The sequence below is a fragment of the Pseudomonas sp. FYR_2 genome, from assembly GCF_043106425.1.
Lineage (GTDB): Bacteria > Pseudomonadota > Gammaproteobacteria > Pseudomonadales > Pseudomonadaceae > Aquipseudomonas > Aquipseudomonas monteilii.
This window is the reverse complement of sequence record NZ_JBICMM010000035.1, coordinates 57,672-113,439: the sequence shown is the minus strand read 5'-3', so window position 1 is coordinate 113,439 and position 55,768 is coordinate 57,672. Positions and strand designations below refer to the sequence as shown.

General features: G+C 63.5%; 55 protein-coding genes and 1 pseudogene (2 of these 56 only partly in view). 15 read left to right on the top strand and 41 right to left on the bottom strand.

Translation table 11 applies throughout. The features are described from left to right. Positions 1–1,086, top strand: a pseudogene (locus tag ACF8R4_RS14785) (gamma-aminobutyraldehyde dehydrogenase); it begins 340 nt to the left of the window's first position. Between the two features lie 311 nt (positions 1,087–1,397). On the opposite strand, the gene ACF8R4_RS14780 reads toward ACF8R4_RS14785, so the two are convergent. The 3 genes from ACF8R4_RS14780 to ACF8R4_RS14770 all read right to left on the bottom strand — a co-directional run bounded on the left by ACF8R4_RS14780 (position 1,398) and on the right by ACF8R4_RS14770 (position 4,988). Then, positions 1,398–2,504: an NADH:flavin oxidoreductase/NADH oxidase gene (locus ACF8R4_RS14780; RefSeq protein WP_060497383.1), complete on the bottom strand. Its 1,107-nt coding sequence runs from the start codon at positions 2,502–2,504 to the stop codon at positions 1,398–1,400. Between the two features lie 223 nt (positions 2,505–2,727). Further along, positions 2,728–4,437: a single-stranded-DNA-specific exonuclease RecJ gene (recJ, locus tag ACF8R4_RS14775; protein ID WP_060497384.1), complete on the bottom strand. Its 1,710-nt coding sequence runs from the start codon at positions 4,435–4,437 to the stop codon at positions 2,728–2,730. 8 nt (positions 4,438–4,445) lie between these two features. Next, the gene (locus ACF8R4_RS14770; RefSeq protein ID WP_003252169.1) at positions 4,446–4,988 is read right to left on the bottom strand and encodes a YaeQ family protein; all 543 of its coding nucleotides are present in this window, start codon (positions 4,986–4,988) and stop codon (positions 4,446–4,448) included. A 131-nt stretch (positions 4,989–5,119) separates the two neighbouring features. Between ACF8R4_RS14770 and ACF8R4_RS14765 the strand changes: the two genes are divergently transcribed. Both ACF8R4_RS14765 and ACF8R4_RS14760 read left to right on the top strand, forming a co-directional pair. Beyond that, positions 5,120–6,319 carry a CaiB/BaiF CoA-transferase family protein gene (locus tag ACF8R4_RS14765; RefSeq protein WP_060497385.1) on the top strand — a complete coding sequence of 400 codons (1,200 nt, stop codon included), beginning with the start codon at positions 5,120–5,122 and terminating at the stop codon, positions 6,317–6,319. 21 nt (positions 6,320–6,340) lie between these two features. After that, entirely contained in the window at positions 6,341–7,216 is an 876-nt protein-coding gene (locus ACF8R4_RS14760; protein ID WP_392492799.1) for a TIGR02285 family protein, read from the top strand. 138 nt (positions 7,217–7,354) lie between these two features. Here ACF8R4_RS14760 and ACF8R4_RS14755 read toward each other — a convergent pair whose 3' ends face one another. The 6 genes from ACF8R4_RS14755 to xerD all read right to left on the bottom strand — a co-directional run bounded on the left by ACF8R4_RS14755 (position 7,355) and on the right by xerD (position 12,912). Continuing rightward, positions 7,355–7,636 carry a DUF3509 domain-containing protein gene (locus ACF8R4_RS14755; protein ID WP_104834076.1) on the bottom strand — a complete coding sequence of 94 codons (282 nt, stop codon included), beginning with the start codon at positions 7,634–7,636 and terminating at the stop codon, positions 7,355–7,357. Between the two features lie 79 nt (positions 7,637–7,715). Further along, positions 7,716–8,135: a histidine kinase gene (locus ACF8R4_RS14750; protein ID WP_164524986.1), complete on the bottom strand. Its 420-nt coding sequence runs from the start codon at positions 8,133–8,135 to the stop codon at positions 7,716–7,718. Positions 8,136–8,265: 130 nt separating this feature from the next. Then, positions 8,266–9,675 (bottom strand): threonine synthase, encoded by a 1,410-nt coding sequence (thrC, locus tag ACF8R4_RS14745; protein WP_060497389.1) that lies wholly within the window; start codon positions 9,673–9,675, stop codon positions 8,266–8,268. A gap of 55 nt (positions 9,676–9,730) precedes the next feature. Next, the gene (locus ACF8R4_RS14740; RefSeq protein WP_016712995.1) at positions 9,731–11,035 is read right to left on the bottom strand and encodes a homoserine dehydrogenase; all 1,305 of its coding nucleotides are present in this window, start codon (positions 11,033–11,035) and stop codon (positions 9,731–9,733) included. Between the two features lie 83 nt (positions 11,036–11,118). Further along, positions 11,119–11,862 (bottom strand): thioredoxin fold domain-containing protein, encoded by a 744-nt coding sequence (locus ACF8R4_RS14735; RefSeq protein WP_392492796.1) that lies wholly within the window; start codon positions 11,860–11,862, stop codon positions 11,119–11,121. A 153-nt stretch (positions 11,863–12,015) separates the two neighbouring features. Beyond that, the gene (gene xerD, locus ACF8R4_RS14730) at positions 12,016–12,912 is read right to left on the bottom strand and encodes a site-specific tyrosine recombinase XerD (protein ID WP_060497391.1); all 897 of its coding nucleotides are present in this window, start codon (positions 12,910–12,912) and stop codon (positions 12,016–12,018) included. A gap of 68 nt (positions 12,913–12,980) precedes the next feature. Between xerD and ACF8R4_RS14725 the strand changes: the two genes are divergently transcribed. Continuing rightward, positions 12,981–14,786 carry a cation:proton antiporter gene (locus ACF8R4_RS14725; RefSeq protein WP_392492793.1) on the top strand — a complete coding sequence of 602 codons (1,806 nt, stop codon included), beginning with the start codon at positions 12,981–12,983 and terminating at the stop codon, positions 14,784–14,786. A gap of 3 nt (positions 14,787–14,789) precedes the next feature. Here the strand turns inward: ACF8R4_RS14725 and ACF8R4_RS14720 are convergent, their stop codons facing one another. The 6 genes from ACF8R4_RS14720 to ffh all read right to left on the bottom strand — a co-directional run bounded on the left by ACF8R4_RS14720 (position 14,790) and on the right by ffh (position 18,859). After that, positions 14,790–15,197, bottom strand: a complete 408-nt coding sequence (locus ACF8R4_RS14720; protein ID WP_010952562.1) for an acyl-CoA thioesterase — start codon at positions 15,195–15,197, stop codon at positions 14,790–14,792. A gap of 95 nt (positions 15,198–15,292) precedes the next feature. Further along, positions 15,293–15,643: a 50S ribosomal protein L19 gene (rplS, locus tag ACF8R4_RS14715; RefSeq protein WP_003252148.1), complete on the bottom strand. Its 351-nt coding sequence runs from the start codon at positions 15,641–15,643 to the stop codon at positions 15,293–15,295. 42 nt (positions 15,644–15,685) lie between these two features. Further along, a complete protein-coding gene (trmD, locus tag ACF8R4_RS14710) occupies positions 15,686–16,438 on the bottom strand; it encodes a tRNA (guanosine(37)-N1)-methyltransferase TrmD (RefSeq protein WP_008094486.1) in 753 nt (250 codons plus the stop codon). 3 nt (positions 16,439–16,441) lie between these two features. After that, a complete protein-coding gene (gene rimM / locus ACF8R4_RS14705; protein WP_060497393.1) occupies positions 16,442–16,978 on the bottom strand; it encodes a ribosome maturation factor RimM in 537 nt (178 codons plus the stop codon). Positions 16,979–16,983: 5 nt separating this feature from the next. After that, entirely contained in the window at positions 16,984–17,235 is a 252-nt protein-coding gene (gene rpsP, locus ACF8R4_RS14700) for a 30S ribosomal protein S16 (protein ID WP_008094480.1), read from the bottom strand. A gap of 247 nt (positions 17,236–17,482) precedes the next feature. Beyond that, positions 17,483–18,859, bottom strand: a complete 1,377-nt coding sequence (ffh, locus tag ACF8R4_RS14695) for a signal recognition particle protein (RefSeq protein WP_012270758.1) — start codon at positions 18,857–18,859, stop codon at positions 17,483–17,485. 313 nt (positions 18,860–19,172) lie between these two features. On the opposite strand from ffh, the gene ACF8R4_RS14690 reads away from it, so the two are divergent. From ACF8R4_RS14690 to ACF8R4_RS14680, 3 genes are all read left to right on the top strand, one after another. Beyond that, positions 19,173–19,982, top strand: coding sequence for an inner membrane protein YpjD (locus ACF8R4_RS14690; protein ID WP_060497395.1), 810 nt, complete (start codon positions 19,173–19,175; stop codon positions 19,980–19,982). Between the two features lie 9 nt (positions 19,983–19,991). Continuing rightward, positions 19,992–21,197: a transporter associated domain-containing protein gene (locus ACF8R4_RS14685; RefSeq protein WP_392492790.1), complete on the top strand. Its 1,206-nt coding sequence runs from the start codon at positions 19,992–19,994 to the stop codon at positions 21,195–21,197. Between the two features lie 275 nt (positions 21,198–21,472). Then, complete coding sequence (locus tag ACF8R4_RS14680; RefSeq protein ID WP_392492788.1) at positions 21,473–22,774, top strand: MFS transporter; 1,302 nt, start codon at positions 21,473–21,475, stop codon at positions 22,772–22,774. A 39-nt stretch (positions 22,775–22,813) separates the two neighbouring features. On the opposite strand, the gene purT is transcribed toward ACF8R4_RS14680, so the two are convergent. The 5 genes from purT to ACF8R4_RS14655 form a co-directional block, all read right to left on the bottom strand. Continuing rightward, complete coding sequence (purT, locus tag ACF8R4_RS14675; protein ID WP_104834070.1) at positions 22,814–23,995, bottom strand: formate-dependent phosphoribosylglycinamide formyltransferase; 1,182 nt, start codon at positions 23,993–23,995, stop codon at positions 22,814–22,816. Between the two features lie 76 nt (positions 23,996–24,071). After that, complete coding sequence (locus ACF8R4_RS14670; protein ID WP_060497399.1) at positions 24,072–24,539, bottom strand: VUT family protein; 468 nt, start codon at positions 24,537–24,539, stop codon at positions 24,072–24,074. 97 nt (positions 24,540–24,636) lie between these two features. After that, positions 24,637–24,834 carry a DUF1289 domain-containing protein gene (locus tag ACF8R4_RS14665; protein ID WP_060497400.1) on the bottom strand — a complete coding sequence of 66 codons (198 nt, stop codon included), beginning with the start codon at positions 24,832–24,834 and terminating at the stop codon, positions 24,637–24,639. Then, on the bottom strand, positions 24,824–25,348 hold the full coding sequence (locus ACF8R4_RS14660) for a gamma carbonic anhydrase family protein (RefSeq protein WP_060497401.1): 525 nt from the start codon (positions 25,346–25,348) through the stop codon (positions 24,824–24,826). The genes ACF8R4_RS14665 and ACF8R4_RS14660 overlap by 11 nt, the downstream gene beginning before the upstream one ends. A gap of 44 nt (positions 25,349–25,392) precedes the next feature. Further along, entirely contained in the window at positions 25,393–25,992 is a 600-nt protein-coding gene (locus ACF8R4_RS14655; RefSeq protein WP_060497402.1) for a CoA pyrophosphatase, read from the bottom strand. Positions 25,993–26,115: 123 nt separating this feature from the next. On the opposite strand from ACF8R4_RS14655, the gene ACF8R4_RS14650 reads away from it, so the two are divergent. Together ACF8R4_RS14650 and ACF8R4_RS14645 are read left to right on the top strand one after the other, a co-directional pair. Beyond that, entirely contained in the window at positions 26,116–26,673 is a 558-nt protein-coding gene (locus ACF8R4_RS14650) for an NUDIX hydrolase (RefSeq protein ID WP_104834069.1), read from the top strand. Positions 26,674–26,698: 25 nt separating this feature from the next. Then, positions 26,699–27,253, top strand: a complete 555-nt coding sequence (locus tag ACF8R4_RS14645) for a murein L,D-transpeptidase family protein (RefSeq protein WP_104834068.1) — start codon at positions 26,699–26,701, stop codon at positions 27,251–27,253. A 30-nt stretch (positions 27,254–27,283) separates the two neighbouring features. On the opposite strand, the gene ACF8R4_RS14640 is transcribed toward ACF8R4_RS14645, so the two are convergent. The 12 genes from ACF8R4_RS14640 to ACF8R4_RS14585 are packed head-to-tail and all read right to left on the bottom strand — an operon-like array spanning position 27,284 to position 37,708. Next, positions 27,284–27,943, bottom strand: coding sequence for a hypothetical protein (locus ACF8R4_RS14640; protein WP_392492783.1), 660 nt, complete (start codon positions 27,941–27,943; stop codon positions 27,284–27,286). After that, entirely contained in the window at positions 27,940–28,326 is a 387-nt protein-coding gene (gene gspM, locus ACF8R4_RS14635; RefSeq protein ID WP_060497406.1) for a type II secretion system protein GspM, read from the bottom strand. The genes ACF8R4_RS14640 and gspM overlap by 4 nt, the downstream gene beginning before the upstream one ends. Next, positions 28,323–29,399 (bottom strand): GspL/Epsl periplasmic domain-containing protein, encoded by a 1,077-nt coding sequence (locus tag ACF8R4_RS14630; RefSeq protein ID WP_223623114.1) that lies wholly within the window; start codon positions 29,397–29,399, stop codon positions 28,323–28,325. The genes gspM and ACF8R4_RS14630 overlap by 4 nt, the downstream gene beginning before the upstream one ends. Next, positions 29,396–29,986, bottom strand: coding sequence for a type II secretion system protein (locus ACF8R4_RS14625; protein WP_392492781.1), 591 nt, complete (start codon positions 29,984–29,986; stop codon positions 29,396–29,398). Before ACF8R4_RS14625 ends, ACF8R4_RS14630 begins: the two co-directional genes overlap by 4 nt. After that, positions 29,983–30,351, bottom strand: a complete 369-nt coding sequence (locus tag ACF8R4_RS14620) for a type II secretion system protein GspI (protein ID WP_392492780.1) — start codon at positions 30,349–30,351, stop codon at positions 29,983–29,985. Before ACF8R4_RS14620 ends, ACF8R4_RS14625 begins: the two co-directional genes overlap by 4 nt. Then, complete coding sequence (gene gspH, locus ACF8R4_RS14615; protein WP_025753753.1) at positions 30,348–30,779, bottom strand: type II secretion system minor pseudopilin GspH; 432 nt, start codon at positions 30,777–30,779, stop codon at positions 30,348–30,350. The genes ACF8R4_RS14620 and gspH overlap by 4 nt, the downstream gene beginning before the upstream one ends. Before the next feature lie 2 nt (positions 30,780–30,781). Beyond that, positions 30,782–31,216, bottom strand: a complete 435-nt coding sequence (gspG, locus tag ACF8R4_RS14610) for a type II secretion system major pseudopilin GspG (protein WP_016713017.1) — start codon at positions 31,214–31,216, stop codon at positions 30,782–30,784. A gap of 17 nt (positions 31,217–31,233) precedes the next feature. After that, positions 31,234–32,436, bottom strand: a complete 1,203-nt coding sequence (gspF, locus tag ACF8R4_RS14605; protein ID WP_392492778.1) for a type II secretion system inner membrane protein GspF — start codon at positions 32,434–32,436, stop codon at positions 31,234–31,236. Between the two features lie 3 nt (positions 32,437–32,439). Further along, positions 32,440–33,888 carry a GspE/PulE family protein gene (locus tag ACF8R4_RS14600; protein ID WP_060497411.1) on the bottom strand — a complete coding sequence of 483 codons (1,449 nt, stop codon included), beginning with the start codon at positions 33,886–33,888 and terminating at the stop codon, positions 32,440–32,442. After that, positions 33,888–35,642, bottom strand: coding sequence for a type II secretion system secretin GspD (gene gspD, locus ACF8R4_RS14595; protein ID WP_392492777.1), 1,755 nt, complete (start codon positions 35,640–35,642; stop codon positions 33,888–33,890). The genes ACF8R4_RS14600 and gspD overlap by 1 nt, the downstream gene beginning before the upstream one ends. A 3-nt stretch (positions 35,643–35,645) precedes the next feature. Continuing rightward, positions 35,646–36,071 carry a pilus assembly protein PilZ gene (locus ACF8R4_RS14590; RefSeq protein WP_392492775.1) on the bottom strand — a complete coding sequence of 142 codons (426 nt, stop codon included), beginning with the start codon at positions 36,069–36,071 and terminating at the stop codon, positions 35,646–35,648. Continuing rightward, on the bottom strand, positions 36,068–37,708 hold the full coding sequence (locus ACF8R4_RS14585; RefSeq protein WP_060497413.1) for a hypothetical protein: 1,641 nt from the start codon (positions 37,706–37,708) through the stop codon (positions 36,068–36,070). The genes ACF8R4_RS14590 and ACF8R4_RS14585 overlap by 4 nt, the downstream gene beginning before the upstream one ends. A gap of 224 nt (positions 37,709–37,932) precedes the next feature. On the opposite strand from ACF8R4_RS14585, the gene ACF8R4_RS14580 reads away from it, so the two are divergent. Next, the gene (locus ACF8R4_RS14580; protein WP_060497414.1) at positions 37,933–40,008 is read left to right on the top strand and encodes a PhoX family phosphatase; all 2,076 of its coding nucleotides are present in this window, start codon (positions 37,933–37,935) and stop codon (positions 40,006–40,008) included. A 219-nt stretch (positions 40,009–40,227) separates the two neighbouring features. On the opposite strand, the gene ACF8R4_RS14575 is transcribed toward ACF8R4_RS14580, so the two are convergent. Together ACF8R4_RS14575 and gspK are read right to left on the bottom strand one after the other, a co-directional pair. Next, positions 40,228–41,010 carry an RHS repeat-associated core domain-containing protein gene (locus tag ACF8R4_RS14575; RefSeq protein WP_374754773.1) on the bottom strand — a complete coding sequence of 261 codons (783 nt, stop codon included), beginning with the start codon at positions 41,008–41,010 and terminating at the stop codon, positions 40,228–40,230. Positions 41,011–41,197: 187 nt separating this feature from the next. Further along, complete coding sequence (gene gspK, locus ACF8R4_RS14570) at positions 41,198–42,163, bottom strand: type II secretion system minor pseudopilin GspK (protein WP_392492773.1); 966 nt, start codon at positions 42,161–42,163, stop codon at positions 41,198–41,200. A 145-nt stretch (positions 42,164–42,308) separates the two neighbouring features. On the opposite strand from gspK, the gene tatA reads away from it, so the two are divergent. From tatA to tatC, 3 genes are read left to right on the top strand one after another with little or no spacing between them, the layout of a single operon-like run. Further along, positions 42,309–42,542, top strand: coding sequence for a twin-arginine translocase TatA/TatE family subunit (gene tatA, locus ACF8R4_RS14565; protein ID WP_025753757.1), 234 nt, complete (start codon positions 42,309–42,311; stop codon positions 42,540–42,542). Beyond that, positions 42,542–42,832 carry a Sec-independent protein translocase protein TatB gene (gene tatB, locus ACF8R4_RS14560; protein WP_156867978.1) on the top strand — a complete coding sequence of 97 codons (291 nt, stop codon included), beginning with the start codon at positions 42,542–42,544 and terminating at the stop codon, positions 42,830–42,832. The genes tatA and tatB overlap by 1 nt, the downstream gene beginning before the upstream one ends. Further along, complete coding sequence (gene tatC, locus ACF8R4_RS14555) at positions 42,829–43,590, top strand: twin-arginine translocase subunit TatC (RefSeq protein WP_019098097.1); 762 nt, start codon at positions 42,829–42,831, stop codon at positions 43,588–43,590. Before tatB ends, tatC begins: the two co-directional genes overlap by 4 nt. 41 nt (positions 43,591–43,631) lie before the next feature. Here tatC and ACF8R4_RS14550 read toward each other — a convergent pair whose 3' ends face one another. Then, positions 43,632–43,943: an NGG1p interacting factor NIF3 gene (locus ACF8R4_RS14550; protein WP_306578777.1), complete on the bottom strand. Its 312-nt coding sequence runs from the start codon at positions 43,941–43,943 to the stop codon at positions 43,632–43,634. 3 nt (positions 43,944–43,946) lie between these two features. Further along, entirely contained in the window at positions 43,947–47,846 is a 3,900-nt protein-coding gene (purL, locus tag ACF8R4_RS14545; protein ID WP_392492771.1) for a phosphoribosylformylglycinamidine synthase, read from the bottom strand. A gap of 528 nt (positions 47,847–48,374) precedes the next feature. Between purL and mltF the strand changes: the two genes are divergently transcribed. Then, positions 48,375–49,832, top strand: coding sequence for a membrane-bound lytic murein transglycosylase MltF (gene mltF / locus ACF8R4_RS14540; RefSeq protein WP_019098095.1), 1,458 nt, complete (start codon positions 48,375–48,377; stop codon positions 49,830–49,832). A gap of 11 nt (positions 49,833–49,843) precedes the next feature. Here mltF and tadA read toward each other — a convergent pair whose 3' ends face one another. Beyond that, entirely contained in the window at positions 49,844–50,323 is a 480-nt protein-coding gene (gene tadA / locus ACF8R4_RS14535; protein ID WP_016713031.1) for a tRNA adenosine(34) deaminase TadA, read from the bottom strand. Next, entirely contained in the window at positions 50,323–51,705 is a 1,383-nt protein-coding gene (locus tag ACF8R4_RS14530) for a multicopper oxidase family protein (protein WP_392492768.1), read from the bottom strand. Before ACF8R4_RS14530 ends, tadA begins: the two co-directional genes overlap by 1 nt. A 208-nt stretch (positions 51,706–51,913) precedes the next feature. Between ACF8R4_RS14530 and ACF8R4_RS14525 the strand changes: the two genes are divergently transcribed. Continuing rightward, positions 51,914–52,369, top strand: coding sequence for a GNAT family N-acetyltransferase (locus ACF8R4_RS14525; RefSeq protein ID WP_104835414.1), 456 nt, complete (start codon positions 51,914–51,916; stop codon positions 52,367–52,369). 65 nt (positions 52,370–52,434) lie between these two features. Here ACF8R4_RS14525 and guaA read toward each other — a convergent pair whose 3' ends face one another. The 3 genes from guaA to ACF8R4_RS14510 all read right to left on the bottom strand — a co-directional run. After that, complete coding sequence (guaA, locus tag ACF8R4_RS14520; RefSeq protein ID WP_392492766.1) at positions 52,435–54,012, bottom strand: glutamine-hydrolyzing GMP synthase; 1,578 nt, start codon at positions 54,010–54,012, stop codon at positions 52,435–52,437. A gap of 78 nt (positions 54,013–54,090) precedes the next feature. After that, a complete protein-coding gene (guaB, locus tag ACF8R4_RS14515) occupies positions 54,091–55,560 on the bottom strand; it encodes an IMP dehydrogenase (RefSeq protein WP_012270723.1) in 1,470 nt (489 codons plus the stop codon). A gap of 86 nt (positions 55,561–55,646) precedes the next feature. After that, a protein-coding gene (locus tag ACF8R4_RS14510) for a hypothetical protein (protein WP_028698964.1) crosses the window boundary here: on the bottom strand, positions 55,647–55,768 show its 3' portion. The gene runs 436 nt beyond the window's last position; the window shows 122 of its 558 coding nt (coding positions 437–558); the start codon falls outside the window, past its right edge; its stop codon occupies positions 55,647–55,649.

The window sequence follows — 55,768 nt, the reverse complement described above, 5'->3', positions numbered from 1 at the left end:
CCGCGCGCTGCCTGGGCGGTTCGGCGGCCGGCGAGTACCTGCCGGGCCACACCTCGATGATCCGCCGCGACCCGCTGGGCGTGGTGGCTTCGATCGCCCCGTGGAACTACCCGTTGATGATGCTGGCCTGGAAGATCGCCCCCGCTCTGGCCGCTGGCAACACCGTGGTGATCAAGCCTTCCGAATTGACCCCACTGACCGCCCTGCGCCTGGGTGAGCTGTCTCAGGACCTGCTGCCACCGGGCGTACTGAACATCCTGTTCGGCCGCGGCCAGACGGTGGGCAACCCGCTGGTCAATCACCCCAAGGTGCGCATGGTGTCGCTGACCGGTTCGATCCCTACCGGCGCGCACATCATCAGCGCCACCGCCGACAGCGTGAAACGCATGCACATGGAACTGGGTGGCAAGGCCCCGGTGCTGGTGTTCGACGATGCCGACATCGACGCTGCCGTTGATGGCATCCGCACCTTCGGCTTCTACAACGCCGGCCAGGACTGCACCGCCGCCTGCCGCCTGTATGTGCAGGACGGGATCTACGAGCGCTTTGTCGAGCGCCTGGGTGAAGCCGTCGCAAGCCTCAAACCCGGCCTGCAAGATGCCGAGGACACCGAGCTGGGGCCACTGATCAGTGCCCAGCACCGCGACAAGGTAGCCGGCCTGGTACAGCGCGCCATCGCCCAGCCGCACATTCGCCTGGTGACGGGGGGGCAAGGTGATCGATGGCGAGGGCTTCTTCTTCGAGCCGACGGTGCTGGCCGATGCCCAGCAGGATGACGAGATCGTGCGCAATGAAGTGTTCGGCCCGGTGGTGTCGGTCACCCGCTTCACCGACGAAGCGCAGGCACTGGAGTGGGCCAACGACTCCAACTACGGCCTGGCCTCATCGGTATGGACCCGCGACACCGGCCGCGCCCACCGCCTGGCAGCGCGCTTGCAGTATGGCTGCACCTGGGTGAACACCCACTTCATGCTGGTGAGCGAAATGCCCCATGGCGGGCAGAAGCATTCGGGGTACGGGAAGGACATGTCGATGTATGGGCTGGAGGACTACACCTGTGTGCGGCATGTGATGATCAAGCATTGAGGAAGGCTCTGGAGTAGGGCGTTAGATTTGTATGGCCTGAGAAATCGAGCGCCGCCCGCGCGGCGCATCGCGAGCTGCGCTCGCTCCTACGTTTGTTTCGGGCCTGTTATGCCTGTGACAGACGCGCGCGACCACCTTGTTTGTATGACGCGATATAGAGCCATGCGCCAAAGCGTTCGCGCACAAACTTCACAGGAGTAATTGGCCTGAAACTAACGTAGGAGCGAGCGCAGCTCGCGATGCGCCGCGCGGGCGGCGCTCGATTTCAGCCCTACACAAAATTTTTGCCAACCACCCGCAAGCCGACAATGCTAGTCGCGCAGATCCGACTCGTGAATCGGGTTGGCCCGGCTGGTCGCACGTTGGTACTGCGCGGGCCAGGTAGCTTTGTTACCGCCCAGGTCATCATCGGCATGTAGCGGCCAGTATGGGTCGCGCAGCAGTTCGCGGGCGAGGAAGATGATGTCGGCCTGGCCGGTCCGCAAAATGTGCTCGGCCTGAGCCGGTTCGGTGATCATGCCCACGGTGCCGGTGGCGATTTCCGATTCCTTGCGCACGCGTTCGGCGAAGCGGGTCTGATAGCCGGGGCCGGTAGGGATCTCGGCGTTTACCGAAGTGCCGCCGGAAGATACGTCGATCAGGTCGACACCCAAACCGCGCAGTCGGCGGGCCAGTTCGACGGTTTCATCGGGGTTCCAGCCGTCTTCGACCCAATCGGTTGCCGATACCCGCACCAACAGCGGCAATTCGGCCGGCCAGATCTTGCGCACGGCCTCGACCACTTGCAGGGTCAGGCGGATGCGGTTCTCGAAGCAGCTGCCGTACTCGTCGCGGCGCTGGTTACTCAACGGGGACAGGAACTGATGCAACAGGTAGCCATGGGCCGCATGGATTTCGACCACCTTGAAACCGGCCTTCAAGGCGCGCTCGGTCGAGGCGACGAAGGCAGCGATCACACCCTGGATCTCGTCGTGGTTCAATTCACGTGGCGGCGTGTGTTGTGGGTCGAACGCAATCTTTGATGGCCCTACTGGCTGCCAGCCACCGTCTTCGAGCTTCACACTGCCCTGCTTGCCCAGCCATGGGCGATAGGTACTGGCCTTGCGCCCGGCGTGGGCCAGCTGGATACCAGGCACGGCACCTTGTGCGGTGATGAAGCGGGTAATACGTTGCAGCGGGGCGATCTGAGCGTCGTCCCACAGGCCAAGGTCTTCGGCGGTGATGCGGCCATCCGCGGTGACCGCCACGGCTTCAGTGATAACCAGGCCTGCACCACCCACGGCGCGGCTGCCCAAATGAACAAGGTGCCAATCGTTGGCCAGGCCATCGACGGCGGAATACTGGCACATCGGTGACACAGCGATGCGGTTGGGCAGGGTCAGCTGACGCAGGGTGTAAGGCTCGAGCAGCAGGCTCATGAGGGCACCTCCCAAGGACTCCAATGGTGATCCGGCCCGGACACTCAATTGCACGTCCCTGGCCCAGGTCCGGTCATAACTTCAGACTAGACCAGAATGGGTGGGGGGTAGGTGCTGGATGGTGGTTGGCTCGAAAGTGATGTCGCCTGTGAGATCGAGCGCCGCGCGGGCGGCGCTCTATCTCCGTCACACCACAAAAATCAAGGCGAACCCCGCGAGACCCTCAGCGTGGCTCCATGTGGGCAATCATCAACTGCACACTTTCATTCCCACGAAACTCGTTCACATCCAGCTTGTAGGCCAGCTCGACCCAGCGCACGGTCGGGTTCGGCCACACTTCGCGGTCGATGCCGAAGGCAATACCGTCCAGCCGCACCGAACCGCACTCGCTCTTGAGCACCACCTTCAGATGCCGTTCGCCCACCACACGCTGCTCCACCAGCTGGAACACGCCATGGAACAGCGGCTCTGGGAAGTGCTGGCCCCAAGGGCCGGCGTGGCGCAAGGCTTTGGCCAGGTCGAGGTGGAACTCTTCCACGGCCAGGCTGCCATCGGACAGCAACCGGCCGGTGAGGTCTTCTTCACGCAACTGGCGCCGCACTTCTTCGTCGAATGCTTCGGCAAATGCGGGGAAATTGCCCTCGGGCAACGACAGCCCCGCTGCCATGGCGTGGCCGCCGAACTTGCTGATCAGCTCGGGGTGGCGGGCCGCTACGGCATCCAGCGCGTCACGGATGTGGAACCCCGGCACCGAACGCGCCGAACCTTTGAGCATGCCCTCGCCGGCATCGGCAAAAGCGATAGTCGGCCGGTGATAACGTTCTTTCAGGCGCGAAGCCAGAATACCGATCACGCCTTGGTGCCAATCTGCATCGAACAGGCACAGGCCATAAGGCATGGACTCGACCGGCAGGTCCTTGAGCTGGGCCAGGGCTTCGCGCTGCATGCCCTGCTCGATGGACTTGCGGTCCTGGTTCAGGTCGTCCAGCTGCTGAGCCATGTCCTGGGCCAGGGCCGCGTCTTCGCACAGCAGGCACTCGATGCCCAGGCTCATGTCGTCCAGGCGCCCGGCAGCGTTCAACCGAGGGCCAAGGATGAAACCCAGGTCGGTCGAGGTGATGCGCCGGTGGTCACGGCGGGCCACTTCCAGAATGGCTTTCAGCCCTGGCCGGGCACGGCCGGCGCGAATACGCTCGAGGCCCTGGTGCACCAGAATGCGGTTGTTGGCATCCAGCGGTACCACATCGGCGACGCTGCCCAGCGCGACCAGGTCGAGCAGTTCGCCGATGTTCGGCTGCGGTTGCGTCTCGTAGCGTCCCAAGCTGCGCAAGCGCGCGCGCAGGGCCATCAGCACATAGAAGATCACCCCGACCCCGGCCAGCGCCTTGCTCGGGAACGTACAGCCCGGCTGGTTGGGGTTGATGATGGCGTCGGCGTCAGGCAGTTGCTGACCCGGCAGATGATGGTCGGTGACCAGTACCTTGAGCCCGGCAGCCTTAGCAGCGGCCACACCCTCAACACTGGAAATGCCGTTGTCCACAGTAATCAGCAATTGCGGCTGACGCTGCAGCGCCACCTCGACGATTTCCGGGGTCAGGCCGTAGCCGTACTCGAACCGGTTGGGCACCAGGTAATCGACATGGGCCGCGCCCAGCAGGCGCAGGCCCAGCACCCCGACAGTGCTGGCGGTGGCACCATCGGCATCGAAGTCACCCACAATCAGGATACGTTGGCGCTGGTCGAGGGCCTCGACCAGCAGGTTAACACCGGCCTCGATGCCCTTGAGCTGCTGATACGGCAGCAGACGCGCCAGGCTTTTGTCCAGCTCGGCCTCGCTTTGCACGCCACGGGCGGCGTACAGGCGGGTCAGCAAGGGAGGCAGGTTACCCAGGAATGGCAGGGTCGGCGGCAGGGGGCGAGGTTCGATACGCATGGGTTGCTTCAGCCACGCTCACCGAGCAGCCACTGCAGTTGCACTTCATGCTGGCCACGGTCGTCAGTCACGAACACCGTGCCTTCGCTGATCATCACGTCCCACTTGATGCTGCGCGGCATGTCGGTGGCCAGGGTTTCCAGCACTTCCTGTGGCACGGCAGCAATGCTCAGGTTCTTCAGGTTCTTGACCGCGCTCACCACTTTGCCTTCCCACACGCGCAGGCTGCCGTAGGCCAGCAGGCTGGTGCGCTCGGTACGGCGCGAGCACCAGGTCAGGCGGTCGGCATCGGGTTGGCCGACTTCGATCCAGTGCAGCACGCGGTCGTCCAGGCTCTTTTCCCACAGCGCCGGCTCATCGACATCCGACAGGCCACGGCCAAACGACAAGTTCTCGTTGTACCAAAGCGCGTACGCCAACAAACGAACTGCCATACGCTCTTCGGTTTCCGACGGGTGACGAGCGATGGTTTGCTTGACGCTTTCGTAGACGTTGCGATCGAGGTCGGTGAGATTCAATTCGAACTTGTAGGTGGTGGACGGCTGGGCCATGGTCGAGGGGCTTCGTGCAAAAGAAAAGTGGCACAGTCTAACCCATCCGCACCGTCCATGCGCCGCAGCAGTACCCGGCGAAACCGACGTGTGATAAAACCACGGCTCTGCCCAGCTGCCACGGATGCCCCATGTCGACGCCCAGCAAACCCCTCGCCGGCCTTAAAGTTGTGGAACTCGGCACGCTGATTGCCGGGCCGTTCGCCTCACGCATCTGTGCCGAATTCGGTGCAGAAGTGATCAAGGTCGAGTCTCCGGATGGCGGCGACCCGCTGCGCAAGTGGCGCAAGCTGTATGAGGGCACTTCGCTGTGGTGGTTCGTGCAGGCGCGCAACAAGCAGTCGCTCACGCTTAACCTCAAGCACCCCGAAGGCCGCGAGGTGCTGAAAAAACTGCTGGCCCAAGCCGACATTCTGATCGAAAACTTCCGCCCGGGCGTGCTCGAAAAGCTCGGCCTGGGCTGGGATGTGCTGCATGCCCTTAACCCGCGTCTGGTCATGGTACGCCTGTCGGGCTTTGGCCAGACCGGGCCGATGAAAGACCAGCCCGGCTTCGGCGCGGTGGGCGAGTCGATGGGTGGTCTGCGCTACATTACCGGCTTCGACGACCGCCCGCCGGTGCGCACGGGCATTTCCATCGGTGACTCAATTGCTGCCCTGTGGGGGGTGATTGGCGCGTTAATGGCGCTGCGCCACCATGAGGTCAATGGCGGCCAGGGCCAGGTTGTGGACGTGGCGCTGTATGAGGCGATCTTCGCCATGATGGAAAGCATGGTGCCGGAATTCGATGTGTTCGGGTTTATCCGCGAGCGCACCGGCAACATCATGCCGGGCATCACACCCTCCTCCATCCACACCAGCGCCGACGGCAAGCATGTGCAAATTGGCGCCAACGGCGATGCCATCTTCAAACGTTTCATGCTGGCGATTGGCCGCACCGACCTGGCGGATGACCCTACCCTGGCCACCAATGATGGCCGCGACCTGCGCCGTGACGAACTCTACGGAGTGATTGACCGCTGGGCCAACAGCCTGCCGCTGGACCAACTGATGCAGGTGCTGACCACGGCAGAGGTGCCTGCCAGCCGCATCTACTCGGCCGAGGACATGTTCAATGACCCGCAATACCTGGCACGAGAGATGTTCCTGCAGGCCAAGTTGCCGGATGGCAAGCCGTTCCGCACGCCGGGCATCGTGCCCAAGCTGTCGGATACACCTGGCTCCACCGAGTGGGTCGGCCCGGCGCTGGGCGAACACACCGAGGCACTGCTCACCCGCCTGGGCTATGACGCAGCGGCCATTGCCGGCCTGCGCCAGGCCGGCGCGGTCTGAAGCCTGCCGCTGCCCTTGCCGATGCGCGCTGCCTGCTGGCTACGCCACCTGATCCTGCTGTGCGGGCTACTGCCCGCATTGCTCATGCAATCTGCCAGCGCCAAGGAGCGCATCTTCTGGCTGGTGCGCGACCTGCCACCCTTCACCATTTTCGAAGGCCCGCAAAAAGGCCAAGGGGTGATCGACCAGCTATTGCCGCTGCTGACCAGGCAGATGGCCGAGTACGACCACACCATCGTGCGGGTGAACCGTGCACGCGGCATCCAGATGCTGCAAGACCGCAACACATTCACCTGCGACCCGACCCTGCTATGGACCCCGGAACGAGCCAGATATGCGCTTTTTTCCATGCCAACGCTGGGTGTGCTCAGCGGTGGCCTGGTGCTGCGCAAAGAAAACCAGGCACTGGTAGCGCCCTACCTCGAAAGCCAGGAAGTGGACCTGCATGGCCTGCTGAGCAAGGCGCCGGTGAAACTGGGCATTGTTGCCGAACGTAGCTATGGCAAGCAGATCGACGCCATTCTGCAGCAGCTACCTGATACTGCGCTTAGCCGGCACTATGGCAACGACGCCACAGCTAACTTGCTGCAAATGCAAAAACTGGGGCGCCTACGCTTGGTGCTCGGCTACTGGCACGAAGTTCGTTACTTGCTTCAGCAGCAAGGCGGCTCGCTGGCCGACTATCAGTTTCATCCTGTCCAGGGGGGGGAGCGCTATCAGTTTCTCCATGTCGCCTGTTCTGACAATCCGTCGGGCCGCAAAGCGGTAGCGCATATCAACCGGCTATTGCCTGCTTTGCGCCGGGACGTGCTGCCTGGCTTGTATGCGCACTGGCTGGACCCGTCGTTGCAGGAAGACTACCTGGAAGACAGCAAACGCTTCTTCGAAGCCCCTTGATCACCTGAAAAAAGAAACCCCGGACGCTGGGGAAGACGCCCGGGGCCAAGCGAAAGTCCTTGGGGACTTCCCGTGACAGCCTTGCCAGCGCCGGAGCAAAGCACTGGCTGGCTGCCCCTACAGTGTCTGATAAACCACTCAGGCAAAGGTTCCCTGCGGTTGTTGACGCTGCTGCAATGCCGCGATCACGCAGGGCTGCAAGCGCCCTTCGGCGATCTGCAGGTCACGGTGCAGGCCATCCACCAGATCGATCAACAGGCGTTGCTCCTTCAACTGGCGCTCGCTGACCGTGCGCCGCAGGGTGATGCCGGCGAGGCGGTCGTAAACGGTCAGTTGGCGATTGCCATTGGCATCGGTGGTGCCGAGGTGAGTCTGGTAGGGGGTCAGGGCGTCGTTGAGCAGGCTGCAGATTCTTTCCATCCGGATCACTCGCTGCGTGGTGGGATCTAAAGGAACTGACCAGCAGGCGCCGCAGAAAGTTCGTCAAACCGCGCCCGCTTCAGTGAGCATGCGGGGCTGAGATGACAGTTTGAATACGCGGTCCCGGGCGTGTCTGCAGTGTTTGCAGGGCATGCTGCAGGCGCGGCATCGACAGCGGCCAGGGCAGCTCGGCGAGCACCCACAGCCCCCGGCTTCTGGCTGCCTGGGCAAGGTTATGGCGCTTGGGGGTGGGCTGACCGACGAACAACAGCGCACGCGCCCGGTGCTGCTGGGCGAGCAAGGCGAGGCCAGCCTGGGTTGGCATGGCGTGGTCAAGGATCAATAAATCAGGGCGACGCTCAGCGCCGAGGCAGGCGTTGAGGTGAGTGGTGTTTGCGCTGATGCGCACGTCGAAAACGCCCTGGGCATTGAGGGCCTGATGCAAAAGGATCTGGTGGGACGGGCGAGCCTGGTGAATCAACACGTAGGTGTGGTGCATGAGCCGCTCCTGGTGAGAGGACCGGCCAATCTAGGCTATGCCTTAGCGTGCCTGAATAGGGGATTTCTGAAGCGATCGAGGAAAAGTCCGAGCTTCTGGGGCCGCGCTGCAGCCCCAGAAAGAAACACGATTACAGCGGTTTGCCGCGGTTGCCGTGCTGGCTGACAAAGCTCTGAACAGCTTTCAGGTCATTGGCCAGTACCGTGCAACGCTCTTCACGGCTGAACAGATCGCTGAGGTGTGCCGGCAGCTCCAGCGCCTTGCCAACACCTGCCTTCTCCACCGCTTCCGGGAACTTGACCGGGTGGGCGGTACCCAGCACCACCATCGGCGTGGCCAGGCTGCGACGGCACTCGCGCGCGGCTTTGACGCCGATTGCGGTATGCGGGTCGAGCACTTCACCCGTGGCGGCGAACACCTCGGCAATAGTCTCGCAGGTTTGCTCGTCGCTGACGGCCAGCGAGTCGAACAGCTTGCGCGCTTCGGTCCAGCGGTCTTGCTCGACGCTGAAACCACCGCCCTGCTTGAAGTTGGCCATCAGTTCGGCGATGGCGCCACCGTTGCGGCCGTGCAGGTCGAACAACAGGCGTTCGAAGTTGGACGAAACCATGATGTCCATCGACGGCGACAGGGTCGCGTGCAGGGTTTCCTTCACATACTGGTTGCCGCTCATGAAGCGGTGCAGGATGTCGTTGCGGTTGGTGGCGACGATCAGCTGGCTGACCGGCAGGCCCATGTTGCGCGCCAGGTAACCGGCGAAGATGTCGCCAAAGTTGCCGGTAGGGACCGAGAACGCGATCGAACGCGCCGGGCCACCCAACTGCAGGGCTGCATGGAAGTAGTAGACGATCTGGGCCATGATCCGCGCCCAGTTGATCGAGTTGACCGCTACCAGGCGGGTGCCCTTGAGGAACGACTGGTCAGCGAAGCTGGCCTTGACCATTTCCTGGCAGTCGTCGAAGTTACCTTCGATGGCGATGTTGTGGATGTTGTCGCCGAAGAGGGTGGTCATCTGGCGGCGCTGCACTTCCGACACGCGCTGGTGCGGGTGCAGGATGAAGATGTCGACGTTGTCGCAACGGCGGCAGCCTTCGATGGCGGCGGAACCGGTGTCACCGCTGGTGGCGCCGATGATCACCACGCGCTCGTTGCGCTTGGCCAGCACGTGGTCGAGCAGGCGGCCGAGCAGCTGCAGGGCGAAGTCCTTGAACGCCAGGGTCGGGCCGTGGAACAGCTCCAGCACCCACTCGTTGCTGTTCAGCTGACGCAGCGGGGCGACTGCGGCGTGGGCGAACTCGCCGTAGGTTTCTTCAAGGATCTTCTTGAAATCGGCGTCGGCGATGCTGCCTTCGACGAACGGACGCATCACACGGAAGGCCAGTTCGTGGTACGGCAGGCCGGCCCACGAGGCGATTTCTTCCTGGGTGAAGCGTGGCAGGTTCTCGGGTACGTACAGGCCGCCGTCACTGGCAAGGCCAGCCAGCAGCACGTCTTCGAAATTCAGGGCCGGTGCCTGGCCGCGGGTACTGATATAGCGCATGGGTGCAAACCTTCGATGCTAAGGCCCGGGCCGCGCCAGCGGCCCGAGAACACAATTAATTGAGCTGTTCGACGCGGATGCGCACGACCTTGCCGACCACGTCCTGCAGGGCTTCCAGGGCGACGATGGCATCGTTGATACGCTGCTCGACCACGCCGTGGGTCAGCAGGATCATCGGTACCAGGCCGTCCTGCTCTTCGGCCTCCTTCTGCATGATCGACTCGATGTTGATGCCACGCTCCGACAGGATACTGGCCACCTGGGCCAGTACGCCCGGGTGATCCTTGGCCTGGATGCGCAGGTAGTAGGCGCTTTCGCAGGCTTCGATCGGCAGGATCGGGTGGGCCGACAGCGCGTCTGGCTGGAAGGCCAGGTGCGGCACGCGGTTTTCCGGGTCGGAGGTCATGGCACGCACCACATCCACCAGGTCACCGACCACCGACGAAGCGGTAGGCTCCATGCCGGCGCCCGCGCCGTAGTACAGGGTGGAACCGGCGGCGTCACCGTTGACCATCACGGCGTTCATCACGCCGTTGACGTTGGCGATCAGGCGGTCAGCCGGGATCAGCGTGGGGTGTACGCGCAGCTCGATGCCTTCTGCAGTCCGACGCGCCACACCCAGGTGCTTGATGCGGTAGCCCAGGGCCTCGGCATAGTTCACGTCAGCGGTGGTCAGCTGGGTGATGCCTTCGGTGTAGGCCTTGTCGAACTGCAACGGGATGCCGAAGGCGATGGACGCCAGGATGGTCAGCTTGTGCGCGGCGTCGATACCCTCGACGTCGAAGGTCGGGTCGGCTTCGGCGTAACCCAGCGCCTGGGCTTCGGCCAGCACGTCCGGGAAGGCGCGGCCCTTCTCGCGCATTTCGGTGAGGATGAAGTTGCCGGTGCCGTTGATGATACCGGCCAGCCAGTTGATGCGGTTGGCCGACAGGCCCTCGCGGATGGCCTTGATCACCGGGATGCCGCCAGCCACGGCCGCTTCGAAGGCGACGATGACGCCCTTCTCGCGGGCCTTGGCGAAGATTTCGTTGCCGTGCACGGCAATCAGCGCCTTGTTGGCGGTGACCACGTGCTTGCCGTTTTCAATGGCCTTGAGTACCAGGTCGCGGGCGATGGTGTAGCCACCGATCAGCTCGATGACAATGTCGATCTCCGGGTTGCTCGCAACTTCGAACACGTCAGCGGTAATGGGGGTACCGGTAATCTGGCAGTTCGGGTTCTGCGAGCGCATGGCGATCTGTGCCACTTCAATACCGCGCCCGGCACGGCGGGCAATCTCCTCGGCGTTGCGCTGAAGTACATTGAAGGTTCCGCCACCGACGGTCCCCAACCCACAGATGCCTACTTTGACCGGTTTCACTGTGAACTCCCCATTGAACGGCCAGCACGTTTGCCGACCGTGAAACATGCCGTCACCCCATGACGACGGCGTACTGAATTGGATTACTTGGCCAGTGCCAGCTTGGCGACCTGCGGTGCCGGCTGGTAGCCCGGAATGACCTGGCCGCTTTCAAGCACGATGGCCGGCGTGCCGTTGACGCCGATCGACTGGCCCAGCTGGAACTGCTTGCTGACCGGGTTGGTGCACTTGGCAGCCTTGATTTCTTCGCCTTCGACCATCTTGTCCATCGCCCCACGGCGGTCGCTGGAGCACCACACCGCCTGCAACTGCTGGTCACCCGGCGAGCCGAGGCCCTGACGCGGGAAGGCGACGTAGCGCACTTCGATACCGCGACGGTTCAGCTCGGGCACTTCGGCGTGCAGCTTGTGGCAGTACGGGCAGGTGGTGTCCGTGAATACGGTAATGTGCGACTTGGTCTCACCCTTGGCAGGATAAACCACCATCTCGGCGGCTGGAATGCCGTTGATGAGCTTGGCGATGCCTTGGCGCTCGGTTTTTTCGGTGAGGTTGACCGGCTTGCCGTCCTGGATCTGGAACAGGTAGCCCTGCATCACGAACTGGCCGTCGGCGCTGGCGTACAACACGCGGCCGCCCTGCAGCTTCACTTCATAAAGGCCGTTGAGCGGGCTGCTGGCCACGCTTTCCACGGGCACTTCCAGCTCAAGGTTCTGCAACGATTTACGGATGGCCTGCTCGGCAACGGCACTGCTATCGGTTGCCGCAGCTACGGCAAACGTACTGGCCAGCGCCAACGCGGCGGCGGCGAAAAACTGGGTCACGCGCATGGGAACTCCTGAAGGCGGACAGGGACCGGAGGGCGCCACCTGCGGAAAAAACGCGGTGGCCGTGCGGCCCTTGGTGCAAACCGCCCAAGCCTACCACATCACACCGTCGGTGAAGGGCCTTGCAAGGACCAGTCGGCGGAACATGAAAAACATTCATCCACGCGGGTGGTGCTGGGCGTGCAACTGCTGCAGACGGGCCTTGGCGACGTGGGTGTAGATCTGCGTGGTGGACAGGTCGCTATGGCCAAGCAGCATCTGCACCACGCGCAAGTCGGCGCCATGGTTGAGCAGGTGGGTGGCGAAGGCGTGACGCAGGGTATGCGGCGACAGCGGCTTGTCGATGCCGGCAACACGGGCGTGATGCTTGATGCGGTGCCAGAAGGTCTGCCGGGTCATCTGCTCGCCACGCAGGCTGGGGAACAGCACGTCGCTGGGGCGGCCATTGAGCAGTTCGGCGCGACCGTCACGTTGATAGCGCTCCAGCCACACGACCGCTTCTTCCCCCATCGGCACCAGGCGTTCCTTGCTGCCCTTGCCCATCACACGCAGTACACCCTGGCGCAGATTGACCTGATCGAGGGTCAGGCTGACCAGTTCGGTCACGCGCAGGCCGCAGGCATACAGCACTTCAAGCATGGCGCGGTCGCGCTGGCCAATGGCTTCGCCCAGGTCCGGAGCTTGCAGCAAAGCCTCGACGTCGGCTTCGGAGAGCGACTTGGGCAGCGGCTTGCCCAGCTGCGGCATCTCGACCTGCAGGGTCGGGTCGATGGCCACCAGTTTTTCCCGCAGCAGGTAGCGGAAGAAGCCGCGCAGGCCGGAAAGGAAGCGTGCCGTGGAGCGTGGTTTGTAGCCCTGGTCGAGGCGCCAGGCCAGGTGGTCGAGGATCAGGTCACGGCCGGCATCAGGCAAGGAAACCGAGTGCGCCTGCAGCCAGCCGTTGAACAGGGCCAGGTCGCTGCGGTAGGACACGCGGGTATTGTCGGACAGGCCTTTTTCGAGCCACAGGGCGTCAAGAAACTGGTCGATCAGGGGATGGTCGAGGGCGGACATGAAAACTCGGTGGCAAACGGCGGATTGATGCTTAGTCTTTCATAACAGCGCAAGCATAGGGAGCCCACATGAGCGAAGAGCAGATACTACTTAGCGTCGGCGGCATCGGCGCCGCTGCACTGGCCTGCCAGTGGCTGGCCTGGCGCCTGAAGCTACCGGCGATTCTGTTTCTGCTGCTGACCGGGATCATTGCCGGCCCGGCACTGGGCTGGCTCGACCCCGAGGCGTTGTTCGGCCGACTGCTGATGCCGCTGGTGTCGCTGGCAGTGGCGCTGATCCTGTTCGAAGGCAGCCTCACCCTGCACCTGTCGCAGTGGCGTGAAATCGGCAGCGTGGTGCATCGCCTGGTCACCGTGGGCGCGCTGGTCACCTGGCTGGTCATCGCCCTGGCGACCCACTGGCTGCTGGGGTTCGACTGGCCGCTGGCGATTCTGTTCGGCACCTTGACCCTTGTGACTGGCCCCACTGTGATCGTGCCGATGCTGCGCGTGGTGCGGCCAAAGTCGACCATCGCCAACATCCTGCGCTGGGAAGGGATCATGATCGACCCCATCGGTGCGCTGCTGGCCGTGGTGGTGTACAGCTTCATCATCGCCAGTGCAGACGGCAATGGCCTGTTCCAGAGCCTCACTACCTTTGCGGGGGTCATTTTCTGCGGTACCGCCCTGGGTGCAGCCGGGGGTTGGCTGCTGGGGCAAATCATGCGCGAGCAATGGCTGCCGGAATACCTGCACAACCTCGCATCCCTGGCGGCGGTGCTGGGTATTTTCATCGCCGCCAACCAGATCGTGCACGAGTCCGGGTTACTGGCAGTGACCGTGATGGGCATGTGGCTGGCCAACATGCGCGGGGTGGATGTGCGGCAGATCCTGCACTTCAAGGAGAACCTCAGCGTACTGCTGATTTCCGGCCTGTTCATCCTGCTGGCTGCGCGCCTTGACCTGCATGCCCTGCTGGGCCTCGGCCCGGCGGTACTGGCGTTGTTGCTGGTGATCCAGCTGCTGGCACGCCCGCTGAACGTGTGGCTGGCCACACTGGGCTCGCCGCTCAGTTGGCGGGAACGGGCGCTGCTGGCCTGGATTGCCCCACGCGGCATCGTTGCCGCCGCCGTTTCAGCGATTTTCGCCATCCGCCTTCATCAGGCCGGGCACCCGGACGCCTTGCTGCTGGTGCCGCTGACCTTCGCCGTGATCATCGGCACGGTGGTACTGCAAAGCGCCACGGCCAGGCCGCTGGCACGCCTGCTCAAGGTCGCCGAACCGGCGCCCAGTGGTTTTCTGGTGGTCGGTGCCAGCGAGCCGGCCCGGGCCATCGCCAAAGCCCTGCAGCAATTGGGTTGTCGGGTTTTGCTGACAGACTCCAGCTGGGAAAACATTCGCGCCGCGCGCATGGACGGGCTACCGACCTACTTTGGCAACCCCGCCTCGCAACATGCCGACGCGCACCTGGATCTGGTCGGCCTCGGGCACTTGCTGGGGCTGTCTCCCGCTGGCGAAATCAACGCCCTGGCCTGCGCAAGGTTCCGCCATGACTTCGGTAACGGCCGGCTGTTCGTGCTGGCCAGCGGCCTGGAGAAGCAACGCAGCGACAAGCACCGAGCTGCCGAAGAGCATCGGGGGCATCTCCTGGGGGCCAGCCCGATGACCTATCTGCAACTGGCCACCCGCCTGCATCAGGGCGCCGAACTGTACAGTACCAACCTGACCGAAGGCTTTGACTGGGATGCCTACCAGGCTCTGCATGGCGAGCGTGCACACTTGCTGTTCGCGCGCGACGGGCAGGGCTGGGTGCATGTCGCCAGCCCCGACGACCCGCTACAGCCACAACCGGGCTGGACCCTGGTGGCGTTGATCGAGCCAGCCCCGAAGCCCTGACACTCAAGCGCCCGGGAGCACCGGCACCGGGCGCTTGTCCTCGTCAATGGCGACAAAGCTGAACACACCGTGAATGGCCCGTTCGCGGCCGTCCAGGTACATGTTCTCGACAAACACGTCCACCTGCACCTGCAAGCTGGTATTACCCACTTTGATCACCGTGCCCACCAGTTCGACGATCGAGCCCGCCGGAATCGGGTGCTTGAAGTCGATGCGATCGGTGGACACGGTCACCAGCGGCAGGCGGCAAAAGCGCGTGGCGGCGATGAACGACACTTCGTCCATCCAGGCCAGGGCGGTGCCGCCGAACAGGGTGTTGTGGTGGTTGGTGGTGTTGGGGAACACCGCCTTGGTCACGCGAGTCACCGACAGCTCGGTACGGCGCTGGATTTCCTGGTCTCGGGTAGTCATGGCATTCACATCTTTGAACGGTTCAAAACGCAAAAAAGCAGCCCGAAGGCTGCTTTTTTCTCGCTAGGCGGCCTCGGCCACCGGGCAAACTGCACTCAGGACAGTTTTTCCTTGATGCGAGCGGCTTTGCCGGACAGGTCGCGCAGGTAGTACAGCTTGGCTTTACGCACGTCACCACGACGTTTCACGGCCAGGCTGTCGATTTGCGGGCTGTAGGTCTGGAAGGTACGCTCTACGCCAACGCCGCTGGAGATCTTGCGCACGGTGAAGGCGCTGTTCAGACCGCGGTTACGCTTGGCGATAACAACGCCTTCGAACGCCTGCAGACGGGAACGCTCACCTTCCTTCACTTTAACCTGAACGACAACGGTGTCGCCTGGTGCGAAGGTCGGGATTTCCTTGCTCATCTGCTCGGCTTCGAGCTGCTGGATGATCTTGTTGGTCATGCTGTGCTCCTAAGATGGATACGCGATCCACCATCGATACGTTTAACTATCGTCCCGCTCGCGGAGGTATTCCTCGAGCAGCTTCTTCTCTTCTCCAGAAAGCGAGCGACTTTCCAGAAGATCGGCGCGTCGTTCGAAGGTCCTACCAAGGGACTGCTTCATCCTCCAACGCCGGATATGTGCATGGTTGCCACTTAGCAACACGTCGGGAACACGCTGATCCGCATACACCTCAGGTCGGGTGTAGTGCGGGCAATCCAGCAGACCGTCGGTGAAGGAATCTTCTTCCGCCGAGTCCACATGCCCTAAAGCTCCGGGCAGCAGCCGTGTAACCGCATCGATCAGTACCATGGCCGGCAGCTCGCCACCGGAAAGCACATAGTCCCCAATCGACCACTCCTCATCGACATGAGCCTCGATAAAGCGCTCGTCGATGCCTTCATAACGACCGGCGATCAGGATCAACGATTCCTGTTCGGCCAGGCCTTTGACCGCCTGCTGAGTCAGCTTGCGGCCTTGTGGCGAAAGGTAGATCACCTTTGCCGATGCTCCAGTCGCTTGCCTGGCGCTAACCAGGGCGTCTTCCAGAGGCTTGATTTTCATCACCATGCCCGGACCACCGCCAAACGGCCGATCATCTACCGTATGGTGACGATCTGTGGTGTAGTCCCGCGGGTTCCAGCAAGTCACCTGAAGCAACCCCTGTTTCACCGCGCGGCTGGTAATGCCGTACTCCGTGATGGCCGAGAACATCTCGGGGAACAACGTGATGACGTCTACGCGAAGGTTACCCATCGTTTAGAAGTCCGCGTCCCATTCAACCCGCATCACGCCTGCTTCCAGGTCGATGTTGAGCACGCATTGCGCCGTATAGGGCAACAGACGCTCGCGATCATCCAGGCTGCCTGCGCAGGGCTTGACCACCATTACATCGTTCGCACCGGTCTCCAACAGGTGATCGACCTTGCCGAACAGCTGTTCGTCCTGGTTGATGACCTTCAGGCCTTCCAACTGGTACCAGTAGTACTCGTCGGCCGCCAGGTTGGGCAAAAGGCTCCGCGAAATGCAGATTTCATAACCGCTCAGAAGACGGGCTTCATCGCGATCGTCGAGGCCTTTAAGCTTCACGACCAGGCCCTTTTGGGAGCCACGACCGTTGACCAGCTCGACCTGCTTTACCTTGCCTTCGTGCCGAAGCGTCCAGCGCGGATAATCCAACAGGTTTTCAATCGGATCGGTAAAGGAATACACCTTCACCTCGCCGCGAACGCCGTGAACCGAAAAAATCTTGCCGACGACGATGAGGTCATCAGCCTTTTCTGGCGTCGCGTTCATACTGTTCAGGCAGCGGCCTTGGCAGCGTCCTTCAGCAGCTGAGCAACGCGCTCAGACGGCTGTGCGCCCTGGCTCAGCCAGTAGGTGACGCGCTCTTGGTTGACCGACAGCTTGACTTCGGCGCCCGATGCGATCGGGTTGAAGAAGCCAACGCGCTCAACGAAACGGCCGTCACGGGCGTTACGCGAGTTGGTCACGGTCAGGTGGTAGAATGGGCGCTTTTTCGAGCCGCCACGGGCCAGACGAATGGTTACCATGTGAACATCGTTCCTATAGTCGGTGTTGCAGTTTGTACTGCAAATCTGAATGCCAAATAGGCACACGGGTGCCCAAAAGGCCGCATATTCTCGGGGAATACACGGACATTTGCAAATGACTTTTTCGGCAAGGCTTTGCCCCACCGTCCAGATTTGCCGGTTGCGCCGCGAAATTCGCGGCCGTTGCCCCGCCGAGACGGGGGTTCTGGGCGCCTGCCCGATAAACGGCAGGCGCCCGGAATAGGTGTTACAGCTTCGGCATGCCGCCGCCAGGCAGCATACCGCCCAGGCCGCGCATCATCTTGGCCATGCCGCCTTTGGCAGAGAATTTCTTCATCATCTTCTGCATCTGCTTGTGCTGTTTGATCAGCCGGCCGATGTCCTGCACCTGGGTACCGGAACCCAGGGCGATACGGCGCTTGCGCGAACCGCTGATCAGGTCAGGGTCGCGGCGCTCGGCCGGGGTCATGGAGTTGATGATCGCTTCCATCTGCTTGAACTGCTTCTCGGCGGCGCCTTGTGCGTTACCCATCTGCGACAGGTTGACCCCACCGATGCTCGGCAGCTTGTCCATCAGACCGCCAAGGCCGCCCATGTTCTTCATTTGTTGCAACTGGTCACGGAAGTCTTCGAGGTCGAAGCCTTTGCCTTTCTTCAGCTTCTTGGCCAGCTTGTCGGCCTTGGCCTTGTCGATGGTCTGCTCGGCCTGCTCGATCAGGCTGAGCACGTCGCCCATGCCGAGGATGCGCGAAGCGACGCGGTCGGGGTGGAACGGCTCGAGGGCCTCGGTCTTCTCGCCCATACCGATGAACTTGATCGGCTTGCCGGTAATGGCGCGCACCGACAGCGCAGCACCGCCACGGGCATCACCGTCGACCTTGGTCAGCACCACGCCGGTCAGTGGCAGCGCCTCGCCAAACGCCTTGGCGGTGTTGGCGGCGTCCTGGCCGGTCATGGCGTCAACCACGAACAGGGTCTCGATCGGCTTGACCGCAGCGTGCAGCGCCTTGATCTCATCCATCATGTCGGCGTCGATGTGCAGACGGCCGGCGGTGTCGACGATGACCACGTCGATGAATTTCAGCTTGGCTTCGCGGATAGCCGCTTCGGCAATGGCCACCGGCTTCTGGCTGATGTCGGACGGGAAGAAGGTGACGCCGATGTCGTTGGCCAGGGTTTCCAGCTGCTTGATCGCCGCCGGGCGGTAAACGTCGGCGGACACCACCATCACGCTCTTTTTCTTGCGCTCTTTAAGGAAGCGCGCCAGCTTGCCGGCGGTGGTGGTCTTACCGGCGCCCTGCAGGCCGGCCATGAGCACGACGGCTGGCGGGGCGGCGTTCAGCGCGAGGTCTTCGTTGGCCGCGCCCATCAGGCTTTCCAGCTCGGCCTGGACGATCTTCACGAACGCCTGGCCCGGGGTGAGGCTGCGCGACACTTCGGTGCCGACCGCACGCTCCTTGACGCTGTTGACGAAATCCTTGACCACCGGCAGGGCAACGTCGGCCTCGAGCAGGGCCATGCGCACTTCGCGCAGCGTGTCCTTGATGTTGTCTTCGGTCAGCTTGGCCTTGCCGGTGACATGGCGCAGCGTCTGTGACAGGCGGTCGGTCAGGTTTTCGAACATGGTGATCCTTTCAGGCCCAGTAAAAGCCGAGGTTTGTCAGGCGCCCTGGGGGAAATACACACCCGCCGGGCACAGCAAGGCGGCGATTATAGCGAAGTGCGGCGGCGGCGCACACCTTGGGAGATGGTCGGTGGCAATACAGGCCTCTTCGCGGGCTCGCCCGCTCCCACAGGATCTTCACCACTTTCGGAGCCTGTGCAGGAGCTGTGGGAGCGGGCGTGCCCGCGAATGCCCTGACACAAGCCTTCAGTCTTCCTAGAGCAGCGGAATCTATGCCAAACTCCGTCTCTTTAAGGCTCGCCAACCAGGACTTATGGTCTCCTCACCCAGCCTCATCCCCAACCTGATCGCCGCCGGCCTCTATATAGCCGCAGCCATCTACCAGGGCACGCACCTTGCCCAGGGCCGCAAGGCCGACAAGCGTCTGCCTGGCCTGCTGGGTGCCTTCGCGGTGCTGGCCCAGGCCGGTGCACTGTTCTTCCAGCTGATCACCCCGCTGGGCCTGAGCCTGGACTTCTTCAGTGCCGCCAGCCTGATCGCCGTAGCCGTCATTGCCCTGACCCTGCTGGCCTGCCTGCGCATCCCGGTGGAAAACCTGCTGGTGCTGCTGTTCCCGCTGGGTGCGGTAACCGCGCTGCTGGCCCAGTTCGCGCCACCCGGCACGGTGCCGCTGATCAACGAAGAACCTGGCATCCTCGCGCACATCCTGCTGTCGATCCTGGCCTACGGGCTGTTCACCATCGCAGTGTTCCAGTCGCTGCTGTTGCTGCTGCAGGACCGCCAGCTGAAGAACAAGCACCCGTCCGGGCTGATCCGCAACTTCCCGCCCCTGCAAACCATGGAAAGCCTGCTGTTCGGCTTCCTCTGGGCCGGCTGGTGCCTGTTGTCGCTGTCGCTGATCTCTGGCTGGCTGTTCCTCGACAACCTGTTCGCCCAGCACCTGGTGCACAAGACCTTGCTGGCCTGTGTCGCCTGGGTGGTGTTCAGCGTACTGCTGTGGGGCCGCACCCGCCTCGGCTGGCGTGGCCACAAGGCTATCCGCTGGACGCTGGCCGGTTTCTGCCTGCTGATGCTGGCCTACTTCGGCAGCAAGCTGGTTCGCGAATTCATCCTGCATATCTGACGGCCGCCCATGGACACCCTGCCGTACGCACCGCTATTCGGCACCCTCGCACTGGCCCTGTTGTGGTCAGCACTGTTCACTGCCGTGGATGCCGCCCGCCTGCAGCTCAATGGCTCGCTGCGCACCCACGAAGACGGCACGCTCGCCCTGCCGGCCCAGGCCCTGGTGCTGTGCGCCAGCCTCGGCAAGCTGCTGGTACTAGGCCTGGCCTGCCTGCTGGGCCAGCGTCATAGCGGCGAGCACGGCTTCTGGCTGGCGGGTTTGGCCGCTACCTTCACCTTGCTGGTTTTTGCCGAGTACCTGCCACGGCGCCTGGCCCGGCGCAACCCACAGGCGTTCGTCAGCCTGGGTGCCAGCCTGCTGAAAGTGCCCCTCGCCCTGCTGCAGCCGCTGGCCTGCCTGCTGGACGGCTTCGCCAAACTGCTGCTGCGCCCGTTCCGCGTGCAACCAACCGCTGTGGCCCTGCACCCGCAGGAAGCCGATGAATTCGACGAAGACGAAGAACACGAAACACCTCGCCACGGGCTGCTCGACGGCCTGCAATCGCTGGACAAGATCACCGTCAATGACATCCTGGTGCCGCGCAATGAAGTGGACGGCATCAACCTCGACGAGCCGATCGAGCGCATCATCGAGCAGCTGATCGTCAGCCGCCACACCCGCCTGCCGGTCTACCACAACGACATCAACCAGGTTGAGGCGATCCTCAACACCAAACTGATCAGCCACCTGCTACCCAAGGCCGAACTGACCCTTGAGGCGCTGCACAGCGCCTGCTACGAACCCTATTTCGTGCCGGAAAGCACGCCGCTGCAAATGCAGCTGCTGAACTTTCACAAGCAACAGCGCCGGCTGGGCGTGGTGGTGGATGAGTACGGCGAGGTGCTGGGCATTGTCACCCTGGAAGACATCCTCGAAGAGATCGTCGGCGAGTTCGAGGACGAGCAAAGCCTGGACAACCCCCATGTACACCCGCAGCCCGATGGCACGTTCGTCATCGATGGCACTGCGTCGCTACGCGAAATCAACCGAACCCTGGGCTGGCACCTGCCCTGCGACGGTGGGCCGAAAACCCTCAACGGGCTGGTGACCGAAGCGCTGGAGAGCATCCCGGAAAGCGCCGTTTGCCTGAAGATCGGCCGCTATCGCCTGGAAATCCTCGAAACAGAGGACAATTGTGCCAGCAAGGTACTGGTGTGGACCGTGACCCGATAGCTATACTCGGGTCACGCTTACCCAGCCCCGCCGTCCCGCCTGCTACCCGCACCCGGCGCTACACGGCCAGTCCGCTCCACTGACACGCCCTGCGGTCCTGCTTCAACACCCCGAACAGAGCCCGCCACGCCCCTATCCCCCTTGGGCTATCGTCAGTCGGGCGCACACAACAACAAAACGCTCCGGCGTCCGCGCATCTATGCCTGCCCTTTTGCATTGCACATCGTCGCGGGCAAAGCCCATGGAGCCGGACCAGACTGTTAGGGACCTACTTAATGACAACCAGCAGCACCTATGCCGAAGCGCCTGCCGCGCCGGTCAACTCGCCGGCACGGGTGGCCACTGCCAGCTTTATCGGCACTGCCATCGAGTTCTACGACTTTTACGTTTACGCCACCGCCGCTGCCCTGGTGATCGGCCCGGTGTTCTTCCCGTCGGGGTCGGGCACTGCGCAGATGCTGGCGGCGTTCCTCACCTTTGGTATTGCCTTCCTTGCCCGCCCATTGGGCTCGGCGCTGTTCGGGCATTTCGGCGACCGCATCGGCCGTAAATCAACCTTGGTCGCCTCGCTGCTGCTGATGGGTGTGTCCACCACGGCCATTGGCGTGCTGCCAGGCTATGACAGCATTGGCGTGTGGGCGCCGATCATCCTCTGCCTGCTGCGCTTTGGCCAAGGCCTGGGCCTGGGCGGTGAATGGGGTGGCGCGGCGCTGCTGGCCACCGAGAACGCCCCGGCAGGCAAACGTGCCTGGTTCGGCATGTTCCCGCAACTTGGGCCGTCGATCGGCTTTTTGGCTGCCAACGGCCTGTTCCTGACCCTGGCCCTGGTGCTCAGCGACGAGCAGTTCCGTGAGTGGGGCTGGCGTGTTCCGTTCCTGCTCAGCGCCGCGCTGGTGCTGGTGGGGCTCTATGTACGCCTGAAGCTTGAAGAAAGCCCGGTATTCGCCAAGGCCGTTGCCCGCCACGAGCGGGTGAAAATGCCGGTGGTCGACCTGTTTTCCAAGTACTGGGTGCCAACCCTGCTGGGCGCTGCGGCCATGGTGGTGTGCTACGCGCTGTTTTACATCTCTACAGTGTTCTCGCTGAGCTATGGCGTGACCACACTGGGCTACAGCCGCGACACGTTCCTTGGCCTGCTGTGCTTCGCGGTGGTGTTCATGGCCTTGGCCACACCGCTGTCGGCCTGGCTCAGCGACCGTTACGGGCGCAAGCCGGTGCTGATCGTCGGTGGCCTGCTGGCGGTGGCTTCGGGCTTTACCATGGAACCGCTGCTGACCTCGGGCTCGACCACCGGTGTGGCGCTGTTCCTGGCCATCGAGCTGTTCCTGATGGGCGTGACCTTTGCGCCGATGGGGGCACTGCTGCCTGAACTGTTCCCGACCCACGTGCGTTATACCGGCGCTTCGGCGGCGTATAACCTGGGCGGGATCGTCGGGGCTTCGGCGGCACCGTTCTTTGCCCAGAAGCTGGTGAACATGGGTGGGTTGAGCTGGGTGGGAGGGTATGTGTCGGCGGCGGCGGTGATCAGCCTGATTGCTGTGCTGTGCCTGAAAGAGACCCGTAACACCGAACTTTGAGAAAGCTGGGGCTGCTTTGCAGCCCCACACGGTCTCAGATCAGAACTCGACCTTGACCGCTTGCGATGCACGGGTCGCCTTGGCGCGCGCCAATTCAACCGATTCATCACGCGCCAGGCACACGCCCATGCGGCGGGTACCGTTGATTTCCGGCTTGCCGAACAGGCGAATGGCGGTATCCGGCTCGCTCAGCGCTGCGCCCAGGTTGGCGAAGCTGGTCTGCTGCGACTGCCCTTCCGGCAGGATGACCGCCGAGGCCGACGGGCCAAACTGGCGCACCACCGGAATCGGCAGGCCGAGAATGGCACGGGCATGCAGGGCGAACTGCGACAGGTCCTGGGAAATCAGGGTGACCAGCCCGGTGTCATGCGGGCGCGGCGACACTTCGCTGAACCACACCTGGTCGCCCTTCACGAACAGTTCCACGCCAAACAGCCCGCGACCGCCCAGGGCATCGGTGACTGCCTTGGCCACGCGCTGCGACTCGGCCAGCGCTTTCGGGCTCATGGCCTGTGGCTGCCACGACTCCTGATAGTCGCCCTTCTCCTGGCGGTGGCCAACCGGCTCCAGGAAGGTGGTACCACCAACGTGGCGTACCGTCAGCAGGGTGATTTCGTATTCGAAGTCGATGAAGCCCTCGACGATCACCCGGCCCTTGCCAGCGCGGCCGCCTTCCTGGGCGTAGTCCCACGCTTTCTGCAAGTCGGCATCGCTGCGCAGCAGGCTCTGGCCCTTGCCCGACGAGCTCATTACTGGCTTGACCACGCACGGGTAGCCGACATCGGCCACGCCCTTGGCGAAGTCTTCATAGGTGTCGGCAAAGTGGTACGGCGACGTCGGCAGGTCCAGCTCTTCAGCGGCCAGGCGGCGGATGCCTTCACGGTTCATGGTCAACTGCGTAGCACGGGCAGTAGGCACCACGTTGAAACCTTCGCTTTCCAGCTCGACCAGGGTGGCGGTGGCGATGGCTTCGATTTCAGGGACGATATAGTGCGGCTTCTCTGCCTCGATCACAGCGCGCAGGGCAACACCATCGAGCATGTTGACCACATGGCTGCGGTGCGCCACCTGCATGGCCGGGGCATCGGCGTAGCGGTCGACGGCGATCACTTCGACGCCCAGGCGCTGCAGCTCGATCACCACTTCCTTGCCCAACTCGCCACAGCCGCACAGCAGTACACGGGTCGCGGTTGGCGACAAAGGGGTTCCGATACGGGTCATTTCAGGTCCTCGAAGGCGTCCGGGGCCGCGCCAGCCTGTGCGCCGCCCGCTGAAAAAGGACCACTATTCTACACCATCAGCCCGCAACGGCGGCGCGCCGGGCGCGAAATGCCATGGCCAGCCACACGGCGGTGACACCGGCAAACTTCGAGGCCATGGCGGTACCGACTATCGCAGGCGTCAGGGCGCCGATCATGCCGAAGAAGATGAAGGTATCCACCGGAATGCTCAGTGCCGAGCTCAGCCACAGGCGGTCGCGCAGCGGCCGGCGGGTGATGCTGAACACCAGCCAGTCGATCAGCTCGGAAATGAAGAACGCGGTGGCGCTGGCCAAGGCGATGGCCGGCTCCGAGGTGACGTAGGACAGCACCAGGGCCACCAGCATGGCCACCAGGGCGCCGTGGCCGAAGCGGGTCTGCACCATGTCGCGCAGGATGAACACCAGACCGCCCCAGGCGGACCAGATGATGTCCAGGTGCGGGGCGCTAGAGAAGGCGTAGTTGATCAGCACTACGCTGCTGATGTAGGCAATCAGATAGAACATGGCGAGTCGTCTGTGGGCAAGCCCTACAGATTACCGCTGGCTTCATCGTGGGTAAACCCGCGAACACCGGCAAGGCCGGTGCTACCAACGCGGTGCATCAGAGAATCAGCCCGGCCTCTACTGCCCTTTCATGGCAAAGCTTGAGCACCGCCCGCCGCTCTTCATTGTCCATCCGCCCCCAGCGGCCAATCTCAGCCACGGTACGCTGGCACCCGGTGCAGATATCCTGCTCGTCCAGCGCACAAATGCTCACGCACGGCGAGGCTACCGGCCGCTCTGCAACATCACTCATCATCAACCACCAGTTCCTGCGCATAACGCCGGGCATTATGCACATAGTGCGCGGCGCTGGCTTCGAGCATGCGCTTCTGCTGCTCGGTCAACTCACGTACCACCTTGCCCGGAGAGCCCATCACCAGCGACCCATCGGGTATTTCCTTGCCCTCGGCGATCAGTGCATTTGCGCCGATGATGCAGTGTTTGCCGATGCGCGCGCCGTTGAGGATCACCGCATTGATACCGACCAGGCTGTAGTCGCCCACCGTGCAGCCATGCAGCATGGCGTTGTGGCCAACGGTCACACCCTTGCCCAAGGTCAGCGGCGAGCCCATGTCGGTGTGCATCACCGTGCCATCCTGCACGTTGCTGCCCTCGCCAATGTCGATCAGCTCGTTATCCCCGCGCAGTACCGCGCCAAACCATACGCTGGCATCGGCCTGCAGGCGCACGCTGCCAATCAGTGTGGCGTTGGGTGCGGCCCAACTGGTGGGGTGGCTCTCGACCCGCAGGTCGCCCAGGCGGTATTTCATGCTTGCTCCTCAGGCTGGAACGCAGACGGCGGGGTTGGCCCCGCTCAGTTTTCGATGTAACGCTCAGGGGGCTGGTGCAGGCTGATGCCGGCATCGAACAACACGTTGACCAGTTCCACGATCATGATCGCCGACAACCCCCAGATCTTGTAGTCGCCATAGCGGTAGCTGGGCACATACCAGCTGCGCCCCTGGTAATCGATACGGTGGGTATGGTCGCGTGGGTCCTGGCGGAAGAATTCCAGCGGCACGGTGAATACTGCCGCGATTTCGGCGTCGTTGGCGCGGTATTCGACGAAGTCGGGAATAACCCCGACGAATGGCGTCACTTTAAGGCCATGCAGCGAAATCAGCGGGCTGAGCGGGCCGATCACTTCCACCAGCCCCGGCGGCAGACCGATTTCTTCTTCGGCTTCACGGAGCGCGGTGAACACCAGGTCGGGGTCTTCCGGGTCGCGACGGCCACCAGGAAAGGCCACTTCGCCACCATGTGTGGACAGGCCCTTGGCGCGCAAGGTAAGGACCAGTTCGGGCGCTTCGCTGCGGGTAATGGGCAAAAGAACCGCCGCTTCAGGGAACCGCCGGTCGGTTTCCAATGATGCGGGTTGGTGGTTGCTCATTCGGCGAAGTAGCTCGTCCAGCATTGCGCACACTCGTATCCAAGGCCTGCCTTGCATGATGCACCAAAGCCGCGAAGCACCCAAGCCCCTGCGCTTGCGGCGGCCTTGCCGACACGCCAAGATAGCCCCAGGCAAAAGGACCTACACATGAAATTCTGCAGCGCGTGCGGCCAGCCAGTCATACAGCGGATCCCCGAAGGCGACAGCCGCCTGCGGTATATCTGCGAGTCTTGCCAGACCATCCACTACCAGAACCCCAACATCGTTGCTGGGGTGTTGCCCACCTGGGGCAGCCAGGTGCTGCTGTGCCGGCGCGCCATCGAGCCACGTCGGAGTTACTGGACGTTGCCCGCCGGCTTCATGGAGAACGGCGAAACCCTAGACCAGGCCGCCCGTCGCGAAACGGTCGAGGAAGCCTGCGCCCGGGTCGGGTCGATGAGCCTGTACCAACTGTTTGATTTGCCGCACATCAACCAGGTGCATGTGTTCTTCCGCGCCGAGCTGGCGGACCTTGCCTTTGATGTGGGTGTCGAAAGCCTGGAAGTGCGCTTGTTCGAAGAACATGAGATACCGTGGGGCGAGCTGGCTTTCCGCACCGTCACGCGCACACTAGAATGCTACTATCGCGACCGCATCGGGCAGCACTATCCCATTGGCCATGAGTACCTGCCGCCGATGAACGTCTCGACCACGACCTCTACATAGAAAAAGCCTTCAGGGATACCGTTACATGCGTTGGTTGCTTGCCCTTTTCTGCCTCTGCGTTACCTCGGTGTCCCAGGCGGCCTTCACCGAGACCATCATCCGCAAGCCCTTACCGGCAGCGCAAACGCCTTCGCCTTCGCAGCAGGCCATGCAACCGCTGATCGACAAGGTGCTGGTGATCAAGTCCGAACGCCGCCTGCAGCTGATCAGCCGTGGCGAGCCGCTGAAAACCTACCGCATTTCCCTGGGCAAGCAGCCCAAGGGCGCCAAAGAGCGCGAAGGCGACAAGAAAACCCCCGAAGGCCTGTACTGGCTGGACTGGCGCAAGCAAAGCGACCGCTTCAACCTGGCCATGCACATCAATTACCCGAACATCAGCGACGCCGCCCGTGCCACCCGCGAAGGGGTGAGTGCCGGCAGCATGATCATGATCCACGGCACGCCTATCAACGACGAATACCCGGAATGGTACTTCCATACCCTGGACTGGACCGATGGCTGCATTGCCATGCGTAACCGTGACATGCAGGAAGTGTGGGACCTGGTGCGGGATGGGACGTTGATCGAGATTCGGCCTTAGCCCTGCAAGCAAGTACCCGCTTCGACAGGTTTACCAGCGTAACTCCCGCTGCCCTGCCAACGCCTGCGGCCCCAACCACTGCGCCCCCCGCAACAAGGGCGTCAACGCAGCCTCCGGTTGCAACTCGAATACCAGCTGCACCCGACGCCTTGGCAGGTCAGCATCCACGGCCAACTGATGTTGCCCCTGCTGCGCCAGTTGACCACGCAGGCGCCAGCCACTGCGGCAGTCCATTTCCAGCCAGCCCTGCCCCAGGCCCAGCGACCAGGGTTCGCTCAGTGCCAGATCACTCACGGTTACGCGGCCCTCGCTGGACAGGCACTGGCGCCCTACCCCGTTCAGGTGCACTGCGCCCTGCCACTGCCCAGCCAGGCGGTAATCAGCCGCCACCGTAGCCTGGGGCCCCATGGCTGCTACCTCCAGCCGCCAACGCCAAGGCCAGCCTTCGGTACGCAGCTGCCAGGCTTGCCCTTGGAACCCCAGCTGCGCAGTGGCCTGCATGTGCCAAGGCTTCACCGACCAACGCAATGGCCCGACGGGCCCCAACTGTTGTGCGTGACCTTGCCACAGGCTGCCACGGGCATCCTGCATTGGCAGGCCGAGCCCGCGTGCCACCCAGCTGGCAGGTAGCTCCACCAGCAGTGTCAGGGCGAACACGAGCAGCACCCACGCCGCAGCTTTACGGCTCATGGCTGCACCACCAGATCGAAGCGTAACACCTTGCCATCCTGCTCCAGCCCCCATTGCAGCGGCTGTGCGCCTTCGGTGCGCAGGGCCTGCAACCAGTCTTGCAACGCCCGCTCATCGGCCACCTGCCCGCGCAGGTGCCAGGTTTTGCCTTGCTCATCGACCTCGGCCAGCGCCACCCGCCGCGCCTCGGCCGACTGCTTCAGACGCTCCATGCTCAAGCCAGGGCCACCCTGCAAACTGGCGGCTTGTTCAGCCAGCCCCTGCCACTGGCTGAGTTCGCGCCATTGCGCCAAGCCACCGCGCAGGGCCAGGAAGGCCAGCAACACGGCAATCAGCAACCAGGCGAACGTCAACCGATAACGCTGCATCCAGTCGCGGTTCATACGGCTGCTCCCAAGTCGAAGATCACTTCGCCACTTAGCACCTGCACGGTTGCGCCAGCAGCGTTGGCCATGTCTTGCCAAGGTGGCACGGCCCCCTCGCCCGCCAACCGCACGCGCCAGCGCTGGCCATCGAAGCGCACGGCTTGCAGGCGCCAGCCGGGGTGATCCCGCAGCCACGCCTGCAACGTAGCCTGCAGGTCTTCGAGCTGGCGTGTGCGCACTTGCTGTTGCAACCCACTTTCACGCAGGCGCTTGAGGGCCTGAGCGGCATGCCGTGGGCTGGCCTGTTCACCTGTCACGGCAATGACCTGGGCGCGCCAGAGTTGCGCCTGGCGCCATTGCTGGCTCAACCACAGGCCGCCCCATACAGCCGCCAGTACCAGGCAAGCCGCCAACAGCCGTTGCTGCGGATGCGAAACAACAGGCAATGAAGGTGCCTTGCGGCCACGCTCGAACAAGCCAGGCAGCGAATCGAGGGGCGCCAGCGCGGTTGGCCAGTCGCCACTCAGTGGCACCTTTTTCAGGTGTGCCCACGGTTGCTGCGGCATTTCTCCCAGTGCATCCGGCCACGCCAGCCAGTGCTCCTGTTCGTCTTCGCCCAACCCTGTGTACAAGGACATGCCGGGTGGGCGCTGCCAGTGCCAAGCAGTGCCTGCTTCTACCGCAGGTAGCAACTGCGGCTCTGCCCAGCAACGCTCCACTTGCAGGCCCCATGCGGCACACTGCCCGCGCCAGCCCTCCAGTTTCTGGCGTGCCACCACCAGCAGACGAAGGTGCCCGGATTCTCGGGCCAGGCAGGCACAGTCCACTTCGTCCGGCGGTTGCAGCAAGCAGTCCTCAAGCAGCAACGACCACTCTTCACGCTTGAGCCCCGGTGGAGCCGGTACGCGGAAGCCGCTGCACGCCTCGGCAGGCAGAATCAGTGCAACCCGGGCTTGCAGGTTCGCCGGTGGCTCACCCTGCCCTTGGCGCTGCACGACGCCGCTCTCGGTCAGTGCCCAGTGCCAGACAACGCCGGGGCGCAGCAACAACCACGGCTGAGCCGGCGTTCGTCGCCGCCATTCAAATTTCATGAGCGCCCCCACGGGAGGGCGAACGTGCAGACATAGGGAGCTCCATCACGCTGCAATTGCAGGCGCACACCACGGCCGGGATGCGCGGGCTGGTCGGAAGGCCAGGTCAGCCAGCGGCCGCCCTGGTAATAAAGGACATTCATCACGCTGACCCGGTCGAGGTGTTCGCGTTGTATCCAGCGCGGGGCGGCGGCCGCGTACAGGTCGGCCGAGCTTTCCAGCAGCAGGCGTTGATCGCGGGCCTCAAAGCGCAAGCGTTGGCGCTGCAGGCGCGATCCGCCCTCGGCCTCTGGCAGGCCGGTGGCGGCGACCCATTGCAATTGGTGGCTTGCCGGTTGCCAGTCCAGCCAGCGGCTGGTCAAGGGCAGGCGCTGGTCATAGACCCGGCGCAGCACCGGGCTGTCGAAGCGACGCTCCAAGGCCAGGCAAAAGTCCAGCACCGAGGTTTGTTGGCTGGTGACCTGAAGGCGTTCGCGGACCTTGAGCCAGCCGTTGACCAAAGCGGCGAGCATGATGCCGAGCAAGGCTGTCAGGGCCAGGGCGACCATCAGCTCGATCAGGGTCAAGCCAGCCTGGCGGCGCTTCATGGGCGCTCCAGAAACACGGTGTACTGGCCCAGCGGCAGGCGCTGGTCACGGTCGGCGAACAGTTGCAGCTCGCCCCGGCGCAAGTCGCGCACGCCGGTGCGGCGCAGTTGCAATTGCCAATGGCACGGCTGGCCGCCCTGGTTCAGCTCGCCGTTAGCGTGATTGGCGGCAGGCCAGAACTGCTCGACAGCGAAGCGGGTTTGCAGCTCACGCGCGCACAGCAGGCCAAGGCGATGCTGCTGCAGGTTGTCCTGCACGGCCAGGCGCTGACGCAGGACCTGGCTGGTGATCACCGCCAGCACAGCAGCGATCGCCAAGGCTACGGTCACCTCCAGCAAGGTGAAGCCACGCTGACGTTGCTTCATGGCGCCACCTGCAAGCGACCATCGCGGCCCCAGGCCCATTGCTGGCTGCCATCGGCCCAGCGCCAGATCACGCTGCCCGGCTGTGCCCAGCCATGCGGCGTGAACACCAGGCGCGGCTGCGGGCTGACGGGCCAGTCCGGGTGCAGGCCTTTGGGCCAGTCGCCCACCGCAACGGCTTCGACGACCCAGGCATTGCCCTCGCGCCGCACAAACTCCGGACGCGGGCCATTCCAGCGCAGCCCGCGCAGTTGCCCGGTATGTCGGGCCAACGCGGCCTGCGCTCGGGTTTCGGCCGCCAGGCGCTGCAACGCCTGGTCGACATTGGCTTGACCGCTGCCAAGCCCCGCCACCGCCAGGCCCGTCATCAGGCCGGCGATGGCCAGCACCACCAGCAATTCGATCAGGCTGAAGCCCCGCTGACGGCGCACCTTTACAGTTCCCAGTTACCCAGGTCGGCATCCTGGCCTTCACCGCCCGGCAGGCCGTCCGCACCCAGCGAGTAAACATCCACCCGACCATGCTCACCGGGCATGCGGTACTGGTACGGAGTGCCCCACGGGTCTTCTGGCAGGCGGCGCACATAACCGTCACTTCGCCAGGCCCGTGGCAGTGGTTCCTGGCTCGGCTTTTTCACCAGGGCGGCCAGACCCTGCTCGCTGCTGGGGAAGCGCAGGTTGTCCAGCCGGTACATGTCCAGCGCCTGCTCCAAGGTGGCCAGGTCGGCCATCACTTTCTGTTTCATGGCCTTGTCCTGGTTGCCCAGCACGCTGGGCGCGACCACGGCGATGAGCAGGCCGATGATGAAGATCACCACCATGATTTCCATGAGGGTGAAACCGCGCTGGCGGTTGCGTCGATGCAGCATGGCAAAGCTCCTTGTCGTCACAGTTGCAGACCCTGGTTGAGTTGCATGATCGGCAACAGCACCGCCAGCACGATGAACAGCACCACGGCGCCCATCACCAGGATCATCAGGGGTTCGAACAGCGCCATGGCGGTATCCACCTGGCGGGCAAAGCCGCGCTCCTGGTCGTCGGCCACGCGTTCGAGCATGTCGGCCAGGGTGCCGCTGGCCTCGCCGCTGCCGACCATGTTCACCAGTAGCGGCGGGAATTGCTGGCTGGCATCCAGCGCTCGGTGCAGGCTGGTACCGCCCTGCACTTGCTGGCGCACCTGCTCCATGGCCAGCCGGATGCGCCGGTTGCCGACGGTTTCGGTGGCCACTTGCAAGGCTTCGAGCAAGGCCACGCCACTGCCACTGAGAATCGCCAGGCTTCGCGCCAGGCGGGCGCTTTCCAGCACCTGCAGCAGGCTGCCGATGCGCGGCAGGCGCAGCAGCAACTGGTCGCGGCGCAAGCACCAATGCGGCTTGCGCAGCAACCAGCCGCCGAGCACGCCAAGCACCAACGCCCCCCCCAACAACCACGGCCCGGCGTGTACCAGCCCCTGGCTCAGGCCGATCAGCAGCGAGGTGATCAGCGGCAGGCTTTGCCCTGCGTGGGCGAATTGTTCGGTGAGTTTGGGTACGACGAAGGTCATCAGGCCGACGACCACGGCAAGTGACACGCCCATCAATACGGTGGGGTAGATCAGCGCAGTACGGGCTTTATGTTGCTGGCGCTGTACCTGCTCCAGGTGGTCGGCCAACCGTGTAAGCACCTGTGCCAGGCGCCCGGAACGCTCGCCGGACTCGACCAGTGCGCAATACAAACCCGTGAACGGCGCCCCCTGGCGCGCCAGGCTGCGGGCCAGGCCCAGGCCTTCGGCGAGCGACCCACGCAGGGCCACCAGCACACTGTGCAGGGCCGGCTGGCGCAGTTGGCGTTCAAGGGTAGCCAGCGCGTCGACCAAGGGGATGCCAGCCCCGATAAGGGTCGCCAGCTGGCGGGTCAGTTCACAGAGCTGGGCACGGCTTAAACGCTGGCGCCTGGCTTGCCGGGCTCCGGCTTCCTGGCGCTGCAACTGGCGGGCGAACAGACCCTTCTCGCGCAACAACTGGCGTGCATGGCGCTCGCTGTCGGCTTGCAGGCTGGCCTTGTGCGCTTTGCCGGCGAGGTCGACGGCCTGGTAGCGATACGTCGGCATGCCTTAGCCCTGCACCACACGCAGCACTTCGGCCAGGCTGGTCTCGCCACGCGCCAGGCAATCACTGGCCATCGCCACCAGGCTCTGGCGGCGCTCGGCCAGGTAATCCTGCATGGCCAGTTCACTGGCGCCGTCGTAGAGCAGACCGATCAAACCGGCATCCAGCTCGATGAATTCGTACAGGCCCAGGCGCCCGACATAACCGCTGCCCTGGCACTGTTCGCAGCCCACCGCGTGGTAGCTGCTGCCCAGTGCCGCCAGTTCTGGCCACAGCTCACGCTCGGCAGGTTGCAGCGGGTACGACACGGCGCAACGGCACAAGCGCCGTACCAGGCGCTGGGCCAGCACACCACGCAGGCAGGAGGCGATCAGGAACGGCTCGATGCCCATGTCACGCAGACGGGTTACCGCCCCCACGGCGCTGTTGGTGTGCAGGGTGGACAGCACCAGATGGCCGGTAAGGCTGGCCTGTACCGCGATCTGCGCGGTTTCCTGGTCGCGGATTTCACCGAGCATGATCACGTCCGGGTCCTGGCGCAGGATGGCGCGCAGGCCACTGGCAAACGTCAGCCCGGCACGCGGGTTGATGGCTGTCTGGCCAATGCCGGCGATGGCATATTCGACGGGGTCCTCGACCGTGAGGATATTGCGGCTGCCGTCGTTGAGGCTATTGAGGCTGGCGTACAGGGTGGTGGTCTTGCCCGAGCCGGTCGGGCCAGTGGACAGCACGATGCCGTTGGGGCGCGCCAGGCAACTGCGCAGGCCCTGTAACACGGCGGGCGGCATGCCCAGGTTATCCAGCGCCAGCAGGCTGGCCTGCTTGTCGAGCACGCGCAAGACTACCCGCTCGCCATGAATGCCGGGCAAGGTCGAAACCCGCACATCCACTTCACGGCCTGCTGCACGCAAGGTGATACGGCCGTCCTGGGGCTGGCGTTTTTCGGCGATGTCCAGACGCGCCATGACCTTGATCCGTGATACCAGCATGGCCGACAGCGCTCGCGGTGGGCGCAACACTTCGCGCAGGTGCCCATCGACCCGCAGGCGCACCACCAGGCTCTGCTCGAAGGTTTCGATATGGATGTCCGAGGCGCGCAGGCGCAGGGCCTGGCCGAACAGGCCATTGATAAGGCGGATGACCGGGGCTTCGTCATCGCTTTCCAGCAGGTCTTCGATGCGCGGCATCTCGCTCATCAGGCTGTCCAGGTCGACCTGGTCACCGATGCCTTCGATCAGCGCTTCAGTGGCGGCATCACCCACCTCATACAACTGGCCCAGGCGCTCGTCGAACACGGCGGGTTCCAGATATTCCAGCGCACTGGGCTGGCCATGTACACGCAGCAGCTCCTGCAACTGGGCGCTGTCGGCATCGCGCCGTAGCCACAGCTGCCAGCCCTCCGCCGCCGGGGCCATGGCCACCCCGCTTTGCCGTGCCTGGCGATAAGGCAGCATCACCAGTCACCGCCTTCCAGGCGCGCCCGGCTGGCGGGGAATACCTGCAACAAAGGGGTGCCCTCGGCCAAGTCCGGCAGTTGCAGCGGCGTGGTCTGCTGCAAGGTGCGGTACTTGTCTTCGCTAAGCCCGGCCAGGCTCGGCCCGTCCCGCAAGATGCGCGGGCGGATGAACACCATCAGGTTCTGCTTGGTGTTCTTGGTGGCGTCGGAGCGAAACAGCCGGCCCAGGTAAGGGATGTCACCAAGCAGCGGCACGCGCTGGTTGCTGGTACTCAGTTCGTCGCTGATCAGGCCGCCGAGGATCACCAGGCCGTTGTCCTCGACCATGACCTTGGTCTTGATCTCGCGCTTGTTGGTGATCACATCGCTGGCCGCGCTGGACTCGGCGATCGATGACACCTCCTGGACAATGTCCAGGCGCACGCTGTTGTCGACGTTGATCTGCGGCTTGATGCGCAGCTTTACCCCGACCTCTTTACGTTCGATGGTCTGGTACGGGTTGGCGTTGTTCTGTGTGACCGAACCGGTGACAAAGGGCACCTCCTGGCCGACCAGGATGGAGGCCTCGGCGTTGTCCAGGGTGAGCAAAGTAGGTGTAGACAGCAGGTTGAAACCACTCTTGCCCTTTAGCGCATTGACCAGCATGGCGAAGTTGAAACCGCCGCCGAAATGGCCAATGCCCGCCGTGGCGCCGGTAGTGGCGGACAACAAGTCACCAAGCGCCTCGTTGTCGCCACTGGCAGCCGCCCCGGCGATGTTGGCGATGTTCACCCCGTTGCTGCCGAAGTTGACGATGCCGGCGCCGAACTTTTCGTCGGCAAACAGCCATTGCACGCCCAGCTCCTGGGCGCTGCTATCGGACACCTCTGCGATGATCGCCTCTACCACCACCTGGGCACGGCGAATGTCCAACTGCTCGACGATGGCGCGGTAGGCGGCCAGTTCGCTGTCGGGGCCGACCATCACCACAGCGTTGGTGCCTTCTTCGTATTCAAGGCGAATGCCCGGGCCACCACTGGTAGCCACCACGGGCCTGTCCTTGCCCTCACCTTCGCCCGCACCTTCTGCCGGCACCGCACCTTCCTGGCTGAGCCCGCGCAGTACCTTGACCACTTCACCGGCATTGGCATGGCGCAGGTAGATCACCTGGGTGCTGCCATTGCTTGGCGCCTCTTGCGGGCGGTCGAGCTGGCGCAGCAGGCTACCGATGCGGTCGAGGTTGCTGCGCCAGTCGGTAACCACCAACTGGTGCGCTGCCGGGTACGGGGTGATCACCCCAACGCGTGGGTCGATCAGGGGTTTGAGGATGCCCAGCACCTGTTCGTTGGCGGCGTTGCGCACATTGAATACGCGGGTAGCCACGCTGTCGCTACCTTCGCCTTGCTGCCCGCCCGCCTCCACCGGCACCGGTTCCAGGCGCGCGGCCTGGTCGGGGACGATCTTCACGCTGCCGTTGGGCAGGTCGACGGTGGCGTAGCCCTGGGCGCGCAACTGCGCGAGGAAGATGTCGTAGATGGCATCGGCGTCGTACAGGTCGACGGTGCGCACAGTGACTTTGCCCTTTACCCGGGGGTCGACGATGAACGTGGTACCGGTGATGCGCGACACGCTGTCGATGAACTCGCCCAGTTCGGTGTCGACGAAGTTCACCTCGTACATTGGCGTACCGTTGTCATCGAACACCGGCTCTTCGGCGCAGGCCAGGGACAGCACCAGGCTCAGCGCAGCCGCCACGCAGTATCTAACAGGCATCGTTCATCCTTGCCGCTTGAAGCCGGTCACGGCGGGGCGTGGCGGCCAGGGCAGGCGTTCGCGCCGCCCCTGGTTGTTGAAAATCAGGCCATCACTGTCGATGTCCTGCAGCACGATCCCCGGCGCCAGGCGTTGGCCACGCGCCAGCGTGCGTACTTGCTCGCCGTAGCGCAGCACCACCACGCTGGAGGCCAGTGGCTCTGCCTTCAGGCCCCCGAGGTATTGCAGTGGCAGGCGGGTAATGGCGATTGCACCGTCGTCGATGGGCGCCTGCCAGTGACCGACCATCAGGCCAGGCAACGGAGCGACAGCCACCGCAGGTGCTGTCGCCGGTTGTGGCTGGCGGCTCAGTTGCAGCACGCACTGGGCGGCCAGCCAGCCTGCCAAGGTCAGGCCTGCGCCCGAGAGCAGGCGCGAAGCGAACGTCACGAAGCCAACTGCCGTGGGTGCCAGCCCGGGTGCCCCTGCACATAGCGCACGTCTGGCCATTGCAACGGCACCAGTTGCCAGCCGGGTGCCTGACGGGCGAGCCAGGCTTCAACCCGCTGCCACAGGGGCTCACCCGCCTGGCTTTCAAACTGCAGGCCAAAGGTGCGGCACAGGCCCTGCACCGGCTCCAGCCCTGTGATGCGCTTGCCTTGCGGGCTGTAGCTGACCCCCCAGGCCTGGCTCTGCCAGCGTGGCAGGTCTTGGCTGTTGTCCAGCAGTAGCGGGTCGCCGAACAGTTGCTCTGCGGCGTTTTCCAGTACTTGCTCCACCTGCCGGGCCGGCGCTTCGACCACCGGGGCCGGGTAGCCACCGGTCAGGCTGATCAGGTGTTCGCGGGTGATGGGGGCCCCCGCGGGCAGCGGGTAGTCATAGCGCAGGCCCGGCAGCAGCACGGGCATGCTGCTGTCATCGGCCAACGCTTGATGCAGCAAGCGGTCCCAGCTGCCACCACGGGTGTCGCGGCGCCACAAAGCCTGTGGCGCAAGGGCCAGCGGTTGGTCGAGCCAGGCCGCATGGCCGGCGCGTTGCTGGCGCAAGGTAGCCTGCAGTTGCCCCACCCGCAGTTGCGCGGCGGGTGACAGTTGCTGTTCGAACGCCGGGAAGAAACGCCCATCGAATTGCCATGCGCCAGCCACTCGCAGACAACGCAGGCGGAAGGCACCGCTGCCCCGGCAACCGGCGAACAGCACCGGCACGCGCCGGCCACTGGCCTGGGTGACCTCGACCGGCGCCGGCCACAGGTCCTGGCCACGGGCGCACAACAACACGTCGATTTGCGGCACCCGCTCGGCCAGCCACAAGCCAGGGCCTGTGCCTATGTCGGCCATGGCCACCACCAGGTCGGCTTCGCGCCGGGCTTGCTCGAACACGGGTTGTAATGATTGGTACCACAGTTTCAGGGAGGCTTTCTGGTCCTGGGCGTAAGGGTCGGTCACGCCGACCACGGCAATGCGGGCACCGCCGCGCTCGAAGACGTGCAAGGCCTCCAGCCCCAGTGCCTGACGTTGCGCGTCCGCCAGCCCGGCGCCCAAGGTAATGGCGCTAGCCTGGCGATACAGCCCATGGCTACGCTGCGGCCACAGCACGCGTTCATCGCTGCTGACACGCACCTCACTGCCCAGCAGCTGGCTGCCTTGAACGCCGCTCTCACCTTGAGTCAGGTAGGCTAGGCCACTGCCATTCCAGCCTTGGCCGTTTTCCAGGGTCAGGCTATTACCTGCTCCGGCCTCCGCCCGCAGTTGCTCCAGCAACGCCGCCAGCACGGCAAAACCGCCCAGGTGGGCTGCACTTGCCTGGCTGGCATCAAGCAACGGCGCCAGTTGCGGGTAGGCCAGGCTGGCGCTGCTGCCGGTCATCCAAGGCGCGCGGCCCAGGTGGCTGACCGGCCCCAGGCGAGTCGCCGGCACCACCGCCTGGCCGGGTTGGCGGGCATCGAGGGTATCGGCCACGTACAGCAGGTCGAGGTGGGCGTTACCGCCCTGTTGTGCCGGGAAAGCAGAACAGGCGCCGAGCAGCGGGGCCATGGCCCCGACACCCATCCAGCTGATCACTTCGCGCCTGTGCATGCTGCTTGCCATCGAACCCGCCATCCTTATCCATGTTCATTCAGGGCTCCGGATGTTGCGGCGTTGGCATGACAGTTTGATGGCAGAATTCCGACAGTCATTCCAAATTGATCTGTCAGCGAATGTTCTAAGAGCGGACCGTTTTAAAACCCCGTTAACATTTCTGCCAATGAATCATCATATTTGCGCACTACAGTCGCGGTTTCCTCTAACTCAGCCAACATAAGGACACCCTGATGAGTCGAGATACCGGCGACAACCTGGACCGGAACCAAAGCGGCAACCTGCCGATGGCCAACGTCATGGACGCCTACCTCAGCCGCCGCAGCGTGATGCGCGGCAGCCTGGGCGCCGCCATCGCCATGATCGCCGGTACCGGCCTGACAGGCTGCTTCGACGGTGGTGGTTCCGATCACGATGATCCGGTCACCGAGCCACCGGTGACCGAGCCGCCTGTTACCGAACCAGAGGTACCGAAACTGGCGCTGGGCTTCCAGTCCATCCCGGGCTCGCGCACCGACGCCTGCGTGGTGGCCGCCGGCTACAGCGCCTATGTGCTGGCGCCGTGGGGTACGCCCATCAACAGCAACGGCAACCCGTGGAAGTCTGACGGCAGCAACACCTCGACCGACCAGGCCAATGCCATGGGCATGCACCATGACGGCATGCACTTCTTCCCCATCAACGGCAGCTCGGAAGATGGCTTGCTGGCGATCAACTTCGAATACATCGACACCGCCGCCCTGCACCCGGCCGGCCCCACCACCGATGTGAACGGCAAGCGTCCGGTCGAAGAAGTGCGTAAGGAAATCAACGCCCACGGGGCTGGCGTGGTGCGCCTGCAGAAAGTCAGCGGACGCTGGCAGGTGGTCGACAACGACCCGCTGAACCGCCGCTTCACCACCGCCTCGCGCATGGAAATCACCGGCCCGCTGCGCGGTACCGACCACGTCAAGACCAAGTATTCCACCGCCGGCACCCATTGCCGTGGCACCAACAATAACTGCGGCAACGGCTACACCCCGTGGGGCACCTACTTGACCTGTGAAGAGAACTGGCCAGGCATTTTCGTCAACAAGGGCACCCGCCCCGAAGACCAGCGCCGCATTGGCGTGGGCACCTCCAGCGGCCAGTACAAATGGGAAACCGCAGCTGGCGACAGCACTGAGGTGGCCGACGAATTTGCCCGCTTCGACGTCACCGTCAAAGGCGCCAGCGCCACCGACGACTACCGCAACGAAGCCAGCACCTACGGCTACATCGTCGAAATCGACCCATACAACAGCAGCACCTTGGCCACCAAGCGCACCGCACTGGGCCGCTTCCGCCACGAGGGCTGCGCCCCAGGCCTGCCGGTCGCCGGCAAGCCACTGGTGTGGTACATGGGTGACGACTCGAACAACGAGTACCTGTACAAGTGGGTGTCCACCGCCGTGTGGGACGCCGCCGACGCCACCCCGGCCGACCGCCTGGCCACCGGTGCCAAGTACCTTGACCAGGGCAAGCTCTACGTGGCCCGCTTCAATGCCGACGGCACCGGCGTATGGCTGCTGCTGGATGTGAACACCGCTACCACTAACGGCAGCACCCTGGGTGCGCTGTATGGTGACTTGCCAGGCATCATCCTCAACACCCGTGGCGCCGGCGATGCCGTGGGCGCAACGCCGATGGACCGCCCGGAATGGACCACGGTCAACCCGCTGAACGGCGATGTATACCTGACCCTGACCAACAACAGCGCGCGTACCCCGGAAAAGGTCGATGCGGCCAACCCGCGCGGCCCGAACCGCCATGGCCACATCATTCGCTGGCACGACAGCGACGACCAGTTGAGCTTCACTTGGGACATCTTCGTGTTCGGCGCCAACGCAGCCGGTACTGCCGATATCAACCGTTCCGGCCTGACCGAACTGAACCAGTTCGCCAGCCCCGACGGCATGAGCTTCGATAGCCGTGGCGTGCTGTGGTTCGAGACTGACAACGGTGAAAGCACCCTCACTGATTACACCAACGACCAGCTGCTGGCAGTGATCCCCACCGACCTGGTAGACGCCAGCGGCAAGCAGGTGCCGGTGAACGCGCAGAACCAGGTGGACCTGCGCCGCTTCTTCGTTGGGCCGAATGAATGTGAGGTGACCGGGATTACCTTTACGCCGGACAACAAGACGCTGTTCGTGAACATTCAGCACCCGGGGAACTGGCCATATACCGACAAGGCGACCGACGCTACGCCGGCTGGGACTACGGTACGGCCGCGGGCTTCGACGGTGGTGATTCAGCGTATTGATGGCGGGGAGATCGGGACTGCCTGATCGACCTGTGCACGGGGGCCGCTTTGCGGCCCTTTCGCGACACAAGGCCGCTCCTACAGGGGGTACGCGATCTCTTGTAGGAGCGGCCTTGTGCCGCGAATGGGCTGCACAGCAGCCCCGGCAACCTCAAGCCCTACCAAGCCATCGGCTCGCGGCTGCGCACCCGCACCTGCTGCGCCGGCACCCGGGAAACTGCCCAATCACCGACCAACCATTTCTTCAGAAGTGGAACCAGCTGAGTGCGTCAACACCAAGTCGACTGCGGATTTGGTCTGCGTGCGCTCTGATATTGGACATGTCTCGCTCATAACTCAGACGTAGTTCGGTGCCTTCTGCCAAATATGAAAGATTCTGACTAAAGTTTTGCTCGTGCCGATTCATGTCAATAAGTTGCTGATACAGAGACTCTGCCTGAGCGAGGTCAAGTGGCTGTAGTCCCGCAGCTTCATGGCGGGGCGGAGTTCGAGCCCCGTTGGCCAATGGCAGCTGTTGAGCTGTACTACCCGCTGGTGCAAGACGGTTAGCCAGATACACTGTACCCTGCTGAGCCATAGGGTTTCTCAGTGTTTGCCTAACAGGTTGTGTTGGCATATGGGCTTGTGTTTGTTGCCGCTGTTGTAGTCTGGCACGCAGTGCCTCCACACGCTGTTCTGCAGTCTGCCGCTGAGCCCTTTGTGCCCCTGCCCTTCGTGATTGCTGCAATAGCTTTTGCGGTACTTTACGCAGACCACTTAGATCCGCGTGACCACTTGGATCCAGCCCCATGACTGGATCTCCTGAGCAGTAGCTATAAGCATTTGGCCCGCCAGCACCAAAAGGACTCCAGCCATCAGGTGAAAGAAATCGCCTCAGGGCTGGGCTGTAAGCCCGATAACCATTGCCTAGCAGGTAGGTGCCGGAGCGGCAGTCTTCTCGCTCACCATTGTAGCCAAGCATGAATGCCGAGCTAGCTTGGTTTTGGTGGTGCCCGTAAGGGCAATAGGCACGCAGAGCTACTGACACAGGGTTTTGCCTCGCAAGACGGTGAGCTGAAGTTTTGGTCTTTCCGAGGCCAGGCGCAACTAGCAAGATTATCAGTACACGCTGCTGGTTTCAGCTCACGATCACAGGTTCTGAATACCGTGCAATTCCTGAATGTGACTGGCTTGCCAGCGAATGGGCTGCACAGCAGCCCCGGCAACCTCAAGCCCTACCAAGCCATCGGCTCGCGGCTGCGCACCCGCACCTGCTGCGCCGGCACCCGGGCATGCCATTGCACCACCCCCAACGCCTCCACCTGGAATTCGCTGCGTATCGCCCGCCCCTCTTCCTCGAACGACAACTGCAACAGGAAATACCCGCTGTTCAGCAGCAACCCTTCGCTCAACCGTTCGAACGTTTCGTCATCCACCGCCCCCAACGCCTGACGCAAGGCACCTGCATCCACATACCCCGACGCCGGCCGCCCGCTGATGATGCGGCTGAGCAACGAGCGCGAATAACGCCCTTCGTATAACGCCTCCAGCAGCGGCAAATGCTCCAGCCCAAGCGCATTGGCGTTCAGGCGCCAACCGGTCACCTGCGGCAAGGCACACAACATCGGATAGCGGCCCTGCCGACTGGCGTCCGGCTCCAGCAGCAGGTTCAGCTCGCTGGTGTCGAGCATCGGCTGGTTGGCCGCCAGGCGTGGTGGCTGCTGACGCAGGTACTGGGCGCTTTCGGCGCCTTGCAGGCGGGTATCGCTATCGGCGTCGAGCCAGTCGGCCAGCGCATCGACCAGCCGCTCAGCCGCCATGTCGTCGCCTAGCAAATAGCGCAACTGACGCTCGGCTCGCTCGCCATCAACACCTAGCAGCGCATTGACGTTGAAGCAGGTGTGCTGGTCGCGCACCCGCAACTGCGCCTGGCCAGCGCCAAAGTCATAGTTCAACGGCTGCCCACGCAGGGCCTGCCAGAACAACGGGCTGAGCCGCCAGGTGGGGTCGCGCAGGGCTTGCTTGGCGTAGGCCAGGCCGGCCTGCTCCATGGCCCGCGCCTGTACCCGCTGGTGCAGCAGGCGCACCTCATCCACTTGGCGCCGGCCGTCTTCCACCAGCCAGGCCATACCCGCCGCCAACATTGCCAGCACCACCATCACCATCAACAGGGCCGCCCCCTGCTGTTGCCTGCCACCCATCCGTGCGTGCCTCGCTCGCAGAATAAAGACGCCAGTCAACACGCGGCGTGTTGCAGGTAGATGGCAATGCCCGTCCGTCATGTGTACGTCATCTACACGAGGCAGGATTAGCCTTCCTTTTCATGACCTTACAGGAGTGGTCGCAATGGGTGGCATTGGAATCTGGCAACTGGTGATCGTACTGCTGATCGTATTCCTGCTGTTTGGCACCAAGCGCCTCAAGGGCCTGGGCAGCGATGTGGGTGAGGCGATCCAGGGGTTTCGCAAATCCATGGGCGGTGACAACGATGTCAATGCCGCTGGCCAGGCACAAGTACAGCAGCAGGCGCCGCTGAACGGCCAGGCCACTCAGCAGCCTCAAGCGGATCGTCAGGCCTGATGTTCGAGGTAGGCTTCAGCGAGGTGCTGTTGGTCGGCATTGTCGCGTTGCTGGTGCTGGGCCCGGAACGCCTGCCGGTAGCGGCGCGTACCCTGGGGCGCGGGCTGGGCCAGGCGCGCCGGGCCATGCACGCCTTACGCACGCAGGTAGAACGCGAAATCGACATGCCGAACCTCGACAGCGCCCCATTACAGCGCCTGGAGCAGGAGATCCGCCAAGGCATAAGTTTGAACGCGGAGCCGGCCAATGATGCAGCCACGGTCGCCCTGCCCAAGGAAAATGCCTCATGAGTATTGCCATGGACCCGGCGGCCAGCATGCCGTTGACCGAACACCTGCGCGACCTGCGCAAACGCCTGGTGCGTTGCCTGGCGTTGGTGGCGCTGGTGTTCGCTGGCCTGTTCCCCTTTGCGCAAACGCTGTACACGCTCATTTCCGAACCGCTGCGGCGCTTTTTGCCAGAAGGCGCGAGCATGATCGCTACCAGCGTCACCTCGCCGTTTCTGACACCGTTCAAGCTGACCGCGATGTGTGCGCTGTTCGTGGCCATGCCGCTGCTGCTGCACCAGGCCTGGGGCTTTCTGGCGCCGGGGCTGTACCGCCGTGAACGGCGCATTGCCCTGCCGCTGCTGGTGTCGAGCATCGTGCTGTTCTATGCCGGCATGGCCTTCGCGTTCTTCCTGGTGTTTCCGATGATGTTCGGCTTTTTTGCCAGCGTGACGCCGGACGGCGTGGCGATGATGACCGACATCAGCCAGTACCTGGACTTTATCCTGGCGCTGTTCCTGGCGTTCGGGCTGGCGTTCGAGATCCCGGTGGCGACGTTCATCGTGGTCTGGGTGGGGTTGGCCGATGTGGCCACGTTGCGGCGCAGCAGGCCCTACGTGATTGTCGGGTGCTTTGTGGTGGGGATGATATTGACGCCACCGGATGTGTTTTCGCAGACGATGCTGGCGGTGCCGATGTGGGTGTTGTTCGAGGTGGGGTTGCTGGCTTGTGGCTGGTTGAAGCGGCCGGTGCCTGGCAAGGACATTGTGGCTGGCGTGTAGGGCCTATTCGCGGGCGTGCCCGCGAATGGCCGTGATGCGGTCTAGAACTCGGCGAGCCGCCAGACTTCATAGGCTGGCGTCTCGTACGGGTGGCTCTGCCTGAGCGCAGCGACGACCTGAACAATCAGGTCGTCCGCCACCACCAGCTCCACCTTCCACTCTTCCACCACCTCGACCTGGCCGGCTTGCCCGAGGAACGGCTGGCTGCCGTCCAACGGGCGAAACTGGCCCTGGCCCAGGGTTTGCCAGGCGCAGTGGTCATAGTCACCGATGCGCCCGCCACCGGCGGCGAATACGGCGGCCTTGACCACTTCGACATGGCTGGCGGGGACGAAGAAGGCGAGCTTGTACACGCCTTAGTTCACCCACACCCGTGCGTTGCGGAACATACGCATCAGCGCGGCATCTTCCTGCCACTCGTCCGGGCGCCAGGAGTTTTGCACGGCGCGGAACATACGCTCCGGGTGCGGCATCATGATGGTCACGCGGCCGTCGCGGCTGGTAAGGCCGGTGATACCACGCGGCGAGCCGTTCGGGTTAGCCGGGTAGGCTTCGGTGACCTTGCCGTGGTTGTCGACGTAGCGCAGGGCCACGCAACCGGACACGTCGGCTTCCAGCAGTGCCGCTTCGTTGGCGAACTCGGCGTGGCCTTCGCCGTGGGCGATGGCGATCGGCATGCGCGAACCGGCCATGCCCTGCAGGAAGATCGAGTTGGACTTCTGCACCTCGACCATGGCCACACGGGCTTCGAACTGCTCCGAGCGGTTACGCACGAAGTGCGGCCAGTACTCGGTGCCCGGGATCAGCTCGTGCAGGTTGGACATCATCTGGCAACCGTTGCACACGCCCAGGGCGAAGCTGTCGGTACGCTCGAAGAAGGCCTGGAAGGCGTCACGGGCACGGGCGTTGAACAGCGCCGACTTGGCCCAGCCTTCGCCGGCACCCAGTACGTCACCGTACGAGAAACCACCGCAGGCGACCAGGCCCTTGAAGGCTTCGAAGTCGACACGGCCAGCGAGGATGTCGCTCATGTGCACGTCGATCGCGGCGAAGCCGGCGCGGTCGAAGGCAGCAGCCATTTCGACCTGGCCGTTGACACCCTGCTCGCGCAGGATGGCCACTTGCGGGCGCACGCCCTTCTTGATGTACGGTGCGGCGATGTCGTCGTTGACGTCGAAGCCCAGCTTCACCGACAGGCCCGGGTTGTCTTCTTCCAGCAACAGGTCGAATTCCTGGTCGGCACAGTCGGCGTTGTCGCGCAGGCGCTGGATCTGGTAGCTGGTTTCGGCCCACTGACGCTGCAGCATGCGGCGGTCGTCGTCGAACAGCACTTCGCCGTTCAGGCTGATGGACACTTCACCGTTGTTGACCGGCTTGCCGATCACCGCGACGCAACCTTCGCCCAGACCAGCAGCGCTGAACTGTGCGAGTACGTCCGGAGTGGCATCCTGGCGAACCTGGATGACTGCGCCCAGCTCTTCGTTGAAGAGGATGGCCGGTACATCGCCCTTGCTGTCGGTCAGCGGGTCGAGGTGCAGGTCGAGGCCGCAATGGCCGGCGAAGGCCATTTCCAGCACGGTGGTGACCAGGCCGCCGTCGGAACGGTCGTGGTAGGCCAGCAGGTGGCCGTCGGCGTTCAGGCCCTGGATGACCGCGAAGAAGGCCTTGAGGTCTTCAGCGTCGTCGACGTCCGGTGCCTGGGCAGCGATCTTGCCGTAGGTCTGAGCCAGGATCGAGGCGCCCATGCGGTTCTTGCCACGGCCCAGGTCGATCAGAATCAGGTCGGTCTCGCCCTTGTCCATGCGCAGTTGCGGGGTCAGGGTTTTGCGGATGTCGGTGACCGGGGCGAAGCCGGTGATGATCAGCGACATTGGCGAGGTAACGCTCTTCTCGACGCCCTCATCGCTCCACTTGGTCTTCATCGACATCGAGTCTTTGCCGACCGGAATGGTAATGCCCAGCTCCGGGCACAGCTCCATGCCGACAGCCTTGACGGTGTCGTACAGGCGGGCGTCTTCACCCGGGTGACCAGCAGCGGACATCCAGTTGGCCGACAGTTTGATGTCGGACAGCTTTTCGATGCGCGAAGCGGCCAGGTTGGTCAGGGTTTCGCCGATGGCCATGCGGCCAGACGCCGGGGCATCCAGCAGTGCCAGCGGGGTGCGCTCACCCATGGCCATGGCTTCACCGGTGTAGACGTCGAAGCTGGTGGCGGTGACGGCGCAGTCAGCCACCGGTACCTGCCACGGGCCGACCATCTGGTCGCGGGCAACCAGGCCGGTGATGGTGCGGTCGCCGATGGTGATCAGGAAGCTCTTGCTGGCCACGGCCGGGTGGCTAAGAACGCGCTGGACGGCGTTGTCCAGGTCCAGCTTGCTCGGGTCGAAGTCATCGCCCAGCTCGGCTTCGCGGGTAACCGAACGGTGCATGCGTGGCGGTTTACCCAGCAGCACGTCAAGCGGCATGTCCACCGGGGTGTTGCCAAAGTGGCTGTCGCTGACGGTCAGGTGTTGCTCTTCAGTCGCTTCACCCACTACAGCGAACGGGCAGCGCTCGCGCTCACAGATGGCCTGGAAGCGGTCGAAGTCAACGGCACTGACGGCCAGTACGTAACGCTCTTGCGATTCGTTGCTCCAGATTTCGTGCGGGGCCATGCCCGGCTCGTCGTTGGGCACGTTACGCAGTTCGAAGCGGCCACCACGACCACCGTCGTTGACCAGCTCAGGGAAGGCGTTGGAGATACCGCCGGCGCCAACGTCGTGGATGAACGCGATCGGGTTGGCGTCGCCCAGCTGCCAGCAGCGATCGATGACCTCCTGGCAACGGCGCTCCATTTCAGGGTTTTCGCGCTGTACCGAGGCGAAGTCCAGGTCTGCCGAGCTGGCACCGGTCGCCACCGACGAAGCGGCGCCGCCGCCCAGACCGATCAGCATGGCCGGGCCGCCGAGCACGATCAGCTTGGCGCCGACAGTGATCTCGCCCTTCTGCACGTGGTCTTCACGGATGTTGCCCATGCCACCGGCCAGCATGATCGGCTTGTGGTAGCCGCGCACTTCTTCACCGTGCGGGGTGTTGATGGCCTGCTCGAAGGTACGGAAGTAACCGGTCAGGGCCGGGCGACCGAATTCGTTGTTGAACGCCGCGCCACCCAGAGGGCCTTCGATCATGATGTCGAGGGCGTCGACGATGCGCTCAGGCTTGCCGTAAGCCTGCTCCCATGGCTGCTCGAAGCCCGGAATGCGCAGGTTGGACACGGTGAAGCCGGTGAGGCCAGCCTTGGGCTTGGCGCCACGGCCGGTAGCACCTTCGTCGCGGATTTCGCCGCCGGAGCCGGTGGAGGCACCAGAGAACGGGGCGATGGCGGTCGGGTGGTTGTGGGTTTCCACCTTCATCAGGATGTGCACCGGCTCCTGCACCGCGCCGTACTGGCGGGTTTCAGGGTTCGGGAAGAAACGGCCAGCCACGTTACCGACGATGACCGAGGCGTTGTCCTTGTAGGCGGACAGCACGCCTTCGTTGTGCATCTGGTAGGTGTTCTTGATCATGCCGAACAGGCTCTTTTCCTGAGCCTGGCCGTCAATGTCCCAACTGGCGTTGAAGATTTTGTGGCGGCAGTGCTCGGAGTTGGCCTGGGCGAACATCATCAGTTCGATGTCGTTCGGGTTGCGCTTGAGGCCCTGGAAGGCATTGACCAGGTAGTCGATCTCGTCTTCGGCCAGGGCCAGGCCCAGGTCGATGTTGGCCTTGGCCAGGGCGTCGCGGCCACCGGCCAGGATGTCGACCGAGGTCATCGGCTTGGGCTGGGCGTGGCTGAACATGTCGGCCGCCTGCTCCAGCTGGCCCAGCACGCGCTGGGTCATGCGGTCGTGCAGCTCGGCGGCGATCAATGCAGCGTCAGCATCGCTCAGGGTGCCGGCCACGTAGTAAGCGATGCCGCGCTCCAGGCGCTGGATCGACTGCAGGCCGCAGTTGTGGGCGATGTCGCTGGCCTTGCTGGCCCAAGGCGAAATGGTGCCCAGGCGCGGTACGACCAGGAACAGGCGACCGGTCGGCTCCTGTACCGGCACGCTCGGGCCGTACTTGAGCAGACGGCCCAGCACCTGCTGCTGGTCGGCGGTCAGCTCGCCGTCGACATCGGCGAAATGGGCAAATTCGGCATACAAACCAGTAACAGCGGGGACTTTCTGGCTCAGTTGCTCGAGTAATTTACCGTGGCGAAAGGCAGAAAGGGCAGGAGCGCCGCGCAGGATCAACATCGTCGGGACAGCCTCAGGAAGGGGTGTGCTTAGAGGCCGTGCATTCTAGCCTAATTCGATGGCTTTCGGCACCCGCTCTACGCCACGGCTGCCGGGCGGTGGAACCGGACTTTCGGGTCAATATTTCGGGTGCTCGCCTCAAGAGGTTTATGGCCTATGAGATCGAGCGCCGCCCGCGCGGCGCATCGCGAGCTACGCTCGCTCCTACGTTTGTTCCGGGCCAATTATTCCAGGGGTATTTGCGCGCGTACGCCTTGGCGCATGCCGTTAGATTGCGTCGTACCAACAAGCCGGTCGCGCGCGCCTGCCACAGGCGTAACTGGCCCTAAACAAACGTAGGAGCGAGCGCAGCTCGCGATGCGCCGCGCGGGCGGCGCTCGATCTCCCTGGCGCCACACATCTCACGGCAGGCACTTGGTGGCCCAAACACAATCCACCGCCACGCCCCCACATCACATAAACCGCTACCAGACAAGCTAACAGTTGTCGAGATATGGTTGGGCCGGTCCTTTGCGTATACTGCAACCTATGTTCGCCCACACTGCTTTGCGCCAGCGTTGCGCCAAATGGCTTCTCGCAACCGGACTCTTTCTGCTGCTCGGTGCCTGCGTTGAAAAACCCAGCACCCTCGAGCGCGTGAAGGAGGATGGCGTGCTGCGCGTCATCACCCGCAACAGCCCGGCCACCTACTTCCAGGACCGCAACGGCGAAACCGGCTTCGAATACGAGCTGGTCCAGCATTTCGCCGAAGATCTCGGCGTGAAGCTGCAGATCGAGACCGCCGACAACCTCGACGAGCTGTACGACGCCCTCGGCAAGCCCTCCGGCCCGGTGCTGGCCGCTGCCGGTCTGGTCAGCAGCGAGCGGCGCAAGGCCCAGGTCAGATACTCTCACCCGTACCTGGAAGTGACCCCGCAGGTCATCTACCGCAACGGCCGCCCGCGCCCCACAGACGCCAAGGGCCTGGTCGGCAAGAAGATCATGGTGCTCAAGGGCAGCAGCCATGCCGACCAGCTGGCCGAACTGAAGAAGCAGTACCCGGGCCTGCAATACGAAGAGTCCGACGCCGTCGAGGTGGTCGACCTGTTGCGCATGGTCGACGAAGGCCAGATCGACCTGACCTTGGTCGACTCCAACGAGCTGGCGATGAACCAGGTGTACTTCCCCAACGTGCGGGTTGCCTTCGACCTGGGCGATACCCGTGACCAGCGCTGGGCAGTGGCCGCAGGCGAAGACAACAGCCTGCTCAACGAGATCAACGAATTTCTCGACAAGGCGCAGAAGAACGGCACCCTGCAGCGACTGAAAGACCGTTATTACGGCCATGTCGACGTGTTGGGCTATGTGGGCGCCTACACCTTCGCCCAGCACCTGCAGCAACGCCTGCCCAAGTACGAGAAGCACTTCAAGAGCTACGCCAAGGTCGAGCAGGTAGACTGGCGCCTGCTGGCCGCTATCGGCTATCAGGAATCGATGTGGCAGCCGGAGGTCACCTCCAAGACCGGCGTGCGCGGCCTGATGATGCTGACCCAGCGCACCGCCCAGGCCATGGGCGTGTCCAACCGCCTGGACCCGAAACAGAGCATTCAGGGTGGCGCCAAATACTTCATGAAGATCAAGGAAGAGCTGGACGACAGCATTCAGGAGCCGGACCGCACCTGGTTCGCCCTGGCTGCCTATAACGTCGGCAGCGGCCACCTGGAAGACGCCCGTACCCTGGCCAAGCGCGAGAAGCTCAACCCGAACAAGTGGCTGGACGTGAAGAAGATGCTGCCGCGCCTGTCGCAGAAGCAGTGGTATCGGCAAACCAAGTACGGCTACGCCCGGGGTGGCGAGCCGGTGCACTTCGTGGCCAACATCCGCCGTTACTACGACATCCTCACCTGGGTGACCCAGCCGCAGCTCGAAGGCCAGGTGGCCGAGGGCAACCTGCATGTGCCTGGGGTGAACAAGGACAAGCCGGCAGATCAGTCGCCGCCCATGTAAGCCTGTACAGGTTAAGCCTTGGCCCGGCGAGCCTTGAAGAAATCACTGAGGATCTGCCCGCACTCCTCCGCCAGCACCCCGCCTTCCACCATCACCCGATGGTTCAGGAACCCCTGCCCGAAAAACTGCCCTTGGCTCTGCACGATCCCCGCCTTGGGCTCCAGGGCGCCAAACACCACGCGCATCACCCGCGAATGCACGATCAGCCCCGCACACATGCTGCACGGTTCCAGGGTCACGTAAAGGGTGCTGCCGGGCAGCCGGTAATTACTGGCAGACTTCGCCGCTGCGCGGATGGCCACCATCTCGGCATGCGCACTGGGGTCGCTGTCGATGATCGGCCGGTTGAAGCCCTGGCCGATCACCTGGCCATGCTGCACCAGCACTGCCCCCACCGGCACTTCCCCCATGCTTGCGCCTTGCGCAGCCAGTGTCAGTGCCAGGCGCATGAATTCCTGATCGCGGCTGCGATCGATGATCTGCGGGCGCATCAAACCACCGCGATCGCGGCCATCAGGCCGGTTTCCATGTGGTCGATGACGTGGCAGTGGAACATCCAGGTGCCCGGGTTATCCGCCACCAAGGCCACCTGGGCGCGCTCGTTCTTGCCCAGCAGGTAGGTATCGGTGAACCACGGCTCCTTGATGTCGTGGCGATTGGAGCCAATCACCTTGAAGCTCATGCCGTGCAGGTGGATCGGGTGCTGGTACTGGGTCATGTTCTTCAGCTCGAAGATGTAGCTCTTGCCCTTCTGCAACGTGGCGATGGGGCGGTCCGCGCAGGTCTTGTCGGTGATGTCCCAGGCCTGGCCATTGATCTGCCACATGCTCGAGGGCTTGTCCGGGTCAGGGGTGACAGTGACGTTGGCCGCCCATTCGAAATTGAAGTTGAGCTTTTCGGCATTCTCCAGGTCCGGCTCGGCGATCGGGTTGGGCGGCAGCGCTGGCGGCCAATCACCCGGCACGTCGTTGCTGGCCACCGAACGCAGGGTGCCCAGGCGCACGAAACCGTCTCGCAGGGAAATCTCCTCACCCGCCTCGGGAATACGGATGGCCAGGCAGATACGCATGCCCGGGCCGAGCCAGTACTCGTCTTCCAATGGGCGCGGGGTCACCGGGTTGCCGTCGAGGGCATAGATTTTGGCCTCACAGTTGCCCTTGAGGTTGAGGCGGTAAGTCCAGGTGTTGTCCAGGTTCAGCAGACGCACCCGCACCACGTGGCCGGCCGGCAGCTCGGTCACCGAGTCGGGCTGACCATTGATGGTGATCAAGCGCCCGGCGGTGCCGTTGCGCGCGGCCTCGCGCGGGATGCTGAAAGGTAGCCAGGCGCCCTGCTCGTCCACGTGCCAGTTCTTCAGGCTAAGGGTGCGCTCATGCTGGAAACCGGTCGGCTCGCGCTCCTCGACGATTAGCGGGCCGACCAGACCGCGCCCCAGCTCTTCGGAGCTGCTGACATGCGGGTGATACCAGTAGCTGCCGGCATCCGGTACGCGGAACTTGTAGTCAAAATACTCGCCCGGCTTGACCGGCAGTTGCGAGACGTAGGGCACACCGTCCATTTCCAGCGGCAGGCGAATGCCGTGCCAGTGAATGGTGGTTTCCACCGGCAGGTGGTTGATGAAGCGTACCCGCAGCCAGGTGCCCTGACGCGCGCGAAGCTCGGTGCCTGGTGCCGAAGGGCCGAAAGCCCAGGCTTCGGTCTTGAAGCCCGGCACCAGCTCGACATCCAGCGGCGCGGCGATCAGCTCGTAATCATGCCCGGCATTGTCGTCTTCGACCTTGCCCAGCCAGTAACGCGCCGCGCCACCGGCGCCCAGGCCAACCACAACCAGGCCGGTGAGGCCCTTGAGCATTTGTCGACGGGTGAAGGACATCGGTGCGGGTACCTCGTGTTCTGCGCAATCAAGCTGCCAGCAGCGGCTGGCGATGAAGGGCGAATACGATACACCTGCAAATAGGAAAGATTAAGTGAACTGTTGTTTTAATGGCCTAAGCCACCCTGTCCCTGGTGCTTACGCTTGTTTACAGATTGGCAAACCGTTGTACACGCACAATGGTTTTTTATTCAGCCAGGCCGACATCATGGCAGCCATTACCTTTCGCCCTGCAGTACCTGAAGACGCCGCAACCTGTATTGCCATCCGAGCCCTGACCAGGGAAAACGCGTTCACGGAAGAGGACCTGCGCGCCCTAGGCATAACCGTCGACACCTGGAGCAGCGGCATTCGCGATGGGTGCTCCCCTGGGTTCGTGGCTTGCAATGCTGATGAGATAGTCGGCTACTGCTTCGCCGATAAAGACAGCGGCGAGGTCACCGTACTTGCCCTGCTACCCGCATACGAGGGCCAGGGAACCGGCAAGCGTTTGCTTCAGAGGGTTGTCGATCAGCTGCGGGAGCTGGGGTTCGAACACCCCTTCCTGGCTTGCTCCAGCGACCCGAACGTACGCTCATATGGCTTCTATCGTCATCTGGGCTGGAAACCGACAGGTGAGCAGGATGAAGCGGGAGACGAGATCCTGCAGCTCAGTTCGATGTAGCGCCAAGAAATGCAAAAGCCCGCATTCAAGCGGGCTTTTGGGTGTTTCCGGCTATTGGCGCGGGATCATTCCCACTCGATAGTCGCCGGCGGCTTGCTCGACACGTCATAGGTAACGCGGGAGATACCGTCGATTTCGTTGATGATACGGCCGCTGACGGTTTCCAGCAGTTCGTACGGCAGGTGCGCCCAGCGCGCGGTCATGAAGTCCACGGTCTCGACGGCACGCAGGGCCACGACCCAGGCGTAGCGACGGCCGTCGCCAACGACGCCAACCGACTTGACCGGCTGGAACACCACGAACGCCTGGCTGGTCTTGTGGTACCAGTCGGCCTTGCGCAGCTCTTCGATGAAGATGTGGTCGGCGCGACGCAGGATGTCGGCGTATTCCTTCTTCACTTCACCCAGAATGCGCACGCCCAGGCCCGGGCCCGGGAACGGGTGGCGGTAGACCATGTCGTACGGCAGGCCCAGTTCCAGGCCGATCTTGCGCACTTCGTCCTTGAACAGCTCACGCAGCGGCTCGACCAGCTTGAGGTTCATTTCCTCCGGCAGGCCGCCCACGTTGTGGTGCGACTTGATCACGTGGGCCTTGCCGCTCTTGGCGCCAGCCGACTCGATCACGTCCGGGTAGATGGTGCCCTGAGCGAGGAAATGGATGTTTTCCAGCTTGCTGGCTTCGGCATCGAAGATGTCGATGAAGGTGCGGCCGATGATCTTGCGCTTCTTCTCCGGGTCGGCTTCGCCTTCCAGGTTGTCGAGGAACTGCTTTTCAGCATCGGCGCGGATCACTTTGACGCCCATGTTCTCTTTGAACATGGCCATCACCTGATCGCCTTCGTGCAGGCGCAGCAGGCCGTTGTCGACGAATACGCAGGTCAGCTGGTCACCGATGGCGCGGTGCAGCAGCGCGGCAACCACCGAGCTGTCGACACCGCCGGACAGGCCCAGCAGGACGTTGGCCGAACCGACTTGCTCACGCACCTGGGCGATGGCGTCTTCGACGATGTTGGACGGGGTCCACAGGGCTTCACAGCCGCAGATGTCCTGCACGAAGCGGGACAGGATGCGACCGCCTTGTTTGGTGTGGGTCACTTCCGGGTGGAACTGCACGCCGTAGTAGCCACGGGCATCGTCGAACATGCCGGCGATCGGGCAGCTTGGGGTGCTGGCCAGTACGTGGAAGTTGCCCGGCATCTGGGTAACCTTGTCGCCGTGGCTCATCCACACGTCCAGGCCCAGTACGCCGTCGTCGTCAACGTGGTCTTCGATGCCGTCGAGCAGGCGGCTCTTGCCGACTACGTCTACGCGGGCATAACCGAATTCACGCAGGTCGGAACCTTCTACCTTGCCGCCCATCTGCTCGGCCATGGTCTGCATGCCGTAGCAGATGCCCAGCACCGGTACGTTCAGGTCGAACACGGCCTGCGGAGCGCGTGGGCTGTTGGCTTCGTGAACCGACTCGGGGCCGCCGGCGAGGATGATGCCGCGCGGATTGAATTCGCGGATCGCTTCATCGTCCATGTCGAACGGGTGCAGTTCGCAGTACACGCCGATTTCGCGCACGCGGCGGGCGATCAGCTGGGTGTACTGGGAACCGAAATCGAGGATCAGGATGCGGTGAGCGTGAATGTCGAGGGCCATGACTCAATCTCGTCAGTGGAAATCGGAAACGACGCGGGGCTGTCGTGACAGCCCCGCATGCTTATATTGCTGGAAGCCTCAGCCTACGCGGTAGTTAGGGGCTTCTTTGGTGATCTGCACGTCATGCACGTGGGACTCGGCCATGCCGGCACCGGTGATGCGCACGAATTCCGGCTTGGTGCGCATCTCTTCGATGGTTGCGCTGCCGGTGTAGCCCATGGACGAACGCAGGCCGCCCATCAGCTGGTGGATGATCGCGGCCAGGGCGCCTTTATAAGGTACGCGGCCTTCGATGCCTTCCGGTACCAGCTTCTCGGCGCCGGCCGAGGAGTCCTGGAAGTAACGGTCGGACGAGCCTTGCGCCTGTGCCATGGCACCCAGCGAGCCCATGCCACGGTAGGCCTTGTAGGAACGGCCCTGGAACAGCTCGACTTCACCCGGAGCCTCTTCGGTACCGGCGAACATCGAACCCATCATCACGCAGGAAGCACCGGCAACGATGGCCTTGGACAGGTCACCGGAGAAGCGGATACCGCCGTCGGCGATCAGTGGCACGCCAGTGCCTTCCAGTGCGGCGGCAACGTTGGCAATGGCGCTGATTTGCGGCACGCCGACACCGGCAACGATACGGGTGGTGCAGATGGAACCTGGGCCGATACCGACCTTGACGGCATCAGCGCCCGCTTCGGCCAGGGCCTTGGCAGCGGCGCCGGTGGCGATGTTGCCGCCGATAACCTGCACTTGCGGGTAGGTTTCTTTTACCCAGCGAACGCGGTCGATCACACCTTTGGAGTGGCCGTGGGCGGTGTCGACAACCACCACGTCAACGCCAGCGGCTACCAGGGCAGCAACGCGCTCGCCGGTGTCCTTGCCGGTGCCGACCGCAGCGCCAACGCGCAGGCGACCTTGGTCGTCCTTGCTGGCCAGCGGGTAGGCCTTGGCTTTTTCGATGTCCTTGACGGTCATCATGCCCTTGAGGTTGAACTTGTCGTCAACGATCAGGACCTTTTCCAGGCGGTGCTTGTGCAGCAGCTCGCGCACTTCGTTCTTGTCGGCGCCTTCGCGGACGGTGACCAGACGCTCTTTTGGCGTCATCACGTCGCGGACCTTGGCGTCCAGGCGGGTTTCGAAGCGCACGTCACGGGAAGTGACGATGCCGACCAGGTCGCCGTTCGCCAGCACCGGTACGCCGGAGATGTTATTCAGGCGGGTCAGGTCGAACAGGTCGCGCACGGTGGCGTCGGCCTCGATGGTGATCGGGTCCTTGACCACGCCAGCCTCGAACTTCTTGACCTTGCGCACTTCGCCGGCCTGCTGTTCGATGGTCATGTTCTTGTGGATGATGCCGATACCGCCTTCCTGGGCCATGGCAATGGCCAGGCGCGCTTCGGTCACGGTATCCATGGCGGCGGAAACCAGCGGAATGTTCAGCTCGATGCCACGGGTCAAACGGGTCTTGAGACTGACTTCATTGGGCAGTACCTCGGAATAACCAGGTACAAGGAGGATATCGTCGAAGGTCAGGGCTTCTTGGCTGATACGCAGCATCGCGGGGGCTCCCGGGCGGGAAAAATGGAAGCGCGCCATTATACTCATGCACGGCGCGCCGCTCAATGCAAAATAAGGGCCTTCGGTCAGCCTTGTGGCAGTTTTACCTGCACCACGGCCACCGGCTGGTCGAGCCAGTCGGCGAAGCTGTCGAGAAAGGCCTGGGTGAACCCGGCCTCGCCCCAGTTGTTGAAGATGAACCCCAGGT

Coding starts and splice junctions, on each gene's coding strand:
- gspG (WP_016713017.1), bottom strand. CDS start 31,216: ATGCTGCATCGACGCAACCGCCAGCGCGGTTTCACCCTCATGGAAATC.
- thrC (WP_060497389.1), bottom strand. CDS start 9,675: ATGCGCTATATCAGTACCCGCGGCCAGGCACCGGCCCTGAATTTCGAA.
- ACF8R4_RS14735 (WP_392492796.1), bottom strand. CDS start 11,862: ATGCGCGTGACCCAGTTTTTCGCCGCCGCCGCGTTGGCGCTGGCCAGT.
- ACF8R4_RS14765 (WP_060497385.1), top strand. CDS start 5,120: ATGTCGACGCCCAGCAAACCCCTCGCCGGCCTTAAAGTTGTGGAACTC.
- ACF8R4_RS14600 (WP_060497411.1), bottom strand. CDS start 33,888: ATGCTGCCTTATCGCCAGGCACGGCAAAGCGGGGTGGCCATGGCCCCG.
- rpsP (WP_008094480.1), bottom strand. CDS start 17,235: ATGGTAACCATTCGTCTGGCCCGTGGCGGCTCGAAAAAGCGCCCATTC.
- tatB (WP_156867978.1), top strand. CDS start 42,542: ATGTTCGAGGTAGGCTTCAGCGAGGTGCTGTTGGTCGGCATTGTCGCG.
- ACF8R4_RS14750 (WP_164524986.1), bottom strand. CDS start 8,135: ATGCACCACACCTACGTGTTGATTCACCAGGCTCGCCCGTCCCACCAG.
- ACF8R4_RS14760 (WP_392492799.1), top strand. CDS start 6,341: ATGCGCGCTGCCTGCTGGCTACGCCACCTGATCCTGCTGTGCGGGCTA.
- ACF8R4_RS14525 (WP_104835414.1), top strand. CDS start 51,914: ATGGCAGCCATTACCTTTCGCCCTGCAGTACCTGAAGACGCCGCAACC.
- guaB (WP_012270723.1), bottom strand. CDS start 55,560: ATGCTGCGTATCAGCCAAGAAGCCCTGACCTTCGACGATATCCTCCTT.
- mltF (WP_019098095.1), top strand. CDS start 48,375: ATGTTCGCCCACACTGCTTTGCGCCAGCGTTGCGCCAAATGGCTTCTC.
- xerD (WP_060497391.1), bottom strand. CDS start 12,912: ATGTCCGCCCTCGACCATCCCCTGATCGACCAGTTTCTTGACGCCCTG.
- recJ (WP_060497384.1), bottom strand. CDS start 4,437: ATGCGTATCGAACCTCGCCCCCTGCCGCCGACCCTGCCATTCCTGGGT.
- gspD (WP_392492777.1), bottom strand. CDS start 35,642: ATGCCTGTTAGATACTGCGTGGCGGCTGCGCTGAGCCTGGTGCTGTCC.
- ACF8R4_RS14720 (WP_010952562.1), bottom strand. CDS start 15,197: ATGACTACCCGAGACCAGGAAATCCAGCGCCGTACCGAGCTGTCGGTG.
- ACF8R4_RS14690 (WP_060497395.1), top strand. CDS start 19,173: ATGGTCTCCTCACCCAGCCTCATCCCCAACCTGATCGCCGCCGGCCTC.
- rplS (WP_003252148.1), bottom strand. CDS start 15,643: ATGACCAACAAGATCATCCAGCAGCTCGAAGCCGAGCAGATGAGCAAG.
- gspF (WP_392492778.1), bottom strand. CDS start 32,436: ATGCCGACGTATCGCTACCAGGCCGTCGACCTCGCCGGCAAAGCGCAC.
- ACF8R4_RS14660 (WP_060497401.1), bottom strand. CDS start 25,348: ATGAAATACCGCCTGGGCGACCTGCGGGTCGAGAGCCACCCCACCAGT.
- ACF8R4_RS14780 (WP_060497383.1), bottom strand. CDS start 2,504: ATGAGCCTGCTGCTCGAGCCTTACACCCTGCGTCAGCTGACCCTGCCC.
- ACF8R4_RS14685 (WP_392492790.1), top strand. CDS start 19,992: ATGGACACCCTGCCGTACGCACCGCTATTCGGCACCCTCGCACTGGCC.
- ACF8R4_RS14585 (WP_060497413.1), bottom strand. CDS start 37,708: ATGGCAAGCAGCATGCACAGGCGCGAAGTGATCAGCTGGATGGGTGTC.
- ACF8R4_RS14725 (WP_392492793.1), top strand. CDS start 12,981: ATGAGCGAAGAGCAGATACTACTTAGCGTCGGCGGCATCGGCGCCGCT.
- ACF8R4_RS14620 (WP_392492780.1), bottom strand. CDS start 30,351: ATGAAGCAACGTCAGCGTGGCTTCACCTTGCTGGAGGTGACCGTAGCC.
- gspM (WP_060497406.1), bottom strand. CDS start 28,326: ATGAACCGCGACTGGATGCAGCGTTATCGGTTGACGTTCGCCTGGTTG.
- ACF8R4_RS14625 (WP_392492781.1), bottom strand. CDS start 29,986: ATGAAGCGCCGCCAGGCTGGCTTGACCCTGATCGAGCTGATGGTCGCC.
- rimM (WP_060497393.1), bottom strand. CDS start 16,978: ATGAACGCGACGCCAGAAAAGGCTGATGACCTCATCGTCGTCGGCAAG.
- ACF8R4_RS14530 (WP_392492768.1), bottom strand. CDS start 51,705: ATGTCCTTCACCCGTCGACAAATGCTCAAGGGCCTCACCGGCCTGGTT.
- tatC (WP_019098097.1), top strand. CDS start 42,829: ATGAGTATTGCCATGGACCCGGCGGCCAGCATGCCGTTGACCGAACAC.
- ACF8R4_RS14655 (WP_060497402.1), bottom strand. CDS start 25,992: ATGCTGGACGAGCTACTTCGCCGAATGAGCAACCACCAACCCGCATCA.
- ACF8R4_RS14680 (WP_392492788.1), top strand. CDS start 21,473: ATGACAACCAGCAGCACCTATGCCGAAGCGCCTGCCGCGCCGGTCAAC.
- ffh (WP_012270758.1), bottom strand. CDS start 18,859: ATGTTCGAAAACCTGACCGACCGCCTGTCACAGACGCTGCGCCATGTC.
- guaA (WP_392492766.1), bottom strand. CDS start 54,012: ATGGCCCTCGACATTCACGCTCACCGCATCCTGATCCTCGATTTCGGT.
- trmD (WP_008094486.1), bottom strand. CDS start 16,438: ATGGGTAACCTTCGCGTAGACGTCATCACGTTGTTCCCCGAGATGTTC.
- ACF8R4_RS14580 (WP_060497414.1), top strand. CDS start 37,933: ATGAGTCGAGATACCGGCGACAACCTGGACCGGAACCAAAGCGGCAAC.
- gspK (WP_392492773.1), bottom strand. CDS start 42,163: ATGGGTGGCAGGCAACAGCAGGGGGCGGCCCTGTTGATGGTGATGGTG.
- ACF8R4_RS14630 (WP_223623114.1), bottom strand. CDS start 29,399: ATGAAATTTGAATGGCGGCGACGAACGCCGGCTCAGCCGTGGTTGTTG.
- ACF8R4_RS14670 (WP_060497399.1), bottom strand. CDS start 24,539: ATGTTCTATCTGATTGCCTACATCAGCAGCGTAGTGCTGATCAACTAC.
- tadA (WP_016713031.1), bottom strand. CDS start 50,323: ATGCGCCCGCAGATCATCGATCGCAGCCGCGATCAGGAATTCATGCGC.
- ACF8R4_RS14645 (WP_104834068.1), top strand. CDS start 26,699: ATGCGTTGGTTGCTTGCCCTTTTCTGCCTCTGCGTTACCTCGGTGTCC.
- ACF8R4_RS14755 (WP_104834076.1), bottom strand. CDS start 7,636: ATGGAAAGAATCTGCAGCCTGCTCAACGACGCCCTGACCCCCTACCAG.
- ACF8R4_RS14770 (WP_003252169.1), bottom strand. CDS start 4,988: ATGGCCCAGCCGTCCACCACCTACAAGTTCGAATTGAATCTCACCGAC.
- ACF8R4_RS14650 (WP_104834069.1), top strand. CDS start 26,116: ATGAAATTCTGCAGCGCGTGCGGCCAGCCAGTCATACAGCGGATCCCC.
- ACF8R4_RS14640 (WP_392492783.1), bottom strand. CDS start 27,943: ATGAGCCGTAAAGCTGCGGCGTGGGTGCTGCTCGTGTTCGCCCTGACA.
- purT (WP_104834070.1), bottom strand. CDS start 23,995: ATGACCCGTATCGGAACCCCTTTGTCGCCAACCGCGACCCGTGTACTG.
- purL (WP_392492771.1), bottom strand. CDS start 47,846: ATGTTGATCCTGCGCGGCGCTCCTGCCCTTTCTGCCTTTCGCCACGGT.
- tatA (WP_025753757.1), top strand. CDS start 42,309: ATGGGTGGCATTGGAATCTGGCAACTGGTGATCGTACTGCTGATCGTA.
- ACF8R4_RS14665 (WP_060497400.1), bottom strand. CDS start 24,834: ATGATGAGTGATGTTGCAGAGCGGCCGGTAGCCTCGCCGTGCGTGAGC.